The organism is Streptomyces sp. AP-93 (assembly GCF_022808175.1).
In the GTDB taxonomy this organism is placed as follows: Bacteria; Actinomycetota; Actinomycetes; order Streptomycetales; family Streptomycetaceae; genus Streptomyces.
The window spans coordinates 505,782-563,452 of sequence record NZ_JALGBX010000002.1 but is presented as its reverse complement, the minus strand read 5'-3'; the positions used below and the strand labels follow the sequence as shown (position 1 = coordinate 563,452).

Below are 57,671 nucleotides of genomic sequence, written 5' to 3'. Positions count from 1 at the left end.
CAAGCCCGGCTTATGGGTTGGGGCGGAGCCGGGACGTTCGGCGGTCCGGTTCAGCAGCCGACGCGGTTCGAGGCCGCCTGCCTCAGGGCCTCCAGCACCGCCGCCGTCGCCGGGACCCGCAGATGATCGCGGTACACGTGCGCGGCGATGTGACGACGCGCGGCCGGCAGGAGGGCCCGCCCGCACACCTTGCTCAGCGAGAGCGAGGGCAGCACCAGGGCGGGCATCATGGCCACGCCCAGGCCCTGCGCGACCAGGCTCTGGACCACCAGGTTGTCGTCCGTGGCGAACCGGATGTCGGGCACGAAGCCGAGCTCCGCGCATTCGTGCAGCAGGTTCGCCCGGCAGCGCGGGCAGCCGGCGATCCACCGCTCTTCGGAGAGGTCCGCGAGGTGCACGGCCCGCCGCCGGGCCAGCTGGTGCCCGGTCGGAAGCAGCACCGTCAGCTGGTCCTCCATGAGCCTGACCTCGGCGACCTCCTCCGGGACCTCCTCGTGCAGGCCGGGATAGGTGAAGGCCAGGGTGATGTCGCACTCGCCCCGCTCCAGCCTGCGCAAGGAGTCCGGGGGCTCCCCCTCCAGCAGCTCGACCTGGATGCCCGGGTGCTCCTTGGCCAGGCTGCTCAGGGCTTCCGGGACCAGGGTGACGTTGGCGCTGGGGAAGCCGCAGAGCCGGACGCGGCCGGTCCGCAGCCGGGCGTAGGCCTTCAACTGGGCCTCGGCGGCGGAGAGACTGCCGAGGATGGCCTCGGCGTGCCGGGCCATCGACTCCCCGGCCTCGGTGAGCTGCATGCGGCGTCCCACGCGGGTGAACAGCGGGGTGCCGACGGCGCGCTCGAGCGCCTTCATCTGCTGGGTGATCGCGGGCTGGGTGTACCCGAGGACCCGGGCGGCGGCCGAGTAGGACCCCGAGGCGACCACCTCGTGGAAGGTCCGTATGTGCCGCGAATCGAACACGGTCGAAGCATAAGCGGACGTTGGGAGGGGCCGCAGGCACAATCGCGCCTACGACCCCTCACCTTCAAGCCAGTTGGCCCTGCCCGCCCGCAGGCGGCCGGCCTCTACTTGTCGCCGACCCGCGAGCCGAGCGTGATGTCCACCGTGTTCGGCTTGCCGCCGCGCAGGTAGGTCATCTTCACCGTGTCACCCGGCTTGTACGTCCAGATCTCGCTGATCAGGGTCGGGCCGCTGTCGATCGGCTTGCCGCCGAGCTCGGTGATGATGTCGCCGGGCTTCAGCCCCGCCTTGCCCGCCGGACCGTTCGGGTCGACCAGCTCGTTGGCCGAGGCGCCCGTCTCGGAGATCTTCGCGCCGTCGGTCTTGGCCGCGAGGTCCACGGAGACCGAGATCACCGGGTAGACCGGCTTGCCCGTCTTGATGAGCGATTCGGCGACGTTCTTCGCCTGGTTGACCGGAATGGCGAAACCGAGGCCGATGGAGCCGGCCTGGCCACCGCCGAAGCCGCCGCTGCCTGCCGACTGGATCGCGGAGTTGATCCCGATGACCGCGCCGCGGCTGTCGAGCAGCGGACCACCGGAGTTGCCCGGGTTGATCGAGGCGTCCGTCTGCAGGGCGCTCATGTACGAGTTCTTGCCGCTGGAGCCGTCACCCGAGGCGACCGGCCGGTTCTTGGCGCTGACGATGCCGGTGGTGACGGTGTTGGACAGGCCGAACGGAGCGCCGATCGCGATGGTCGAGTCGCCGACGGCGACCTTGTCCGAGTCGCCGAGGGGCAGCGGCTTGAGCCCGGACGGCGGGTTCTTCAGCTTGATGACGGCGACGTCGTACCCCTGGGCCCGGCCGACGACCTCAGCCTCGTACCTCTTGCCGTCGGAGAACGTCGCGCTGAGCTTGCCGCCGTTGGCCGCGGAGGCGACCACGTGGTTGTTCGTGAGGATGTGGCCCTGCTGGTCGTAGACGAAGCCGGTGCCGGTGCCGCCCTCGCCGTCGCCGGCCGAGGCCTCGATGGTGACGACGCTGGGGAGCGCGCCGGCGGCCAGGCCCGCGACGGAGCCCGGATCGCGCTTGAGGTCCTTGGGCGTGTTGCCGGCGCTGACCGTGGTGGAGCCGGAGCCGTCGCCACTGCGGTCGGCGGCCCAGTAGCCGACGCCGCCGCCGACGGCTCCCGCGAGGAGCGCCGCCGCGAGGACGCCGGCGATCATGCCGCCCTTGCCCTTCCGCTTGGGCTGCGGTGCGCCGTCGGTGGCCAGGGGCACGCCCCAGCCGCCACCGCCCTGGCCGTCACCGGCCCCGTACGCGGGGGCCGCGGGCGGCGGGGGAGGCCAGCCCTCGGCGCCCATCGCCTGCGGCGCGGGAGCGGGGGCATGGGTGGGAGCGGGAGCATCGGCGTACGCCGGGGTGACCGGCGGGACCGGGCTCTCGGCGTACACGGGAGCTGGGGCCGGGGCTGGCGCCGGGGCCGGAGGCTGGACGGCCGCGGCAACCTGGGTCACCGGGGTCTGATGTGCCGGGGTCTGCGCTGCCGTGGTTTGCGCTGCCGGGGGCTGGGGGAGCTGCTGGGTCGGCTCGGTGCCGGGCGCGGGCGTCGGCGGCAACTGCTGCGTCACCGGCTCCACGGGCGCCGGTGCGGCGGGCGCGACCGGCGCGGCGTCGACGGGCGCGGCCACCGGGGGTACGGGCGGAGCCGCGGGGGGCGTCGGGGCCGCGGTGCCCTCGTTCTCGGTGCTCACAGCGCTCTCTCCTCGTCACACACGGCTTCAGAAATACGGGCGATATCGGTCCGACTGAACGTTCGACGTGCCGTACAAGTTCCTGGGCAAAGCCTTTCCCATGACCCGTCAGAGCACTGTAAGCCGGACCTGTGAGTCTCCCCCATCCTTTATCTCCGACATTTCGGACGCATCTCCAGAAGTATCCGCAGGGCTCTCCCCGACATCCGGCCCCCTCCCGGTGGCACCATGAGCCGGTGACCCACGCAACGCCGCGCACCATCCAGGTCGTCGCCCACCGCGGCGCCTCGGAGGATGCCCCCGAACACACGCTGGCCGCCTACCGCAAGGCCATCGACGACGGGGCCGACGCCCTCGAGTGCGATGTCCGGCTCACGGCCGACGGCCATCTGGTCCTGGTCCACGACCGGAGGGTGAACCGCACCTCCAACGGCCGCGGCGCCGTCTCCGCCCTGGAGCTGGCCGATCTCGCCGCCCTCGACTTCGGCTCGTGGAAGGACCGGGAGGAGTCTCCCGACTGGGACGCGGACCCCGAGCGGACCTCCGTGCTCACCCTGGAGCGGCTGCTGGAGCTGGTCGCGGACGCCGGGCGGCCGGTTCAGCTGGCGATCGAGACGAAGCACCCGACGCGCTGGGCCGGACAGGTGGAGGAGCGCCTGCTCTTCCTCCTCAAGCGCTTCGCGCTGGACGCCCCGCCGGCCGAGGGGCCGCACCCGGTCCGGGTGATGAGCTTCTCCGCGCGCTCCCTGCACCGGCTGCGGGCGGCCGCGCCGACGGTCCCGACCGTGTACCTGATGCAGTTCATCTCGCCCCGGATGAGGGACGGGCGGCTGCCGGCCGGAGTGCGGATCGCCGGGCCGGGGATGCGGATCGTGCGCAACCACCCGGGCTTCATCCGCAAACTTCAGGCCGCCGGGCATTCCGTTCACGTATGGACCGTGAACGATCCGGAAGATGTTCAGCTCTGCGCTGATCTGGGTGTGGAAGCGATCATCACCAACAGACCGCGACAAGTTTTGTCACAGCTGGGCCGCTGACATCCCGCTTTGCACCTCCGCCACAGGCGTCACACCCGTTACGGGGTGTGCACCGGCGCATCCGCTCCGCGTTCGGTCGCCGTGAATGCGTCAGAGGGCGCCGGTCCGACGGTTTCCGGTCCAGGCCATTGGGGCATCCAGACCATGCGTGGGGCTAAGGAGGTTCCGGGGGTGGCGTTGATGGTGGCACAAGAAGTGCCCACGTCGTCGTGCATGGACGTGTCCCATGGTCCTGCGGGCGTGGGCGAGGCGAGGCACCGGATGCGCGAGCAGCTGCGCATCAGCGGAGTGTCCGAATCGATCGTGGATGACGCCGTACTGATCCTTTCCGAACTGCTCAGCAACGCCTGCCGGCACGGCAGACCGCTGGGCGCGCGGGAGATCGGGGACGGTGGGATACACGCGTCGTGGCGCGTCGACAAGGCGGGGCGGCTGACGGTCGAGGTCACGGACGGCGGCGGGCCCACCCGCCCCATCCCGGCCAAGCCCTCGGTCACCGCGCGGGGCGGTCGGGGGCTGAACATCATCAGCGCCCTGGCCCAGGACTGGGGTGTCCGGGACGGAGCGGCGGGTGAGGTCACCGTATGGGCGACCGTTGCCTGTGGGCCCCGGCACGAAGATTTCGCTACGCGCGTTGCGCCCCCGGCGATCGATTTCAGTACGGCCTTCGACGATCTGGATGCCTGATCCGATCGGTGATCGACCGCGGGTGGACGGATGGCGGCCGTCCGGGAGTGCACGCCGACCGTGCTCCCGGCCGCACCCCACCGGTTGTGGCGGTACGAACGGCTAGGCTCGCGCCCAGACCGACGCCGTACCGCCGCAACCGGGAGACACCCACGATGGCCAAGAAGCGCCCCGCCGCGAAGTCCGCAAAGCCGCAGCTCAACAACGGGGAGATCCCGGTGGTGGGCGCTCGCGAGCCCTGCCCCTGCGGATCCGGGCGCCGTTACAAGGCCTGCCACGGCGCGGCCGCCGCGCACGCCGTCACCGAGCACGTGGCCCGGCCGTTCGAGGGCCTGCCCGGCGAGTGCGACTGGGTGGCGCTGCGCGAGCTCGTCCCCGCCGCCACCGTGCCGCTCACGCTCAAGGGCGGACTGCCCGAGGGCGTCCCCTCCGTCACGCTGGTGACCGTACTCCCGCTGGCCTCGCCGGCACTGCGCCGCGAGGACGGCTCCGTCCTGCTCGGCCTGCAGAACGACTCGACCACCGGCGACCTCGCCCGGGACATGGCCGACACCCTGGAGCGCGCGCTCGTGGCCGAGCCCGGCACCGTCGTCGCGGCCCGCCGGGTTCCGGCCGAGGGTCCGCGACTTCAGGATCTCCTGTCCGCGGACGGCGGTTTCGAGCCGGTTGTCCACAGCGGGTTCGAATTCTGGATTCCGGAAGCGGAGAGCGCCCAGAGCGCCTCCCCGGAGGTCGCCGCCTCCCTGGAGCGCGCCAACGCGGCCGCCATCCCGACCGTCAAGCTGACCGGTGTGGACGCCGCCTACTGGTGCGAGACGCCGGACAAGAACCACCTGCGCTGGGTCATGCCGCACCCCGAGGAGAAGCTGCTCGACGCACTCGCGCGCCTGCACGCCGCGGGCACGTCCTCGCTCGGCGAGGGCACCAAGCTGGTCGGCTCCTTCCGCGCCCACGGCCTGATGGTCCCCGTCTGGGACCTGCCGACCGGGGTCTCGGCCGAGGACGTGGAGAAGCCCGCGGCCGAGCTCGCGGAGCGGCTCGCCGCGGCCCTCGCGACGGACGCGCCGCTGACCACGGAGGAGCGCCGGGCCCGCGGTGGCCTCACCAACCGCCAGGTCACGCTCAGCTGACCGGGTGGCCGGCCCCTTCGCGGGCCGGCCACGCGGGTCCACGGAGGGGCTCCGGGAGGGTCACCGGTGACCGGTCACCGGTGATCGGAGTCACAACTCCCGCTAATCGCCTGCAAATCGGTGTCTGAATATCAGAGATCGAATTTGCGAACAGGCGATCTCTTGTTACCGTTCTTGTAGCCCGGTCGCTGGTGCATCCCCCGTCGCCAGCGACCGGGCCCTTGATTTTCCGGTGGCGCTCAACCGTCACCTGGTACCGGTGAGTTGCTCCCGGACCGCAGGAGCAGAGCTCCTTCATCATCCGGAACTGCAAATTCCGCTACAGCCGAGTAGTCCTCCGGCGCCCCGGCCGACTCTTCCCTCGGCGTTTCGCACAGCCCCGGTTCATCGCCCGCGCCGACCGCGCAGCGGATCTGCACCGTGCGCCCCGCCGGGCCCATCACCGTGAGCACCGCGTCGAGCGCGCGGCCGCTGGTGTTCCGGTAGTAACTGCGCCCCCACGTCCGGCCCTCGCCCGACAGGACGCACGTCTGCGCCTCCACCCCCTGCGGGGAGGACAGTTCGGGTCCGCAGCGGGCGTCCGTACGCGGCTGCTCGACCGGGCCCGGGCGCCCCGGCGCGGCGGCGGAGGCCGGCGTACGGGACCGGCCGGAGGCGGAACCCGCTCCCGGAGCATCCGAATCGGCTGAGCCCTCGGATTTCTCGGAGGCCTTGGAGTCCGACGCCCCCGGGTCGCCCTTGGGCGGGTCACCGAGGCCGAAGGCGGAGAACAGCCCGCCGCCCTTTCCATCGCTCTGACCGGCGAAATCCGGCCCGGCGATCGCTCCCGCCAGCGGGAGCGACAAGATGATCAACACACCGGCGCCGATACCGATCAGGCGGAGATTCATTCGCCGAAGATAGCGATCCGGGAATGGGGCACGGAGATCCCCGCGCCCAATTCCCTTGGAAACTCGTCTCGCTGGCACCCGTACGAGTGATCCGTCAGCGCACGGGCGCCAGTACGCGAGCCCGAGCACGCGAGCCTCAGGACGCGAGCCCGGGTACGCGAGCCCCACCACACGAGCCTCAGTACACGAGCCCCAGTACACGAGCCTCAGTGATCGAGACTCAGTACGCGAGCCGGCTCCCGCCGCCCGAGGCCCCGCTGCTCGCCTCCACCAGCGCGTCCACGACCGCCTCCACCTCCGGCAGCCAGATCTCCCCGGCGCCCGCGGGCTCACGCTCCCACCGCACCTGGCCGCCGCCGATCGCGGCGGAGGGCGGCAGCAGCAAGTAGCCGCCCTCGCCGTGGAAGCGCAGCGAGGAGGGCACGTGGTCCTTGGCGTAGAGGATCTCGCCGAGCCGCTCCAGCGAGTACGGCGCCACGAGCAGCGACCACCGCGTGGGCGTGGCCACGATCGGCCCGAGCCGCATCCCCTCGGCGTCCAGTCGTACGACGGCACGCGCGGCCGCCGCGGCGGGCAGGCTCACAGCGCAGGGCGCACTCCCGCCGGTGGCCAGCAGGATCGGCGCACCCGCCCGGTTGGCCCACCACCAGGACACCATCCGTGGGTCGGCGGTGGCCGCGAGCAGCCCGGGATCGAAGGGGTGCGCGCCGGGCACCGCGCAGTCGGGGTCGGGGCAGGCGCACCGGGAGCTGTCGACGCCGGAGCGTCCGACGCCCGGCAGCAGGGGCCAGTGCCAGGTGGTGGCGCAGGTCAGCGCCGCGTCGAGGAGACCCGGCGCATCACCCTGCGGCTGGGCGGGGCGCAGGGATTGCAAGCGATTGCGGAGCCGCTGGAGACGCCTTCCGAGGATCTCGCGCATGAGCGCTCGTTCCTTTCCGTTGAACGCCGAGGGCCACATCACACCATGTAAGCGGTGGTTCACTACACGTACACGTTTCGCGTCACTGTCCGCCTGAAGCAGGTTCACACGGTTCGTGCAGTTTTCTTACGGGTCCATGAAACGTCCGTCGGGGGCGGTACGCGACCCGGGAGCGCGCGGGGGACGGCTGTCGTCGATGGGGACGACGGGCCGTGCCCGACGGTTCCCGGCGGGCACCGGGCTGCGCCAACTCTCCCCGGGTGCAACGGATTACGTACCCGGCCCGGCCGACGGACTCGCCCAGTCGACCGCAAAAACCGTTCGCTTCCCGCTTTTTCCGGCCAAGTTCTAGCCCTGACCGGACAGTGAGTTGCCGTCCCACGGACACCAGGATTCCCACGTGGGCAATGCTGGACATCGCTCCTCGTGTGCGTGTAGATGTGGATTCATTGATAGCGGCGCAGCATGATCTGGGGGTTTGCGATGCTATATGGCGAATCGCACCAGCTGGAAAGGCGGACGCCATGAGCGCCCCGCATCTGCCGAAAGTGGCTGGAATCGATCCAGCTGTCACAGCGTCCCCGCACACTGTGGCGCCCACACCGCCGCCCACGGCCGTGTCCACATCGACGAGCCCGCGAGCGGTCCACGCACCGGCGCAGGGCCCCGCCGCGAGCTCGGTCATTCAGGACCGCCTCGCGGGCATGGTCTCCGACCTCACCACCCTCCACGAGCTCACCGAGCGGCTCGCCCGCGCCAGTGACCTCACCGCCTCCCTCCAGGAGTTCCTGCGGGCCGGCGCGGCCCTCGTCGGCGCCCGTCGCGGCCTGATCGTCCTGGAGCCCTCCGACGGACTCGGCCCCACCACCACGATCGGCCTGGGGCTCGGCCACGCCGACCTCGGCCACATCGAGACGGTGCCGCGCAGCGCCACCTCGTACGGCCGCATCCTCGACGGCCTGCCCGACGCCAACGGCGGCTCGGAGGTCCTGCCCGAGCCCGGCACGACCGCCGGCGCCGGCGGCGACGGGTACGCCACCCCCGTCGACCCCCGCCACCGCGAGGTCGCCGCCCGCCTCGGCTACGCCGCCAGCTACGCGCTGCCGCTGACCGCCGAGGCCACCGGCCGGCTCGGCGCAGCCGTCTGGCTCTACGACGAACAGGCCGAGCCCAGCGACCGCCAGCGCGACCTGGCCGGGCTGTACGTCCGGCACGCCGCCGAGCACCTGGCCCGGATGCTGGAGGTGGAGCGCGCCCGCTCCAGCCTGGCCACCGTCGCCGAGGAACTGCTGCCGAGCCGGCTCCCCCGGATCCCCGGGGTCCAGCTCGCCGCCCGGCACCACACCGGCCCGCACGGCGGAGGCGACTGGTACGACGCGCTGCCGCTGCCGGAGGGCGCCCTCGGGCTGGCCGTCGGCTCCGTCACGGGCTCGGGACCGAGCGCCGTCGCCGCGATGGGGCGGCTGCGCGCCTCTCTGCGGGCGTACGCCGTCATGGAGGGCGAGGACCCCGTCGCCGTCCTCTCCGACCTGGAGCTGCTGCTGCGCCTGACGGAGCCCGCGCGCTCGGCAACCGCGCTCTTCGCCTACTGCGAGCCCGCCGGGGGCCAGGCGGGCGGCCAGACGGGCGGCCCGGCGGGCAGCCGGGGGCGCAAGCTCATCCTGGCCGGGGCCGGGCACACCCCGCCGCTGCTGATCGGCGAGCGGCGCACCGAGTACGTGGAGACCACCCTCTCCGCGCCGCTCGGGATGCTGTCCTGCTGGGAGGCTCCTAGCGTGGAGATCGAGCCCGCACCCGGAGAAACGGTGCTGCTGTACACGGACGGGCTGCTCCGGCGCACCGGGGACCCGATGGACCGGGCGTACGCGCGGCTGCACGCCGCCGCCGCGGGGATCCCCCGTAGCGCCCGCGAGGACCCGGCCGCCATCTGCGACCACATCCTGCGGACGGTTCTGCCGGACGGCGACGGGGACGGGCCCGCCCTCCCGGCGGACGCCTCCGAGGACATCGTGCTGCTCGCGGCGCGGTTCGAGTGACGCCGGGGCGGGTCGCCTGGCTGTGACGCCGGGCGGGTCGCCTGGCGTGTGACGCCTGGCGTGTGACGCCCGGGGTGTGACGAGGACGTAAGAAGCGGGGCGTGTGACCTGGTTTGGCGGATTTGTCACACGACCCTTCGGGGGGCGTCCGCTCACACATACGATGGATGAGGTCCATACCCGGTCCGTGTCCGTCGTACTGAGGAGAAGACGTGGCTGACGAGCTCACCCCGGAGACCCCGGAAGAAGAGCAGCCCAAGAAGAAGCACAAGCAGCGCAAGAACGGGCTGTACCCGGGCGTCAGCGAGGAACTCGCCGCGAGCATGCGCACGGGCTGGGCAGACACCGAGCTGCGCGGACTGGAGCCGATCGCTCAGGCCGCGCACACCGCGGCCCGCCGCTCCGCGCTGTCCCGGCGCTTCCCCGGCGAGCGCCTCGTCGTCCCCGCCGGACGGCTGAAGACGCGCTCGAACGACACCGAGTACCCCTTCCGCGCCTCGACCGAGTACGCGTACCTCACCGGCGACCAGACCGAGAACGGCGTCCTGGTCCTGGAGCCCGCGGGGGAGACCGGCCACCACGCCACCGTCTACCTGCTGCCCCGCTCCGACCGCGAGAACGGCGAGTTCTGGCTCTCCGGCAGCGGCGAACTGTGGGTCGGCCGCCGCCACTCCCTCACGGAGGCCGAGCAGCTCCTGGGCATCCCCGCCAAGGACGTGCGCAAGCTCCCCGAGGAGCTCGCCGAGGCCGAGGGCCCGGTCCGTAGCGTCCGCGGTCACGACTCCGTCATCGAGACCGCCCTGACCGACAAGGTCACCAAGGAGCGCGACGAGGAGCTGCGCGTCTACCTCTCCGAGGCCCGCGCCGTGAAGGACGCGTTCGAGATCGGCGAGCTGCAGAAGGCCGTCGACTCCACCGTCCGCGGCTTCGAGGACGTCGTGAAGGTGCTCGACAAGGCCGAGGCCACCTCCGAGCGCTACATCGAGGGCACCTTCTTCCTGCGCGCCCGCGTCGAGGGCAACGACGTCGGCTACGGCTCCATCTGCGCCGCCGGCCCGCACGCCTGCACCCTGCACTGGGTCCGCAACGACGGAGACGTCCGCTCCGGCGACCTGCTGCTGCTCGACGCCGGTGTGGAGACCCACTCCCTCTACACCGCCGACGTCACGCGCACCCTGCCGATCAGCGGCACGTACACCGACATCCAGCGCAAGATCTACGACGCGGTCTACGCGTCCCAGGAAGCCGGCATCGCCGCCGTCAAGCCGGGCGCGAAGTTCCGCGACTTCCACGACGCCTCCCAGCACGTGCTCGCCGAGAAGCTCGTCGAGTGGGGTCTGCTGGAGGGCCCGGTCGAGCGTGTCCTGGAGCTCGGTCTGCAGCGCCGCTGGACCCTGCACGGCACCGGTCACATGCTCGGCATGGACGTCCACGACTGCGCCGCCGCGCGCACCGAGGCGTACGTCGACGGCACGCTGGAGCCCGGGATGTGCCTGACCGTCGAGCCCGGTCTGTACTTCCAGGCCGACGACCTGACCGTGCCCGCGGAGTACCGCGGCATCGGCGTCCGGATCGAGGACGACATCCTCGTCACCGAGGACGGCAACCGGAACCTGTCGGCCGGGCTGCCCCGCGCCTCGGACGAGATCGAGGCGTGGATGGCGCGGCTCAAGGGCTGACGCCTCCGCTCGTACGCGCCGATGGGCGGGACCCTCCACGGATTCCGCCCATCGGCGCGTCTACGACACCTTCAGCAGTGAGTCGTCCCGCCACTTCAGCATCTTGTCGAAGCTGACCACGGCGCCCCGGCCCGGCCGGTTGCGGAAGCGGACGTGGTCGGCGAGCTCCTCGATCAGGTGCAGTCCCCGGCCGTGCTCGGCGAGGGACGGTCTGCGGCGGGCCACCGTCGCGGGCGGGAACCCCGGGCCCGAATCGCTCACCTCGATGCGGCAGCGGTCCCCGTCCAGATAGGCCGTGACGTGGTACGCCCCGGTCCCGTCCGGGGATCCGCCGTCCGGGAATCCGCTGCCCGGGCATCCGCTGCCCGGGGCCGCGTCGTCCAGGTACGACGCGTCGTCCGTGTAGCCGGAGCGCGGGCCTGGTTCGCGGCCACCGTGCTCCACCGCGTTCGCGCACGCCTCGCTCAGCGCCACCGACAGGTCGAAGGAGATGTCCGGGTCAACCCCCGCGGTCTCCATCGTCCCCAGCAGCAGCCGCCTCGCGAGGGGCACACTCGCTGCTTCGCGCCTCAAGTGGAGAGACCACCAGATGCTCATACTGTTACCTATTGCCGCCCGGGGCCGGGGCTAAGCCCCCGAGGGCCGACAGAGCCCTCGTTCGGCCGATGCGGCTCTCCCGGGCGGCGGTGTATGCGGTGCGGGTGGGGGAGTGCCCGTGTGCGGGTGGGGGAGTGCCCGGCGCGCGGGTGGGGGAGTGCCCGGCGCGCGTGCACGGACCCACGCCCGGGATCCGTGCACGGAAATGCGAACCTGCTGCCGCACCTGCCGTATGCGGCGCCTAAGGCCAGTGCGATGATGGCCCGGCCATGACTGCCTCCCCCCACGCGACGCAGGCCGGAACCGGCCTCAGGCTGATCCGGGCCGCGGTGTTCACCGCGGTCTGTGTCGTGCTGTCCGCGGTCGGGCACGCGTTGGCCTCCTGCGCGACGGTGCCCTGGTGGTCCCTCTGCGCCAGCTTCGTCGCCGTCTTCGCAGGTGCGGCCCCGCTCGCGGGACGCCGGCGCTCGCTGCCCGGCATCGCCGCCGCGCTGGCGGGCGGACAGCTCGCGCTGCACACGGTGTTCGGCCTCGGCCAGCACAACGTCCCGGCGGGCGGCGGTACCTCCTCGGAGACCTCGCTCGCGGCGCTGGCCGCCCAACTGGTGTGCGGGGGCAACTCCGTCCCGATCCACCCGTCGGACGCCCGGCGGATCCTGGAGAGCGCCGGGCTGGACCCGGACGCCGTGGCCGCGCAGGCCGCGACACAGGGGCACATGGCCCACGCCCACCTGGGGCAGGGCCTCGTCGAACCGGCCACCGGACTGGTCGGGCTGCTCAGCCCGGCCATGCTGATCGGGCACCTGCTGGCCGCACTCGCCGCCGGCTGGCTGCTCGGGCGCGGCGACGCCGCGCTGTTCCGCCTCCTCGAACTGTCCAGGCTCTCCGCCGCGGCCGGACCGGTACGCCCGCTGCGTGCCGCGCTGGCCTACGTACGGGCCCTCGGCGCGGGCCTGGCGGGCCGGCCCGCCCGTACCCCGCGGGCAGCGGGCGACGGGGCCGGCCCCGCCCTCTCCACGGGCCGGGACGCACTCCAGCACACGGTGATCAGGCGCGGGCCGCCCACGGCATTCGCCCTCGCAGCCTGAAGCGGCACCTCTCCTCCCCGGGACTCACGACGGGAGCACCGGTGCCGCGAACTCCGTGCGCGCCGCGCGCGGAGCCACCGTCACCACAGCTTCCGTGGAGTGTTTCTGCCATGAAGACCTCTCGCGTCTCCTTCGCCGCCGCCCTCGCCGCCGGGTCCGTCCTCCTGCTCTCCGGCACCGCCTTCGCCCACGTCGGCGTGCAGCCCGTCGGGGAGGCTGCCAAGGGCGGCTACGCGACGCTCAACTTCAAGGTCCCCAACGAGCGCGACGACGCCTCGACCACGCAGCTCGAAGTCAACTTCCCGGCCGACCAGCCACTCACGTCCGTCATGCCGCAGGACATCCCCGGCTGGACGTCCACCGTCGAGAAGACCAAGCTCGACAAGCCGCTCACCGTGCACGGCAAGCAGGTCAACGAGGTCGTCACCAAGGTGACCTGGTCCGGCGGCAAGATCGAGGCCGGCAAGTTCCAGCAGTTCCCGGTCTCCGTCGGCAAGCTGCCCGAGAACGCCGACCGGATGGTCTTCAAGGCGATCCAGACCTACGACAACGGCGAGGTCGTCCGCTGGATCGAAGAGCCCAAGGAAGGCGCCGCCGAACCGCAGACCCCGGCGCCCGTCCTGAAGCTGACCGCCGCCGGCGCCGACCACCACGACGCCGCTGCCAAGAAGCCCGCGGACGAGGCGAAGAACTCCGACGCCGGCCACAAGGACGGCCAGGACGGTCACGACACAGCCGCCGCCAAGAGCGGCTCCGACACGACCGCGCGGGCCCTCGGCATCGCCGGCATCGTCATCGGACTCGGCGGCGTTGCCTTCGGCGTCGCCTCGCGCCGCCGCACCTCCTGAGCTCCTGAGCTCAGGAGCTCCTACTGACGTGACGATCCCGCGCAGCCGGCCGGTCATCCGGGCCGGCCGGGCTCGCGGATCCACCCGTACCATCCCCGATCCCAGGGACTTTCCATGCGCACCACACGTGTGACGCTCGCCGCCCTCGTGGCGGCGACCGCCCTCACCCTCACTGCCTGCGGTGGTGAACCGGCCAAGAACGGCCAGGTCACCCAGATCAGCGAGAGCCAGGCGAAAGCCGGCTCCGCCACCGTGCTCGACCGCCCCTTCGACAAGCCGGACGCCGTCCTCACGGACACCACCGGCAAGCCGTGGAACCTGCGCGAGCAGACCAAGGGCAAGCCGACGCTGATCTACTTCGGCTACACCCACTGCCCCGACGTGTGCCCCCTGACGATGAGCAACATCGCCGTCGCCAAGAAGGCGCTTCCCAAGGCCGACCAGGACAAGCTCCAGGTCGTCTTCATCACCACCGACCCGGAACGGGACACTCCCGAGTCCCTCGGCGCGTGGCTCAAGGGCCTGGACCCGGCATTCACCGGGCTGACCGGGGACTTCGCCACCATCCAGGCCGCCGCACGCACGCTCGGCATCGGTATCGAGGCCGCCAAGACGGACGCCGGCGGCAACGTCGTCTCCATGCACGGCGCCCAGGTCATCGTCTTCTCGCCCAAGACCGACGAGGGATACCTCCTCTACGGCGAGAGCACCACCGTCGATGACTACACCAAGGACCTGCCGAAGATCGTCAAGGGAGAGAACCCGTGAACACCCGCACCACCCGCACCCTCGCCGCCGCACTCTCCCTGACGGCCGCCCTCGCCATATCCGGCTGCTCCTCGGAGTCCGGGTCCGAGTCCGCTTCCGGTGACGCGCCGAAGCTGACGGTCAGCGGCGGCTACATGCCGGAGCCCGTGAACGACAAGATGGCCGGCGCGTTCATGGTCATCAAGAACGGCTCCAAGACGGCCGACAAGCTGACCGGCGCCACGAGCACGCTCTCCGACGATCTGCAGATCCACGAGACCAAGGATCAGAAGATGCAGCAGGTCCAGTCCATGGACGTGCCCGCGAACGGCGAGCTGAAGCTGGCGCGCGGCGGCAGCCACGTCATGTTCATGGGGCTCAAGAACACCCCCAAGGTCGGTGACAAGGTCACCATCGAACTGCGCTTCGAGAAGTCCGGCCCGGTCAAGGTCGAGCTGGACGTCAAGGAGCGGACGTACAAGGCTCCGACATCCACCGACGGCACCGCCCACTGACGGACCGAGGGACTGACACGCCATGACGGCCACCGCCCCGACCCCATCCACGGCCCGCGTCCGTGCCACGGCACTCCTGCCGCGGCTCACGCTGGTCCTCGCCGCTCTGCTGGCAGCCTTCTTCGCCGCTGCCGCGCCGGCCTCGGCACACGCCGCGCTGACCGCGAGCGACCCCACGGACGGGGCGGTGGTCGCCACGGCGCCCGCCCAGATCACCCTCTCCTTCTCGGAGGGGGTCGCCATGAACGGCGACTCCATCCGCGTCCTGGATCCCCAGGGCAAGCGGGTCGACACCGGCGAGCTGCGCGACCTCTGCAGCGGGAGCATCATCCGCTACGGCACCGCCCTGCGCCCGGGGCTGCCGGACGGCACCTACACCGTCGCCTGGCAGGCCATATCCGCGGACAGCCACCCGATCTCCGGCGCCTTCACCTTCTCCATCGGAGCCCCCTCCGAGACCGCCGTCTCGCTTCCCTCGCGGACGGCGGGTGACGGGCCCGTCGCCGTCGCCTACGGCATCGCGCGCTACGTGGCCTATGCCGGGTTCGCCGTGCTCGTCGGCGCCGCCGCCTTCATCCTCCTGTGCTGGCGCCGGGGGGCCGCGCAGCGGTCGATGCAGAAGCTGGTCGTACGGGCCTGGGTCGCGCTCACCGTGGCCACCCTGGTGATGCTGCTGCTCCGCAACCCGTACACCGGGTCGGGGAACTTCGCCGACGCCTTCGACCTGGCCGGGCTGAAGACCGTCCTGGAGACCAAGTCCGGGGCCTCGCTCGTCTCGCGGCTGCTTCTCCTCGGCGCCGCCGCACTGTTCATCACGGTCCTGTTCGGCTCCTACGCCCGGCGCCACGCGTCGAACGGATCGAACGGATCGAACGGATCGAACGGCTCGGACGGCCCCGGCACCTCCGAGGTCTCCGAAGAGGACGCCAAGGGGGAGAGCGACCTCGTCTTCGGGCTCGGCATCGGCGGGACCGTCGTCGCCGGCGGTATCGCCGCCACCTGGGCGCTGTCCGAGCACGCCTCCACCGGCATCCAGCCCGCCCTCGCCATGCCCGTCGACATCCTCCACCTGCTGGCCGTCGCCACGTGGCTCGGCGGACTCACCGCACTGCTCGTCGCGCTCCACAAGGTCCCGGGGATCGAGCGCACGGCGATCCGGCGCTTCTCCACCGTCGCCTTCACCAGCGTTCTCGTCCTGGCCTGCACCGGCACCTACCAGGCCTGGCGCCAGGTCGGGAGTTGGTCCGCGCTGACCGGGACCGACTACGGGCGACTGCTGCTCATCAAGATCGGCCTCGTCGCCGTCGTCGTCGCCATCGCCTACACCTCCCGGAAGTGGACCTCGAGGCTGGCCGAGGGCCACGCCCCCGATGTTTCACGTGAAACATCGCCCGTGACCGTCACCCCGGCCGCCACCGCCGTTCCCGACGCCGACGCCTCCGACATCCCCGACACCTCCGGCACCGCCGCCTCCGATCCCCGGCGCGCAGCGCAGCTCGCCCGCCAGAGTGATGCCCGGCGCACCGCGCGGGAGAAGCAGGCGCGCGATGCCGACCCGGACCGCGCCGGCCTGCGCAGGTCCGTGCTCGCCGAGGCGGGCGTCGCCGTGGTCCTGCTGGCCGTCACCACCATCCTCACCAGCACCGAGCCCGGCCGTGCCGCGGAGCTGGAGGCGGGTCGTGGCTCCACCGCCACCGCCGTTCCCGACCGCGCGGTCAAGGTCACTCTGCCTTTCGACACCGGCGGTCAGAACGGCAAGGGCTCGGTCCGGCTCCAGCTGGACCCGGGCCGCATCGGCGCGAACACCCTCCACGTGTGGGCCGAGACCCCCGACGGCAAGCCTCTCGACCTGCCCGAGCTCAAGGTGTCATTCACCTTGGAGGCCAAGGAGATCGGCCCGCTTCCGGTCCTCCCCGAGCGCGCCGCTCCCGGGCACTGGACCGCATCGGGCGTCCAGCTTCCGCTGGCCGGCGACTGGCGGATCGACGTGACCATCCGCACCTCCGACATCGACCAGACGACCGTCCAGAAGAACGTGAAGATCGGCTGACCAGCGTGACCCAGAACAGCGCACCCACCGAGAGCACCGAGAGCACCGAGAGCACCACGGAAGTCCCCGGTATCGAGATCTCCCGGCGGCGCCTGCTGGGCACGGTCGGCGCCGCCGGCGCCGCCGGGCTCGCGCTCGGCGCCGCCGGCGGGGCCCTCGTACAGTCCGAGGCGTCCGGGTCCGGGACGGCGGGCTCCGTCGGCGCTCCCGGCAGCCTCGGCGCCACCCGGGTCGTCTTCGACGGGGAGCACCAGGCCGGCATCACCACGCCCCTCCAGGCCAAGGGCCACGTCCTCGCCTTCGACCTGGCGCCCGGTGCCGGGCGTACCGAGGCCGCCGCCCTGATGAGGCGCTGGTCCGATACCGCGCGGCGGCTGACGGCGGGCGAGACCGCACCGGTCGCCGACACCGGCATCGCCCTCGACGCCGGCCCTTCCTCCCTGACGGTGACCTTCGGCTTCGGCCACTCCTTCTTCGAACGCACCGGCCTCACCGCGCGACGTCCAGCCGCCCTCGACCCGCTGCCGGACTTCTCCGCCGACCGGCTCGATGCCCGGCTCAGCAACGGCGATCTCTGGGTGCAGATCGGTTCCGACGACGCGCTGGTCGCCTTCCACGCGCTGCGCGCCCTGCAGAAGGACGCCGGAGAGGCGGCCCGGCCGCGCTGGCAGATGAACGGCTTCAACCGCTCTCCGGGCGCCACCGCCTCCCCGATGACTGCCCGCAACCTCATGGGCCAGGTCGACGGCACCAACAATCCGAAGCCCACCGAAGCCGACTTCGACCAGCGGATCTTCGTCCAGGGCACGGTGCCCCCGGAACACGCCTGGATGGTCGGGGGCTCGTACGCCGTCGTACGCCGTATCCGGATGCTCCTCGACTCCTGGGACCAGCAGTCGCCGGCCGCGCAGGAGCAGGTCATCGGCCGTACGAAGACCACCGGCGCCCCCCTGACCGGAGGCGACGAGACCACCGCCATGGCCTTCGACAAGATCGGCGCCGACGGAAAGCCGGTCATCCCCTCCAACGCGCACGCGCGGATCTCCGCACCCGCGCAGAACGGCGGGGCGGCCATGCTCCGACGCCCCTTCTCCTTCCACGACGGGATCGCCGCCGACGGGACACCCGACGCGGGGCTGCTCTTCATCTGCTGGCAGGCCGACCCGTCCCGCGGTTTCGTCCCCGTCCAGCGCAAGCTCGACCGCGGCGACGCCCTGTCGGAATTCATCCGGCACGAGTCGAGCGGCCTGTACGCGGTGCCGCCCGGCGCGCGCCCGGGGGAGTACGTGGGTCAGCGGCTGCTCGAAGGGTGAACAGTCCAGGTGGCGTCCGGGCCCCGGCATTAGGCTGATCGCATGTCGGCCACCCGCTTCACCTATCTCGGTCCCGAAGGCACATTCACCGAAGCCGCCCTTCGCACCCTCCCCGAAGCCGCGACCCGGGAGCTCGTCCCGATGGTTTCGGTCCCGGCCGCCCTGGACGCCGTGCGCAACGGCGAGGCCGCGGCGGCCCTGGTCCCGATCGAGAACTCGGTGGAGGGCGGGGTCACCTCGACCCTGGACGAGCTGGCTTCCGGCGTACCGCTGATGATCTACCGCGAAGTGCTGCTCCCCATCGCGTTCGCACTGCTGGTGCGGCCCGGGACCAAGCTCTCGGACGTCAAGACCGTCACCGGGCACCCGGTCGCCCAGCCTCAGGTGCGCAACTGGCTGCGGTCGAACCTGCCCGACGCCCTGTGGGAGTCTGCGGCGTCCAATGCCGACGGTGCCCGGCTGGTCCAGGAGGGACGCTTCGACGCCGCCTTCGCGGGCGAGTTCGCGGCCGCCACCTACGGGCTGGTGCCGCTGGTCACCGAGATCCACGACGCGCAGAACGCGGAGACCCGCTTCGTGCTCGTCGGGCGTCCTGCCCGGCCGGCCGCCCCGACCGGCGCGGACAAGACCTCCGTCGTGCTGTGGCTGGGCGACGACCACCCCGGCGCGCTGCTGGAGCTGCTCCAGGAGTTCGCCGTCCGCGGGGTGAACCTGATGCTGATCCAGTCCCGGCCCACGGGTGAGGGGATCGGCAACTACTGCTTCGCCGTCGACGCCGAAGGGCACATCTCCGACCGCCGGGTCGGCGAGGCGCTCATGGGCCTCAAGCGCACCTGCCCCCAGATCCGGTTCCTCGGCTCCTACCCGCGCGCCGGCGTCGCTCAGGGTGACGTCCAGGCCGCCCGGTCCGGCACCTCCGACGCCGACTTCACCGCTGCCTCGGACTGGCTGACGCGTTGCCTCGACGGGCGCCCCTAACGCTCCGTCCACTGTCCACAGAGTTATCCACAGGTCTCGGTGCCGGCCTGGGGACAAGTCGACAGAGCGGCACGGCAAGGTCGACAAATCGGTCGGGTGGCGCAGGTTTCGCGCTGACGAGCGGGAGGTGAACGCTGTCACCCCCGTATCGCCGATCAACTCTTTGGGGCGAGTCATTCCCACCCGAATGAGTGTGTGAGGGCGGTTTGAACCCTGATTGGGCCCGCGAGCTCCACAGTCGAGATTGATCTATTCCTGTGTCCACAGATCCGGCGCACAGCCTGTGGATAAGCCGGTCGCCTGGGGAATTCCTGTGGACAAGGAAGACCCTCCACTCCTGCTCAGAGGCTGCCCGATCACCGCCGTTGCGCCCCCTTTCGGGGAAAGGGGGCGGTTTTATCACCCCCCGCGGAAGAACCGCTTCCAGTCTCCCGCCGGAAGTTCTCCATTCGCGGCAATTAGGACAAAGCGACACGCAGCGTGATATCGGTGCGATCCCCCGAAGCCCGGCCCGGTAGCCTGGAGGGGTGATTGACCTCCGGCTGCTCCGTGAAGACCCTGACCGTGTCCGCGCCTCGCAGCGCGCCCGTGGAGAGGACGTCGCCCTCGTCGACGCACTGCTCTCCGCAGACGAGCGCCGCAGGTCGTCCGGCATGCGATTCGACGAACTCCGCAACGAGCAGAAGTCGCTCGGCAAGCTCATCCCCAAGGCCTCTCCGGAGGAGCGGGCCGAGCTGCTGAAGAAGGCCGATCAGCTCAAGCAGGACGTCAAGGCCGCAGAGGCCGAGCAGAACGAGGCGGACGAAGCCGCCAAGCAGCTGCTCCTGCGGCTCGGCAACATCGTCCACACGGACGTGCCCGTCGGCGGCGAGGAAGACTTCGTCGTCCTGGAGACGCACGGCACGATCCGCGACTTCGGCGCCGAGGGCTTCGAACCCAAGGACCACCTCGAGCTCGGCGAGTCCCTGGGCGCCATCGACGTCGAACGCGGCGCCAAGGTGTCCGGCTCGCGCTTCTACTACCTCACGGGTATCGGCGCCCTGCTGGAACTCGCGCTCGTCAACGCGGCCATCGCTCAGGCCACCGAGGCCGGCTTCACCCCGATGCTCACCCCGGCGCTGGTCCGCCCGCGCGCCATGGAGGGCACCGGCTTCCTCGGCCAGGCCGCGGAGAACGTGTACCACCTGGAGAACGACGACCTCTACCTGGTCGGCACCTCCGAGGTCCCGCTCGCCGCGTACCACATGGACGAGATCATCGACGCGGACAAGCTGCCGCTGCGCTACGCCGGCTTCTCCCCGTGCTTCCGCCGCGAGGCCGGCACGTACGGCAAGGACACCCGCGGCATCTTCCGCGTCCACCAGTTCGACAAGGTCGAGATGTTCTCGTACGTCGCGCCGGAGGAGGCCGAGGCCGAGCACCAGCGTCTCCTGGACTGGGAGAAGCAGTGGCTGACCAGCCTGGAGCTGCCCTTCCAGGTGATCGATGTCGCCACCGGCGACCTGGGCTCCTCCGCCTCCCGCAAGTTCGACTGCGAGGCGTGGATCCCCACCCAGGGCAAGTACCGCGAGCTGACCTCCGCCTCGAACTGTGACGGCTTCCAGGCCCGCCGCCTGTCGATCCGCTACCGCGACGGCAAGAAGACCGCTCCGCTGTCCACGCTGAACGGAACGCTGTGCGCGGTCCCGCGCACGATTGTCGCGATCCTGGAGAACCACCAGCAGGCCGACGGCACGGTCCGGGTTCCCCCGGTGCTGCGGCCCTACCTGGGCGGTCGGGAAATCCTGGAGCCGATCGCCAAGTGAGCCCGGCCCCGTTCCCGTACAAGCTCGTCGCGACCGACCTCGACGGGACGCTGCTGCGCGGCGACGACACCGTCTCGGAACGCACCCGTGAGGCGCTCCTCGCGGCCACCGCGGCGGGCGCAGCGCACATCATCGTCACGGGCCGCGCCGTGCCGTGGACCCGGCACGTCCTCGACGACCTCGGCTACAAGGGCATCGCGGTCTGCGGACAGGGCGCGCAGGTCTACGACGCGGGCGCGCACCGGCTGCTGACCTCGGTCACGCTCGACCGGAAGCTGGCCGCGCTGGCGCTGGAGAAGATCGAGGCCGAGGTGGGTCCGCTAGCGATCGCCGCCAGCCGGGACGGAGTCGAGGGCGAGGTGCTCTTCGGCCCCGGCTACCAGGTCCAGGAGGGCCTTCCCGCGCTCTACCTGGAGGACACCTCCGAGGTGTGGTCGGCCCCGCTGAACAAGCTGTACATCCAGCACCCCGAGCTGGACGAGGACGCCCTCGTCCAGGTGGCCCGGCAGACCGTGGGCAGCCTGGTCGGCATCGTCATGGCCGGTCCGGGTGTCGTGGAGATCCTGCCTCTGGGGCTGAGCAAGGCCACCGGCCTCTCGCTGGCCGCGCGCCGGCTGGGGGTGAAGGCGGCCGAGACGATCGCCTTCGGCGACATGCCCAACGACATCCCGATGTTCGGCTGGGCCGCGCACGGAGTGGCGATGGCCAACGCGCACGCGGAGCTCAAGGCGGTGGCGGACGAGGTCACCACCTCCAACGAGGAGGACGGCATCGCCGTGGTCCTGGAGCGTCTGCTGGGCGCCGCGTAACCGAGCGGAAGACGAACGGAAGGTCCGGAACGGCCCGCGCCGCAAGGCGCGCTCGAAGTGGCTGTTCCGGACCTTCTTGTTTCTCCCCGCACGGCTCACTCTGCCTCCGCCGCACGCCTCGTACCAGTGAATTTCCGTGCGTCAGACGTGGATTCGGCTCGGGTTCGGCTGCCGGGTCAGCGGCCAGGCCAAGAGGCCGACGGCCAGTGCGATGGCGTGCCCGAAGTCGGTGAAGGTGCCGTCGGAGACGAGCGGGAGTCCGAAGAAGGCCACGGACCCGGCGAGGTAGAGCCAGCGCCAGGGGCCGGGCAGGCGGTACGTCAGCACCCCGACGGCGGTCGCGAGTCCGTAGCTGACGCCGATGTCGACGACGTGGACCATGCTGCGCGGGGCGCGGTGGTCCTGGATGGCCATCAGGACCAGCTTCTGGCTGATCAGCGTGGCCGTGATGTGTCCGGTCGCGATGATGAAGAGCCAGCGCAGGGTGCCGAGCCAGCGCTCGACATTGGCCTGGAAGAGCTCGAAGAGGACGAAGTAGAGCGGGAGCGAGGCCGGATCCTCGATCCAGAACGCGCTGCTGAGCAGCGCGCGTATGGGCTGCCGGGCGAGTTCGTGGATGTTGCTGCTGTTGCGGTGGAGCAGGACGTGTTCGAGATGATCGGGCACGATCACGACCACGACGCTGGTGACCACGATGATCAGCAGCCAGATGTGGGTGCCGGGCGCGGAACGTATCCAGGACCGTACTGGCCTGGACGGCTCGGGCTCGGTGGACTCGATCATGCCCCGATGATCTCGCGCAAAGCTGTGCCCCGCCTGGCCGGTGGGCCGGGCGGGGCACTGTTTCACGTGAAACATCCGGTACGGACGCCGGTGTGGACGCCCGTGTGGACGCCGGTACGGAGGTCCTACTCCTCGCCCGCCAGGGTCAGGCGGCGGAGCTTCTGTCCGGCGTAGAAGGTGGCGCCGACGGTGACCGCGACGAGCAGGATCACCGCAGTGGGCAGCCCGACGGTGGCGTCCACGTACCCCTCGCCCGCGACCTTCTGCGCGAGGGCCAGCGACCACTGCTGGACGCTGAGGGTCTTGGCGCCGTCGACGAGGCTGCCGAAGAGCGACTCCCAGATCAGGGCGTACACCAGGCCGAAGACGACCGCGTGCCGGCTGACGGTGCCCAGCAGCAGGAACAGAGCGCTGTAGGCGACCGAGGCGACGAGCGCGGCGACGGTGTAGGCGACGGCGATCTGCTGTCCGTTGCCGTTGAGGATGAAGCCGGCGATCAGGGTGGGGATCGCGGAGAAGACCATGGTGACGGCGATCGCGACGGTCAGCTTCGTCATGATGATCGTCGGGCGCTTCACCGGCTTCGAGAGCAGGTAGACGATCGAGCCGTCGTCGATCTCCGGGCCGATGGCACCGGTGCCGGCGATGACGCCGATCAGCGGGACCATCGTGGCCAGGGCGAAGCCGCCGAGGAGGTCGGCGGCGACCTTGTCGTCGAGGCCGGTGAAGGCACGGACCGCGATGGAGATGGCGATCAGCAGGACGGGCAGCGCACAGAGGATCAGTGCGCGACGGCGGCCGAGCAGGGCCCGGTAGGTGAGCCGGGCAACGGTGGGGTTGTACATGGGTGCCAGCTCCTTCAGGCCGCGACGAGGTAGGAGAAGACCGACTCGAGGGACTCGTCGGAAGGCGAGACCGTCAGAAGCCGGATGCCGTGCTCGCGGGCGACCCGCGGCAGCAGCTCGGTGAAGCGCCCGAAGTCGACGGCCTGGATGCGCAGGGCGCCTTCCTTGAGGTCCACCTCGATCCCGGCGGTGGACCGGTCGGCGATCAGGGCCGCGGCGAGGGCCCGGTCGTCGGAGGAGCGGACGAGGTAGCGGTGCGGGCGGTCCGTCATCAGGCGGCGGATCTTGCGGAAGTCGCCGGAGGCGGCGTGCCGGCCGGCGACGACCACCTCGATGTGGGAGGCGAGCTGCTCGACCTCCTCCAGGATGTGCGAGGAGAAGAGCACGGTGCGGCCGTCGTCGCCCATCCGCCGCAGCAGCTCCATGAGCTGCATGCGCTGGCGCGGGTCCATGCCGTTGAACGGCTCGTCGAGCAGCAGCACCGACGGGTCGTGGACCAGGGCGGAGGCCATCTTCACGCGCTGGCGCATGCCCTTGGAGTACGTGGAGATCTTGCGGTCCTGCGCGTACTCCATCTCGACCGTGGCCAGGGCCCGCTGGGCGGCCGCCTCGTCGAGACCGTGCAGTTCGGCGTTGGCGACGACGAACTCCTTGCCGGTGAGGAAGTCGTACATGGCCTCGCGCTCGGGCACGACGCCGATCTGCTTGTAGACCTGCTCGTTCTGCCAGATCGGGGTGCCGTCGAGGGTGACGGTGCCCGTGGAGGGGGCGAGGAAGCCGCCCATCATGTTGATGAGCGTGGACTTGCCGGCGCCGTTGGGGCCGAGCAGACCGGTGACTCCGGGACCGATGCGCATGGTCACGTCGTTGACGGCGACGACGTTCCCGAACCAGCGGGAGGTGTGGTCGATGTCGATGATGCTCACAGCCCGGCCTTCCGGTAGCGGGCCATCAGGGCGGCGTAGGAGCCGGCGATGAGGCCGAGGATGACGAGCAGGTAGACGAAGCCGACGGCGCCCGAGGGGCCCGCGCTGCCGGGGAAGCCGGAGTCGGCGCCGAGGAAGGCGGTCTGCAGACCGTCGATGAGGCTCATCGGGGAGAACAGGCCCAGCCACTCGATGACCCCGGTCGAGCCCGTCTCGTGGGCGATGGCCTGGACGACCGACACGGCGCCGTAGGGGATCAGGAGCACGGCGATGATGGCGGCGACGCCGAAGCCGCGGCGCGGGGTGAGCGCGGCCATGACCAGGCCGAGGCCGGAGAAGAGCAGCGACAGCAGCAGTACGGACACCAGCGCCTGCCCGAATCCCTCGGTCTGGTCGGCGAAGTCGAACTTCGCCAGCAGCGCGCCGATCCACATGATCAGCAGCGGGGTGGCGGTGAGGATGAAGAGCGCCGAGGCCATGGCCGCGAACTTGGCCACGACGTAGTCGACGCGTTCGATCGGCCGCGAGAAGTAGAGCGGCACCGTCTTGAAGCGCAGGTCGCGCGAGACGGACTGCGGTGCCTGGGAGGCCAGGTAGAGGTAGACGATGACCTGGGTGGTCATCGCGTACGTCGTGTACTTGATCGGCAGGGCGGTGGAGCCGGGCACCGTGATGGCGACCGCGACGAGGATCAGCGCGGGAACGCACATCACCGCGAAGAGCAGCATCGGCAGCACCTTGGACTTGGCCGAGCGGCCGAGTCCGTAAGCGCCGCGCAGGGACTGTGCGAACAGCGACTTGCGGGCGTAGGAGCGGCCGAGCCGGGGACCGTCGTAGGACCGGTAGCCGATGTTGTGGATCTGGGTCGAGGTGTCAGGCGCCATCGGAACCGGCTCCCTTCTGCTGGGTGGTGGACTGGGCCTTGGCCATGTTGGCCGCCCACGCGGCGGACTGGGCCGCGGCCTGGGCGGCGGACTTGGCGGCTGCCGCGTCGCTGTCGCGGAAGACCTCCGCGATGTGGTGACGGCGCTGTTCCATGCGGACCAGGCCGATGCCGAGATCCGCGACCGTGTCGCGGACGATGTCGTACGTGGCCTCGCCGGTGGCCTCGACGAGGAGGATGTGGCCGGCTCCCGGCAGGCCCTCTTCCTCGCCCGCGTGCAGCGCCACTCCCGCCTCGGTGAGCGCCTTGCGCAGGGCGGCGGTGCCGTCCGGGTGGGCGTCGGAGTCGGTGACCTCGACCGCGAGGGTCGTGGTGGTCTGGGTGAAGTCACTGGTGGAGCTGGAGCGCAGCAGTTTGCCGCCGTCGACGACCACGACGTGGTCGCAGGTCCGCTCCAGCTCGCCGAGCAGGTGGGAGGTGACCAGGACCGAGATGCCGAAGTCGGTGTAGACGCGGCGGATCAGGCCCAGCATCTCGTCGCGGCCGACCGGGTCGAGGCCGTTGGTGGGCTCGTCGAGGAGCACCAGTTGCGGGTCGTGGACCAGCGCCTGGGCGAGCTTGACGCGCTGCTTCATGCCGGTGGAGTAGCCGCCGATGGGGCGGTAGCGCTCCTCGTACAGCCCCACGTGGCGCAGGGTGTCCGCGGTGCGCTCACGGGCGGCGGTCGGCGGGAGCCCGGACATGCGCGCCATGTGCACGACGAACTCGGTGGCCGAGACATCGGGGGGCAGGCAGTCGTGTTCGGGCATGTAGCCGACGCGCTCGCGGATCGCGCTGCCATGGGTGGCTACGTCGAGTCCGAGCACGGCGGCGGTGCCCTCGGTGGCGGGGGAGAGTCCCAGCAGAATCTTGATCAGCGTGGACTTACCGGCTCCGTTGGCGCCCACGAGCCCGGTAACTCCGGGTCCGATGTCCAAGGAGAGCCGGTCGAGGGCGGTCACTCGGGGGTACCGCTTGCTCAGGCTTTCGGTCGCGATGACAGTCACGTGACCGACGTTAGTGGCGTACGGAGCCCGGATCGTCAGACCTGGAGCTCGATCCTTTCTCCGCCTTCAGGACTACGGACCCCGACATAAGGCTGACGTAGGGCTGATGCGTACCGGACAAGTTTGTCCACAGGTCCGTGCACGGGCCTTGACGTGATCGCCGGTCATTGTCACATTCATCAGTGTCAAGTTACGGGCGCGTACGGCTACATGGACGGACGGCTGGCATGGCTGGGGACACCAGGCAACGCACGAAGCGACGCACCACGGAACTCTCCGCCGAGCTGCGCGGGTTCAAGGAGGTGCAGCGCCTCTCCTACGAGTGCGCCGAGGCCGTCGCGGCGCAGCTGCGCCCCGGCGTGACCGAGCGCGAGGCCGCGCGGATGCAGCGCGACTGGCTGCGCGAGCGCGGGGTGCGGGACTGGTTCCACATGCCGTTCGCGTGGTTCGGGGACCGGACCGCCTTCACCGGCTTCAAGATCCCCCTGCAGTTCTTCCCGACGAACCGGGCCCTGGAGCCGGGGATGCCGTTCATCCTCGACATGGCCCCGGTCTACAAGGGCCACACCGCGGACATCGGGTACTCGGGCAGCCTCGGCCTCAACCCGGTGCAGGACCGGCTCATGTCCGATCTGCAGGCGCACCGCACGCTGATCCTCGACCAGGTGCGCGAGCGCCGCTCCCTGCGCGACATCTACGAGGAGGTGGAGCGGCTGATGATCGCCCAGGGATACACGAACCGGCACCGGGCCTACCCCTTCGGCGTCATCGCGCACAAGATAGACCGGGTCAAGGAGCGGAGCTGGGCGCCGACCGCGTTCGGGTTCGGCACCCAGGCCCTGAAGGGGCTGGCCTCCGATGCCCTGCGCGGCCACCGCGAGGGCTGGTCCCCGCTGTGGAGCCCGTACCGCTTCTCCGACCACCCGCCCCAGCCCGGCCTGTGGGCGGTGGAGCCGCACCTGGGCTTCCGGGGCACCGGCGCGAAGTTCGAGGAGATCCTGGTCGTCACCGACTCCAGGGATCCCGAGGAGAGCGCGTACTGGCTGGACGACGATCTGCCGCACGTGCGGCGCTGGGCTGAGGAGAAGGCGGCATGAGCGCAATGACGGACGCGGGCCTGGCGGGTGCGCGCGAGCGCTGGGTGAGCACCGGCGGGATCGAGCTGTGCGTCGTCGAACTCGGCGACGCGGACCGGCCGACCGTGGTCCTGGTACACGGCTACCCGGACAGCAAGGAGGTCTGGTCGCAGGTCGCCGAGCGGCTGGCCTCCCAGTTCCACGTCGTGCTCTACGACGTACGGGGCCACGGGCGCTCCACCGCCCCGCAGCCGCTGCGCGGCGGGTTCACCCTGGAGAAGCTGACCGACGACTTCCTCGCGGTCGTCGACGCGGTCAGCCCGGACCGCCCGGTGCACCTGGTCGGCCACGACTGGGGCTCCGTACAGGGCTGGGAGTTCGCGACGGTCGCCCGGACCGAGGGCCGGATCGCCTCCTTCACCTCGATGTCGGGGCCCTCGCTCGACCACTTCGGGCACTGGATCAAGAAGCGGATGGCCCGGCCCACTCCGCGCAGGGCGGCCCAGCTGCTGAACCAGGGCGCCAAGTCCTGGTACGTGTACATGCTGCACACCCCCGTGCTGCCGGAGCTCGCCTGGCGCGGGCCGCTCGGCAAGCAGTGGCCCAAGATCCTCCAGCGGGTGGAGCAGGTCCCGGCCGGGGACTACCCGACGGCCTCGCTGCCTTCCGACGCCGCGCGCGGCGCCTGGCTCTACCGGGACAACATCCGGGCCCGGCTGCGCCGGCCGCGCGCCGACGCGTACGCCCACGTACCGGTGCAGCTGATCACCCCCACCGATGACGCCTTCCTCTCCGAGCGGCTCTACGACGAGCTGGAGCTGTGGGCACCGGACCTGGTGCGGCGCACCCTGCCGGCCAAGCACTGGGTGCCGCGGACCCGGCCCGACCAGCTGGCCGCGTGGATCACCGAGTTCGTCACCTCCCGGGAGGAGCCCGCCACTCGGGCACCGGAGACGAAGGCTCCGGGCAGGTACGCGGACCGCTTCGGCGGCGCGCTGGTCCTGGTCACCGGAGCCGCCAGCGGCATCGGCCGGGCCACCGCCTTCGCATTCGCCGAGGCCGGCGCCCGGGTGGTGTGCGTGGACCGGGACGCCGACGGCGCTGCCCGCACCGCCGACATGGCGCGCCTGGTCGGCTCACCGCAGGCCTGGGGCGAGTGCGTCGACGTCAGTGACGAGCAGGCCATGGAGAAGCTCGCCGCGAAGGTCGCCTCCGAGTACGGGATCGTGGACGTCCTGGTCAACAACGCCGGGATCGGCCTGTCGGGGCCGTTCCTGGAGACGAGCACCGAGGACTGGAAGAAGGTCCTCGACGTCAACCTGTGGGGCGTCATCCACGGCTGCCGGCTCTTCGGCAAGCAGATGGCCGAGCGCGGCCAGGGCGGGCACATCGTCAACACCGCCTCCGCCGCCGCCTACCTGCCGTCCAAGGTGCTGCCCGCGTACAGCACCTCCAAGGCGGCGGTGCTGATGCTCAGCGAGTGCCTGCGGGCCGAGCTGGCCTCGAAGTCGATCGGGGTGTCGGCGATCTGCCCCGGCATCGTCAACACCAACATCACCGCCACCTCCCGGTTCGCCGGAGTGGACGAGGCCGAGGAGAAGCGGCGCCAGCAGAAGTCCTCCCGGCTCTACGGACTGCGCAACTTCCCGCCGGAGAAGGTCGCCGACGCGATCCTGCTCGCGGTCGTGAAGAACCAGGCCGTGGTCCCCGTGACCCCCGAGTCCAAGGGCGCCCTGTGGATGTCCCGGTTCGCACCGGGGACCCTGCGGCGGTTCGCGAAACTGGAGCCCAAGCTGTGACCGGGGCGGTCGCGGGCAGGACGGACCCCTACGCGATCGCACCGCGCCGGGTGGCCTTCGACTGGAAGGCCACCCCGCTGCACTGGATACCGGGCGAGCCCACCGCCACCCACGTCATCAACGTGCTGCACCTGCTGCTGCCGGCCGGTGAGCGGTGGTTCGTGAAGGTCTTCAAAGAGGGCCTGCCCCTGGTCACGGACCCGAAGCTGCGCAGCGACGTGAAGGGGTTCATGGGCCAGGAGGCCACGCACAGCGTGCAGCACTCCTACGTCCTGGACCACCTCGCCGAACAGCGGCTTCCCACCGAGGCGTACACGAAGTACGTGGACTTCCTCTTCGAGAAGCTGCTCGGGGAAACCCCGCCGTTCGGTGCCCCGATCACCGCTCAGGAGTGGCTGCGCTTCCGGCTCTCACTGGTCGCCGCGATCGAGCAGTTCACGGCGGTCCTCGGGGACTGGGTGCTCGGCGCCGAGGGGCTGGACGCGGCCGGAGCGGACGAGGTCATGCTCGACCTGCTGCGCTGGCACGGCGCGGAGGAAGTGGAGCACCGCTCCGTCGCCTTCGACATGTACCAGCACTGTGGCGGCTCGGGCCTGCCCCGCTACGTCCGGCGCATCGAGGGCATGGCCGTGGTCGCGCCGGTCCTGGGCTGGCTCTGGATCGCGGGGGCCTCGTACCTCCTGCGCAACGACCCGGAGCTGCGCGGACGGACCCGCTATTCGCTGCGCGCGCACCACCGGGCCGTGGCCAGGGGCCTGCTGCCCACTTGGAGAGAGCTCGGCATGGCCATACCCCGCTACCTGCGGCGGTCGTACCATCCCTCGCAGGAGGGCTCGCTGCGCAGGGCGGTCGAGTACCTCGCGGTTTCACCTGCCGCCCGGTCCGCTGCGGGCGCGGTCGGCCGAGCCGCCATGTCGTAGGGAGCCGGGATTGTCCGAGCAGGCAGTAGCCGAGTACCGGATCGAGGATCTGGCGCACCACAGCGGTGCGACCGTCCGCACGATCCGGGCGTACCAGGACCGCGGTCTGCTGCCGAAGCCGGAGCGGCGGGGCCGTTCCAACGTCTACCGGGACACGCATCTGGCGCGGCTGCGCCAGATCGCCGACCTGCTGGACCGCGGGTACACCCTGGCCTCCATCAAGGAACTGCTGGAGGCCTGGGACGCGGGCCGCGGGCTCGGCGGAGTCCTGGGGCTGGTGGCCGAGGTGCACGGGCCGTGGACGGACGAGGAAGCGGCCCGGATAAGCCGGGACGAGCTGAACGAACGGTTCGGCGGCAAGCCCGACGACGAAGCGGTCGGCGAGGCGTGCGAGCTGGGCGTGCTGGAGCGGATCCCGGGGCGCCCGGACCAGTTCCTCGTACCGTCCCCGCAGGAGCTGTCCGTGGCCGCCGAGCTGTACGCCGCGGGGGTCCCGCTGCCCGCGATCACGGGTCATCTGCGGGAGCTCCGCGGACAGGTGGAGCTCATCGCCTCGCGCTTCCTGGAGTTCACCACGGAGCACGTCTTCGCCCGGTACCTGGGTGCCGTGCCCCCGACGGACTCCGACGCGGCCGAGGCGGCGACGATGGTACGCAGACTGCGGCCACTGGCCCAGCAGACGGTGGACGCGGAACTGGCGCGGGCGATGCGCCTCTTCGCCACCCGGCACCTGCAGCGGCACCTCGGGGCCGTCGGGACCCCCCAGCCGTCCGGGCCGGCCCCGGTGGCGCTGCCCGCGGAGACCGTGCGGGCGGTGCAGGAACTGGTGGGGCCCGACCATGTGGCGGAGTTCGTCCGGGCCGCCACGGAGCGGGAGTTGCAGGCCCGGACGATGAACGATCTGGCCAGTCGCGGCGGCCGGTAGTGCTCGCTCAGTAGTCCACAGGCCGGATCACGCTTTTGTCGCCGAAACCGGCGCAAAGGGCTGTGGACAAGTCCGACCGGCCTGTGGGGAACCACCCCGGGAGGGTCAGCCGACGGCCTGGAACGCCGGTCCGGGTGCGCTGGTTTCGGCCACCGGGCCGACGGGCGCGGTGGTGGACTCGGTCGTAGGGGTGGACTCGGTCGCGGCGGTGGAGGCGTTGTCGGCGGTGGAGGCGGCTGCCCGGCGGGTGCCCCCGTAGAGCAAGCCCGCGAGGACCAGGCCGAGGATCCCTCCGACGAGCTGGGCGGCGACGAACCCCGGCAGCGACTGCGGGGCGATGCCGGTGAAGGAGTCGCTGAAGCTGCGCCCGATGGTTCCGGCCGGGTTCGCGAAGGACCCGGAGGAGGTGAACCAGATCGCGGCGGCGATGTACGCGGCGACCGCGGCCGGGATCAGCTTCGTCCGGCCGATGCGGCCGAGGCCCTGGATCACCAGGACCAGGCCGGCGGTGGCCACGACCTCCCCGACGAGCAGGTGTCCGCCGTCGCGGACCTGGGTGGAGAAGGCTCCGGGGACGCGGCCGAACATCGCTTCCGCGAGGACGGCCCCGCCTATGGCCCCGGCGGTCTGGGCCGCCACATAGACGAGGGCCTCCCGGCCTTCGAGTCCTTCGCCCCCGGCGCGCCGCCCCCACCATGCCGTGAGGGTGACCACCGGGTTGAGGTGGGCGCCCGAGAGCGGCCCGAAGAGCGTGATGATCAGGCCGAGCCCGATGGCCGAGGCGAGCGAGTTGGCGACGAGAGCCACACCCGTATCGGAGGTGAGCGCGGCGGCCTGGATTCCGGATCCGATGACGACCACGAGGAGGGCGGCGGTGCCGACGAGCTCGGCGGCCGCCCGCCGAGACAGAGACAGAGACGCGCTGTTTGTCATACTTTTCTTCCCCTTGAGTGGCAGTTCAGCGGAAAATGTATTCCGTATCTTGGAAACGCGATAGGGGGAGTCCAGGTTCGGGAGAACGGCGAAAAATCGCTGCGCCGGACCCCGCCGAGCCGTCACGCTGGGCGAATGGATGACAAGCGCACCATCAAGGTGTCCAAATACGTCTCGAAACACCTCCGCCATCAGCCGGAACGCATCGGACTGGTGCTCGACCCGCACGGCTGGGTGGAGATCGACGATCTCCTGGGCGCCGCGGCCGCCCACGGCTTCCCCATCAGCCGGACCGAGCTCGACCACGTGGTCGCCGCCAACGACAAGCAGCGGTTCGCCGTCGACGGCAGCCGGATCCGCGCGAGCCAGGGGCACACCGTCCCGGTGGACCTGGCCCTGACGGAGGCCGAGCCGCCCGCGTACCTCTACCACGGCACCGTCGCGGCCGCCCTGGACGCGATCCGCGCCGAGGGACTGCGCCCGATGGCCCGCCACCACGTCCACCTCTCCCCGGACCGGGAGACCGCGACCCGCGTCGGCGCACGGCGCGGCCGGCCGGTCGTCCTCGCCGTGGACGCGGGGGCGATGCGCGCCGCGGGGCACGTCTTTCGGATCAGCGCCAATGGCGTGTGGCTGGCGGACTCCGTACCGCCGCAATTCCTGCGGTTCCCATAACTCCGAGATGCACCGGAGAGGCCCGGGAGAAGCCGGGGAGAAGATCCGGAGAAGCCTCAGGGCCCGGAATTCACCGAGGGATTGTCAGATCATCCCCCTACGCTGTTCCTCACTCCGGGATCTGTGAGGGGGGTACCTCGCGGTCGCCGAACAACCCGTACCAGCACGCGAGGTGACGCCCCATGACGTCCGAAGAATCCGGTCCGAACACCTTCCAGGTCGATCTGCGCGGCCTGGTCGACCTGCTCTCCCACCACCTCTACTCCAGCCCCCGCGTGTACGTCCGCGAGCTCCTCCAGAACGCCGTCGACGCGGTCACCGCCCGCCACGCCCTGGATCCCGAAGCCGAGATCGCCATCCGCCTGTCCGCGACCGGGAACCGCGTGACCATCGAGGACAGCGGCATCGGCCTGACCGCCGACGAGGCCCACTCCCTCCTCGCCACCATCGGACGCAGCTCCAAGCGCGGGGGCCCGCACGGCCTGGAGACCACCCGCCAGGAGTTCCTCGGCCAGTTCGGCATCGGTCTGCTCGCCTGCTTCGTCGTCGCCCGCCAGATCCGCGTGGTCACCCGCTCCGCCCGCGATCCGCTGGCCGCGCCCGTCGAATGGCTGGCCACCGACGACGGCTCGTACACCGTCCGCGAACTGCCCTCCGAAGCCCGCCCGGAGCCCGGCACCACCGTCGTCCTGGAGGCCCGTCCCGGCTCCGAGGAATGGACCGTACCGGCCAAGGTCGAGCAACTGGCCCGCGACTACGGCTCCCTGCTGCCCTACGACATCACCTTCGACGACGGCTCCGCCGCCGGGCCCCGCCCGGTCACCGACCGGCCCGCCGTCTGGGACCGCCCCTTCCCCACCCCCGCGGCCCGCCGCGTCGCGCTCGCCGGGCACTGCGCGCAGCTCTTCGGTTTCACCCCCCTCGACAGCATCGACCTCGACCTGCCCGTGGCCGGAGTGCGCGGAGTCGCGTACGTCCTGCCCGAGCCGACCAGCCCCGCCCACCGGTCCGGACACCGCGTCCACCTCAAGGGCATGCTGCTGACCGACAAGGCCGACAACCTGCTGCCCGACTGGGCGTTCTTCGTCCGCGCCGTCCTGGACACCGACACCCTGCGGCCCACCGCCTCCCGCGAGAACCTGTACGACGACGAGACCCTGGCCGCCGTACGCGAGGCCCTCGGCGCCCGCGTCCGCGCCTGGCTCGCCGAGCTCGCCACCAGCGAACCCGAGCGGCTGGCCGCCTTCCTGGGCGTCCACCACCTCGGGGTGAAATCGCTGGCCCGGCACGACCCCGAGCTGCTCGGCCTGATGCTGCCCTGGCTGCCGTTCCAGACCAGCGACGGCTCGATGAACCTGGAGGAGTTCGCCGCCGCGCACACCGAGATCCACTTCACCCGGACCGTGGAGGAGTTCCGCCAGATCGCCCCGATCGCGGCGGCCCACGGACTCGGAGTCATCAACGCCGGCTACACCTACGACGCCGACCTGCTGGCCCTGCTGCCCGCCGTACGCCCGGAGCTCAAGGTCACCGAGCTGGACGCGGGAGCCGTCACCGAGCGCCTCGATCCGGTCCCGACCTCCGCCGAACTGGCCCTGGCCCCCTTCCTGGCCACCGCCCGCACCCGGCTGGAACCCCAGAGCTGCGACGTCGTCCTGCGCGCCTTCCAGCCCGCCGCCGTCCCCGCGCTCTACCTCGACGACCGCCAGGCCCGTCAGGAGCGCGACCGCACCGCCGCCCTGGAGACCGCCGACTCCCTGTGGAGCGGCATCCTCGGTTCGCTGCGCGGCTCCGCGCCGCGCGCCCGCCTCGTGCTCAACCACAACAACCCGCTCATCCGCCGGATAGCCGGCCTCCCCGACGAAGCCCTGACCGCCACCGCCGTCGAATCGCTGTACGGCCAGGCCCTGCTGAGATCGCAGCGGCCGCTGCGCGCAGCCGACACCACGCTGCTCAACCGGGCCTTCCTCGGGCTCCTGGAATGGGCGACGCACCCGGTCAACAGCACGGACGGCACGGGCAGCACAGGCAGCACAGGCAGCACGGCCGGCACCGACGCCCAGGAGGAGCAGAAGTGAGCACCATGACGCGCGAGGAGATCGAGCGCGGACTGGCCGAGAACCGCCAGGCCCCGGGCGGCAGCGCACGCAACGCGCACGCCGAGGCGCTGTCCGCCGCCGCCGAAGCGACCGGGGACCGCCCGCTGTTCCGTGCGGCACTGGACAACCTGATCAACGCCTACCTGTACAGCTCCGAGTCGCCGAAGATGCTGGTCCCCTTCGCCCGGCTGCTCCAGGAGTACGACAAGGACCCCGGCGCCTTCGACGAGTGGGACGTCCACTCGCTGTTCTGGCAGTTCAAGTGGATCGCCAGCGCCATCGGCCACTCTCCCGAGATCCCGCTGCAGTCGGCCACCGGCTGGCTGGAGGAGATGGAGCGCCGCTACCGGATCGCCGGCTACAGCGAGCGTCCCGTGCGCGAGGCCGAGCTGTGGCTCGCCGACACGACCGGCGACGACGAGCGGGCCGGACGCGCGTACGCGCGCTGGCAGGCCGCCGACCGCGACGACATGAGCGACTGCCACGCCTGCGAACTCAACAGCCAGGGCCAGTACGCCGTGCTGCGCGGTGACGACGCCGAGGCCCTGGGGGTCTGGCAGCCGGTGCTGTCCGGCGAGCAGACCTGCGCCGAGGAGCCCCACCGGGTCCTGGCCGCCTCGCTGCTGCCGCTGGTGCGGCTCGGCCGGTTCGACGAGGCACGCTCGGCCCATCTGCGCGGATACCGGCTGGCCCGGGACAAGGAGAGCCTGCTGCCCTCGGTGGGACGGCACATCGAGTTCTGCGCGCTCACCGGGAACGAGTCCCGCGGCCTGGAGATCCTTGCCGAGCACGCGGCGCACGTGGCCCCGCTCGCCAACCTCTCCGACCGGCTGGCCTTCCACGGCGGAATCCTCGTCCTGCTGCGCCGACTGACGGAGCTGGGCCACGGCCAGAGCCCCGCCGTCCCCTACGAAGGCATCCCGCGCACCGTGTCCGAGCTGTACGAGGTACTGCGCGCAGGCTCGCTCGACATCGCCCTGCGCTTCGACGCCCGCAACGGCTCCACCCGGGTCTCGGAGCGGTTCCTCGCGCGGATCGGCGCGGCCCCGCTGACCGCGGTCCTGCCGCTGGGCGTACGGAGCTCCGCGCTCGCGGCGCTCCCGCAGCCCGGCCCCGTCCCGGTGCCCGGGGCGGCAGCAACCCCGGCCGAGGGCTTCGCGGAACTCGTGGAGCGGGCCCGGGAGGCACGCGACCTCGGGCACCCCGGCGCGGATGCCCTCTGGGCGGAGGTGGCCCTACGCCCCGGGGCGGCGGCCGGGTCCGATCCACTGGTCGCCGCCGATGTGGCGGACCACCAGGCCCTGGCGGCCGCCCGGGCCGGCGCCGGCAACGCCGCGGAACTGCTGGCCGGCGTACGCGAGCGCTACCGGGAGCTGGGGGTCGCGGAGCGCGCCGCCCTGGCCGAGCTGCGGCTGGCGACCGTGGCCGCGCAGTCGGGGACCGAGGCGGGAGAGCTGCGCGCGCTGCTGGCCGTCGCCCTGCGCGCCGCCGAGGCGCTGGACGCGGACGAGCCGCTGCGGACCCGGCGGATCGCGCTCGCGGAACTGACCGGGATCCGGGTGGAGTCCTACCTGCGCTCGGTCGAGGCCACCGAGGACCCCGGACACGGGCACGGCGCCGGCAGCGGCGGCCACGACCACGGCCCGGAACACGGCCAGGGCCACGGGCACGGGCAGGGCCACGGGCACGGGCACGGCGAGCTGGCCGCCGAACTGGCCGCCTTCGCCGATGCCTACGCCGCGGCCCTGCCCGACGTGGTGGCGGAGGCCGAGGAGATGCTGGGCCGGCTCGCGCTCTCGCAGGGCGACCCGGAACGTGCCGTGACGCTGCTCGCCCTGTCTGCCGACCGCTCGCTGGCGGCGGGCCGGCCGTGGATCGCCGTGGACCCGCTCGTGCTGCGGGCCGGCGTGCTGATGTCGCTGGACCGGGCGGCGGAGGCCGAGGAGTCGGCCCGAGCCGGTCTGACACATGCCGCGGAGGTGACCGACGCCGAGGCGCAGGGCGTCGTACGGCTCACCCTCGCCGACATCCTGCTGGGGCGCGGCGAGGCCGCCGCGGAGGCCGCGCGGCACGCCCTGGAGGCGGCGCACTGGTTCGACCAGGCCGGGCTCACCGCCGACGGCGGGGCCCAGGCCCGGCTGTTGCTCGCCCGGTGCCACGCCCGTGAGGGCCACACCGCCGAGGCGGCCGAGGTGCTGCAGTCGACGCTGCCGGACCTGCTGGAGCACGGTGAGGGCCAGGCCGTTTCCGTACGGGAGTTCCTGGGCGACCTGTTGCGCGAGCTGCACGATCCCCGGGGCGCGGCCGAGCAGTACCTGCTGGCGGCGGAGCTCGCCGAGGGCTGGGAGGACCCGCGTCCGCAGGCGAACTTCGCCCAGGCCGCCGCCGATCAGCTCTCCGGGGCGCAGCTGGTGCCGGAGGCGGCCGCCGCGTACGAGCGGGCCCTCGAACTGCGCCGGCGGTCGAAGGACGCGCCGGTCGCCGAGGTACGGATCCTGCGGTCGCTGGCCTGGCTGGGGTTGCGCGAAGAGGTCACCGACGCGGGGGTGGCAGGGGCCCGGGCCCGGATGGACGAGGCGGCCGAGGTGCTGACCGCCGCGCTGGCACAGGATCCCGAGGACCAGGAGGCACGGGCCGAACTGGCCGAGACCTGGAACCAGCTCGCCCAGGTGCTCGACCGCCGGGTCCGCGCCGACGAGGAAGCGGACGAGGAAGGCGATCAAGCAGAAGAGAGCCGGGGCTCACGGCCCGCCGAACCGCTGGGCGCGGCGGAACTGGAAGCGCTGCGGCTGGAGGAGATCCTGCTGTGGGAGCGGGCCGCCGCCCTCCACGCGGAGCTCGGCCCGGAGCATCTGCAGGCCCGGTTCCAGTGCGTGAACAACGCCGCCTGGACCGAGCACGAGCTGGGCCGGCCCGAAGCCGGCGCCGCCCGGGTCTCGGCGCTGGCGGCCGAGGTGCGCGCGCTGCCCGAGGGAGTGGCCCCGGAGTGGCTCCTGGAGAGCGCCGAACGGACCACGGAGCACTTGCTGCGCGCCTCGTCCTGAGGCCGGACGCTGCCGTCGCCCCGAAACACGGGGCGACGGCAGCGGTATCGGCGGCGGCAGCAGCAATGGCAGCGGCTTCCCGCTCAGCCCAGCTGTGCGAGCGCCTCGGTGGCGATTCGCTCGAAGACACCCTGGTCGGCGGCGAAGTCGGAGCCGGGGATCGGCCAGTGGATCACGAGCTCGGTGAAGCCGAGCTCCTGGTGGCGGCCGGCGAAGTCGACGAAGGCCGCCACGGACTCCAGCGGCCGCCCCCGGTCCGGGGTGAAGCCCGTGAGCAGGACCTTGTCCAGCTCGGCCATCTCCCGGCCGGTCTCCGCACACGCCTTGCCGAGCTTCTCGACCTGGCCGCGCAGGGCCTGTACCGACTGCTCCGGGGTGCCCTCGTCGAAGATCTTCGGGTCGCCGGTGGTCACCCACGCCTGCCCGTACCGCGCGGCGAGCTTCAGGCCGCGCGGGCCGGTCGCGGCGACGGCGAAGGGCAGCCGGGGCCGCTGGACGCACCCGGGGATGTTGAAGGCCTCCTCCGCCGAGTAGAACGTGCCCCGCTGCGAGACGGAGTCCTCGGTGAGCAGCCGGTCGAGCAGCGGCAGGAACTCCCCGAACCGGTCGGCGCGCTCCTTGGGTGTCCACGGCTGCTCCTGGCCGAGCACGGTGGCGTCGAAGCCGTTGCCGCCGGCCCCGATGCCGAGCGTGATCCGTCCGCCCGAGACGTCGTCGAGGGAGATCAGTTCCTTGGCGAGCGTCACCGGGTGGCGGAAGTTCGGCGAGGTGACGAGCGTTCCGAGGCGCAGCCGCTCCGTAGCCGTCGCGGCGGCCGTGAGCGTCGGCAGGGCGCCGTACCACGGCCCGTTCCGGAAGGTCCGCCAGGACAGGTGGTCGTAGGTGTAGGCGGCGTGGAACCCCAGCTCCTCGGCGCGCTGCCACTTGGCGCGGCCTCCCTCGTGCCAGCGGTCGACGGGCAGGATCACGGTGCTCAGGCGCAGGCTCATGCCCCGAGCCTACGTCCGCCCCGCACGGCCCTCACGCGGGGGACTCGGCATGTTTGTGCCGCGCGTCACATCCCGTGCAGCGGTGGTCCCCTCGCTCCACTCCTCTTGCACCCCTAGCGTTACGGACGCCCAGCGCTCCGAGGTGAGACGGTGTTCCTTCGGGTTGGTCTTCCAGTCGGCGGAACTCGTACCCGAACTGACCTTGCGGGAGAACGTCCTGCTGCCGCTGGAGCTCCAAGGGGTCCGGTCCGGGAGCGCACGCGCAGGGTCGACGAGCTGTTGGAGCGCCTCGGGCCGGCCGAGCAGGCGAAGAAGCGCCCCGCCAAAGTGTCCGGCGGTCAGGCGCAGCGCGCGGCGGTGGCGCGAGCCGTGGTGCACCGGCCTGCCGTGGTCTTCGCGGACGAGCCCACGGGGGCCCTGGACCGTGCCAACGGTGCTGTCGTGGTCGACGTGTTGTGGGAGCTCGCCAAGGAGCAGGGAACGGCCGTGGTGATGGTCACCCATGACCGGGACCTCTCGCTCCGGGCCGACCCCGCTCTGGCATGCGCGGCCGTCGCGGGGGCGTTCACCGGGGGAGCCCGGCCTCGGCCGGAGGATCTACGGCGCGAGTAACCCAGCCGCCGTTACTCCCCGCGCTGGGCCTTGCTCCGCCACAGGGCGAGCAGGACTGCGGAGTAGGGGCGGGCCGGAGCCGCGGCGCGGCCGGCGCGGGCCAGGGCGTCGGCCGCACCCGCCAGCACCTCGCCCACCAGCACCGGTTCGCGCTCCGGGTGGCGGGTGCCCGCCTGTTCGCACACCGTGCACAGGGCCATCGCCAGGCTCGCGACCCACTTGGCGCGCGGGCCGCCACATGCGTCGCAATCCGCCGCGCGGGCTGAAGGGATGAGCACGTCGCCCCCGTGTGACGTCGTCGGAACCGGCACCGAGCCGGCAGCGCCAACGGCGGCGGAACCGGCGAGGAGATCCTTCCACCGCCCACTGACAACCATGTCGCGATGTTTCACGTGAAACATCGCCCGGGCGAAGGTCGTGATGTTTCACGTGAAACATCGCCGACCCTCGGCATGGGCGAAGATGGAGCCGTGACCTCGGCTCCCCAGCGCCCGGACGGGCCAACCCCCGCGACCCGGCTCATCGCCACCGACCTCGACGGCACCCTGCTGCGCGACGACAAATCCGTCTCGGAGCGCACCGTCGCCGCCCTCGCCGCCGCCGAGGAGGCCGGCATCGAGGTGTTCTTCGTGACCGGACGCCCGGCCCGCTGGATGGGTGTGGTCAGCGACCACGTCCAGGGCCACGGCCTGGCCATCTGCGCGAACGGGGCCGCCGTCGTCGACCTGCATGCCATCGACCGGCACGCCACCGACGAGCACACGACCGGCCGGCAACCCTCGGGCCGGGAGTTCGTCCAGGTCAGGCCGCTGCCGCGGATCACGGCACTCAAGGTGGTGGAGGCCCTGCGGGCCGCCGCCCCCGGCACTTCCTTCGCCGTCGAGCTGACCACCGGCATCAACTACGAGCCGCAGTACCCGCCGTTCTTCCAGGACCCGGGCGCCCATGTCGCCACCGCCGAGGAGCTGCTCGACGAGGCCACGGACGACGATTCGGCGCCCGTGCTCAAGGTGCTCGCGCACCACTCCGAGCTGGCCCCGGACGAGTTCCTGGCCCTGGCCCGCTCCGTCGCCGGTGCGTACGCCTCGATCACCCGCTCCAGCCCGACCTCCCTGCTGGAGATCAGCGGCCCGGGGGTCTCCAAGGCGAGCACCCTGGCGCTGTGCTGCGCGGAGCGCGGTATCTCACCGGCCGAGGTGGTCGCCTTCGGCGATATGCCGAACGACGTGGAGATGCTCGGCTGGGCCGGCACCTCGTACGCGATGGGCAACGCCCATCCGGATGTGATCGCGGCCGCGTCGGGGCGTACGGTCGCCAACAACGAGGACGGCGTCGCCCTGGTCATCGAGCGCATCCTGGCCGAGCGGACCGCCCGCACCGAGGCGTAACTACAGCGGGGCCTCCCACACCAGGGTGGTCCCGCCTCCCTCCTCACCGAGGCCGGGGCCGTACGAGCTGGATCCGCCGAGCGATTCGGCCCGCCGGCGCAGGTTCCGCAGCCCGCTGCGCCGCCCGCCCTCCGGGATGCCCACTCCGTCGTCGGCCACCTCCAGCCGGACGCCGGGCCGCCCGTCGGCCAGGCTGACGGTGGAGTCGAGCACCACCTCGATCCGGGACGCCTCCGAGTGCCGGAACGCGTTCGACAGCGCCTCCCGCAGGGCGGCGATCAGATTCTTTCCGACGAGCTCGCCGACGACCGCGTCGATCGGTCCGAGGAAGCGGTGCGCGGGCTTGAAGCCCAGCGGCACGGCAGCCATGTTGATCTCCCGCAGCACCCGGGTGCGCAGTCCCGAAGGGGCCTCCGCCGGTCCTTGCTGGAGCGCGAAGATCGCGGTGCGGATCTCCTGGATCGTCACGTCGAGCTCGTCCACGGCCTTGCCGACGCCGTCGCGGACCTCCGGGACGATGGAACGGCGCTGGGCGCCCTCCAGCATCATCCCGGTGGCGAAGAGCCGCTGGATGACCAGGTCGTGCAGGTCGCGCGCGATCCGGTCGCGGTCCTCGAACACCGCGAGGCGTTCCCGGTCCCGCTGCGCCTCCGCCATCATCAGCGCCAGGGCCGCCTGCGAGGCGAACTGTGTGGCCAGGGTCCGCTCCGCCTCGGTGAACGGCCTCTTCCCGCGCGCCCGCGGCGTGACGAGGGCTCCCAGGACCCGGCCCCCGCTCTGCAGCGGAAGCATCATGCAGGCCCCGTACTGGCTGGTCAGGCGGCTGATCATGCGCGGGTCCGAGGCGGCGTCGTCCACGAAGACCGACTCGCCCTCCAGCAGCCGGGCCACCACCGGGCTCTCCGCCGGGATGACGACACCGAGCGAGGTCGCCGGGTTCTCCGCGGAGACCGCGACGATCTCCATCCCGCCCTCCTCGGCCGGCAGCATCACGATCCCGGCGGCCGAATCGGCGAGCCGCCGGGCCTGCTCGGCGACGACCGCGAGCGCGTCGTCCGCGTCCCCGCCCGACAGCAGGGCCGTGGTCACGGCGACCGAGCCGTCGATCCAGCGCTCGCGCTGGGTGGCGGCCTCGTAGAGCCGGGCGTTGCCGATGGCGATGCCGGCCTCGGTCGCCAGCACCCGGACCATGTGGACGTCGTAGTCGTTGAACTCGCCGCCCCCGTTCTTCTCCGCCAGGTAGAGGTTCCCGAAGATCTCTCCCTGGACCCGGATCGGAACGCCGAGGAAGGTCTTCATCGGCGGGTGATGGGCGGGGAACCCCGACGAGCGCGGGTCCTTGGTCAGGTCGGCGAGGTGCACGGGATCCGGGTTCGAGATCAGCGCGCCGAGCAGGCCGCGCTTCCCGTCCGGGCGGTGCCCGATCTTCTTCGCCACCGCATCGCTGATGCCGAAGGTGACGAAGTCCGAGAGTCCCCGGCCCTCGGTGTCGACCACGCCGATGGCCGCGTAGCGCGCGTCCGCGAGCTCGGCGGCCGTCTCGCAGATCCGGTCCAGCGTGGAGTGCAGTTCGAGGCCGGTACCGACCGACCGCATGGCCTCCAGCAGCTGCGGCACCCGGGCCGTGAGCTCGGTGGACAGACCCTGAAGACTCCGGGTGGCGGCGGTCGCCGCCTCCATCGGGTCAGGCGATTCCGGTGAGGGCTCCGGCGGATACTCGGGCGATTCCTGCGACTCCTGCGCTGACATGCCCTTCAGCCTAGTTAGTCCCCTTTAGCGAGGAAAGTCGAGCCTGCCCGGAGCCGGCCGTCAGGTCCGCTTCCCGCTCCCGCTCCAGCAGCCCGCGCAGCGGACCGGGGGCCGCCGCCAGCTCCGCGTACCCACCGCGCTGGACCACCGCACCGCCGTCCAGGACGAGTACCTCGTCGACCTCTTCCAGGCCGGCCAGCCGGTGCGTGATCAGCACGGTGGTACGGCCCTCGGTCGCGGCCAGCAGGTCCGCGGTCAGCGCGTCGGCGGTGGCCAGGTCCAGGTGTTCGGCCGGCTCGTCCAGGACGAGGACCGGGAAGTCCGCGAGCAACGCCCGTGCCAGCGCGAGACGCTGGCGCTGACCACCGGAGATCCGCTCACCGTGCTCGCCGACCAGCGTGTCCAGCCCGTCCGGGAGCCCCTCGGCCCACTCCAGCAGCCGGGCCGCGGCGAGGGCCTCCCGCAGCCGCGCCTCGTCGGCCCCCGGGGCGGCCAGGCGCAGGTTCTCCCGTACCGAGCTGTCGAAGATGTGCGCGTCCTGGGCGCACAGGCCCACGACCCGGCGCACGTCGTCCCCGTCGAGGGCGCGCGCATCGGTCCCGCCCAGGGTGTACGAGCCTTCGTGCTGGTCCAGGAAGCGCAGCAGGACTTGTGCCAGCGTGGTCTTGCCGGCTCCCGAGGCCCCGACGACCGCGATCCGGCGGCCCGCCTCCAGGGTCAGGTCGAGCCCGTGCAGCGCGTCCTTCTCCTGCCCGGGGTGGCGGGCGGCGAGCCCCGTCAGCCGCAGCGGGAAGGGCGAGGCGGGCAGGGCTTCGGGCCGCTCCGGCTCGGTGACCGGGGCGGGGGTGTCGATGACTTCGTAGACCCGCTCGGCGCTGCGCCTGACCCGCTGGCGGTACTGGACGGCCTGCGGAAGCCCGCTGACGGCCTCGAAGGCGGCCAGCGGGGTCAGGGCGACCACCGCCATGGCCACCCCGGACAGCCGGCCCCCGGCGACGGCGTTCGCCCCGACGGCTGCCGCGCACACCACGGTCAGTCCGGTCACCAGGGCCGACAGCCCGCTCCCGAGCCCGGTGACGGCGGCCGCGCGGGCCGCGATCCCGGTCAGTGTGCGGTCGCTGTCCTTCGCGGCGGCCTTGCGGCCGCCGAGCGCTCCGGCGACGGTGAGCTCCGCGGTTCCGGTGAGCAGATCCGCCACACGGGTGGCCAGCTCGCCGCGGGCCGGCGCGAGCCGACGTTCCGTGCGGCGGGCGCCGACCGTGCTGACGAGCGGTACCCCGAAACCGGCGGCCAGCAGCCCGACGGCGAGCACCGCCCCGGCCGCGGGCAGCAGCCAGGCGGTGAACGCCACCGAGCCGGTGCCCACGAGCACCGCCGTGCCGACCGGCAGCAGCCAGCGCAGCCAGTAGTCCTGCAGGGCGTCGGCGTCGGCCACGAGCCGGGTCAGCAGATCCCCGCGCCGTTGGGTGCGCAGTCCGGCGGGCGCGATGCGCTCCAGCCGCTGGAACACCGAGACGCGCAGGTCGGCGAGGATCCGCAGCACCGCGTCGTGGGACACGAGCCGCTCCGCGTAGCGGAAGACGGCCCGTCCCATGCCAAAGGCCCGCGTCGCGGTGACGGCCACCATCAGGTACAGCACGGGAGGCTGTTCGGAGGCGCGCGAGATCAGCCATCCGGAGACGGCCATCAGCCCGACGCTGCACCCGACGGCCATCGCCCCGAGGAACAGCCCGAGCCTGAACCGCCCCTGCCAGGCCTTGGCCACGCTCCGTACCCGCCTGAGCGGATCGCCGCCGCCGGCATCGCCGCCGCCCGTACCGCCCGCCCGCTCCGGAGCGTCCCCGAGGATCCATTCGCCGGGATCGCGCGGCGCCGGTCCCGGCGCCGTCCGTCCCGCCCGCACGGTGGGACGGGGGGCGGTGGGGGAGGGGACGGCGGGGCCGGTCCCGACCCTGACGACCCGGTCGGCCAGCGCCAGCAGCGCCGGCCGGTGCACCACGAGCAGGACGGTCCGCCCGACCGCGAGGCGGCGTACCGCTTCCACCACGGCGGCCTCGGTCTCGCCGTCCAGGGCCGCCGTCGGCTCGTCGAGCAGGAGCACCGGCCGGTCCGCCAGGAACGCCCGCGCCAGCGCCAGGCGCTGGCGCTGCCCGGCGGACAGTCCGACCCCGCCCTCGCCGAGAAGGGTGTCCGCCCCCCGCGGCAGGGCCCGTACGAACTCCCAGGCCCCGGCGTCCACCAGGGCGGCGGTCACCTCGGCAGCGGTGGCGCCGGGCCGCGCCAGCCGTACGTTCTCCGCGATCGTCCCGGCAAACAGGTGCGGCCGCTGGGGCACCCAGGCGATCCGTTCCCGCCACTGCTCGGGCGCCAGCCCGGCCAGGTCCACGTCCCCGACGCGGACCCGGCCCGCACTCGGCGTCACGAAGCCCAGCAGCACCTGCAGCAGCGTGGACTTGCCGGCGCCGCTCGGCCCGGTGAGGGCCACGCATTCGCCCGGTTCCACGGTCAGCGATACGGGTCCGGGGGAGTCCTCGCCCCGGCCCTCGTACCGTACGGCCACCCCGTCGAGCTCGATCCGCAGTCCGGAGACCGCAGCGACGGCCGTCCCGTGCGAGGCGGCGACCGGGGTCTCCAGCACCTCGAAGATCTCTTCCGCGGCGGCCAGTCCCTCCGCCGCCGCGTGGTACTGCGCCCCGACCTGGCGCAGCGGCAGGTAGGCCTCGGGCGCCAGGACCAGGATGACCAGCCCGGTGTAGAGGTCCAGCTCCCCGTGGACGAGCCGCATGCCGATGGTGACGGCGACCAGCGCCACCGACAGCGTCGCCAGCAGTTCGAGCGCGAACGAGGACAGGAACGCGATGCGCAGGGTGCGCATCGTCGCCTGCCGGTAGTCATCGGTGATCTTGCGGATGGACTCCGCCTGCGCCTTCGCACGGCCGAAGACCTTGAGGGTCGGCAGACCGGCCACCACGTCCAGGAAGTGCCCCGAGAGCCGGGACAGCAGCCGCCACTGGCGGTCCATCCGGGACTGGGTGGCCATGCCGATCAGGATCATGAACAGGGGGATCAGCGGGAGCGTGACCACGATGATCGCCGCCGACACCCAGTCCTCGGTGACGATCCTCGCGAGCACCGCCACGGGGACGACGATCGCGAGCCCCAGCTGGGGCAGGTACCGCGAGAAGTAGTCGTCGAGGGCGTCCACTCCCCGGGTGGCCAGGGCCACCAGGGAACCCGTCCGCTGACCGCTCAGCCAGCCGGGTCCGAGATCCGCGGCCCGCTCCAGCAGCCGGCCCCGCAGTTCCGACTTGACCGCCGCGCTCGCCCGGTGCGCGGCCAGCTCGGTCAGCCAGGCGACCAGACCCCGGCCGAGCGCCACCGCCGCGAGCAGCAGCAGGGGCGTCCGAAGGGCTCCGCCGTCCAGTCCGTTCTCGAAGGCACCGACCACGATCTCGGCGATCAGCATGGCCTGACCGACGACCAGCCCCGCCCCGGCGAGCCCGAGGGCCACCACCGCCCCCAGGAAGAGGCGGGTGGAGCGGGCGTACCGAAGCAGGCGCGGGTCGATCGGTTTCACGTGAAACATCCCCCAGGCAGGAACGGGCGGAGCGGAGCGGGCGAGCCGGCGGAGCGGCTCAGTGCACGTCGACGATGTGCTGCGTGCCGATGCGCTTGCGGAACACCCAGTACGTCCACGCCTGGTAGAGCAGGACGACCGGGGTCGCCACCGCCGCACACCAGGTCATGATCTTCAGGGTGTACGCGCTGGACGAGGCGTTGGTGACCGTGAGGTTCCAGGCATCGTTCAGCGAGGACGGCATGACGTTCGGGAACAGCGTCAGGAAGAGCATCGCGACGGCCGCCGCGATGGTGACCCCCGACAGTCCGAAGGACCAGCCCTCCCGGCCCGCGAGGTTGAAGCCGAGGGCCCCGACCAGGGCCACTACCGCCACGGTCATGGCGATCAGGCTCCAGCCGTCACCACGCGAGACCTGGGTCCAGATCAGGAAGGCGAGCGCCAGGACGGCGGTCACCACCCCGAGCCGCGTGGCCAGCTTGCGCGAGCGGTCCCGGATGTCACCGACCGTCTTGAGCGAGGTGAACACCGCGCCATGGAAGGTGAACAGGGTCAGGGTGACCAGGCCGCCGAGGATCGAGTAGACGTTGAGCAGGTCGAAGAAGGTTCCGACGTACTCCATGTCCTGGTCGATCTTCACTCCGCGCACGATGTTGGCGAAGGCCACGCCCCACAGGAACGCGGGGATCAGCGAGGTCCAGAAGATCGCGTGTTCCCAGTTGGTCTGCCACTTGTCCTCGGGCCGCTTGTGCCGGTACTCGAAGGCGACCCCGCGGATGATGAGGCAGATCAGGATGATCAGGAGCGGCAGGTAGAAGCCGGAGAAGAGGGTGGCGTACCACTCCGGGAAGGCGGCGAAGGTCGCGCCTCCGGCCGTGAGCAGCCAGACCTCGTTGCCGTCCCACACGGGCCCGATCGTGTTGATCAGGACCCGCTTCTCCGTGCGGTTGCGGGCCAGCAGCTTGGTCAGGACGCCGACTCCGAAGTCGAAGCCCTCCAGGAAGAAGTAGCCGATCCAGAGAACGGCGATGAGTACGAACCAGACGTCGTGGAGTTGCATGGTGTGGTCTCCTCAGCCTCAGTACGAGAAGGCCATCGGCCGGTCGGGGTTCTTGTCGTCCCCGCCGATCTTGGTCGGCGGGTTGAGGTCGGCCTCGGTGAGCTCGGGCGGGCCGGCCTTGACGTACTTCACGAGGAGCTTGACCTCGATCACGGCGAGCACGGCGTAGAGCAGCGTGAAGCCGATCATCGAGGTGAGCACCTCACCCTGGGAGACGTTCGGCGAGACCGCGTCCCTGGTGCGCAGGACCCCGTAGACCACCCAGGGCTGACGGCCCATCTCGGTGAAGATCCAGCCCCAGGAGTTGGCGATCAGCGGGAATCCCATGGTCCAGAGCGCGATGATCCAGTACCAGTTCGTGAACTTGGGGCTCAGTGCCTTCTTGAAGAGGACCAAGTGCGGGACCTCGTCCTCACCGGTGCGCAGGCCCGGCGGCAGCATGAACTTCTTGCGGGTCAGCCAGAGCCCCAGCATGCCGACACTGAGGGAGGCCATGCCGAAGCCGATCATCCAGCGGAAGCCCCAGTAGGCGACGGGGATGTTGGGCCGGTAGTCACCGGGCCCGAACTTCTCCTGCTCGGCCTTGTTGACGTCGTTGATGCCCGGGACGAACGAGGTGAAGTCGTCGTTGGCCAGGAAGGACAGCAGGCCCGGAATCTCTATGGCCACCGTGTTGTGGCCCTTTTCCACGTCGCCGTAGGCGAAGAGGGAGAAGGGTGCCGGCGCCTCGCCGTCCCAGAGCGCCTCGGCGGCGGCCATCTTCATCGGCTGCTGCTTGAACATCACCTTGCCGAGCAGGTCTCCGCTGATGGCGGTGCCCAGACCGGCGATGATCATGACGACCAGGCCGAGTCGCAGCGAGGTCCGCATGACCGGGATGTGCTTCTTGCGGGCGAGGTGGAAGGCCGCGATGCCGACCATGAACGCGCCGCCGACCAGGAAGGCCGCCGTCATGGTGTGGAAGAACTGGGTCAGCGCGGTGTTCTGCGTGAGCACCAGCCAGAAGTCGGTGAGCTCGGCCCGGCCGCGCTCTGGATTCATGCGGTAGCCGACCGGGTGCTGCATCCAGGAGTTCGCCGCGAGGATGAAGTACGCGGACAGGATGGTGCCGATCGAGACCATCCAGATGCAGGCCAGGTGGATCTTCTTCGGCAGCTTGTCCCAGCCGAAGATCCACAGGCCGATGAAGGTGGACTCGAAGAAGAAGGCGATGAGCGCCTCGAAGGCCAGCGGGGCTCCGAAGATGTCACCGACGAACCGCGAGTAGTCGGACCAGTTCATGCCGAACTGGAACTCCTGGACGATGCCGGTGACGACACCCATCGCGATGTTGATCAGGAAGAGCTTGCCCCAGAACTTGGTGGCCTTGAGGTACTTCTCCTTTTCCGAACGCACCCAGGCGGTCTGCAAGATCGCGACGAGCGCGGCCAGCGAGATCGTCAAGGGAACGAAGAGGAAGTGATAGACGGTGGTAATACCGAACTGCCATCGCGCCAGGGTCTCTGGCGCCAAAGCTAGGTCCACGTCGTCGTCTCCTTCGTTTCGCCGTGGTCACAGCCGCAGTTTGCCTCTCGTATCCCACTCAATCCGGGAGGAAGCAGGACACGCTTGTGAACGCGTTCACATTCACAAGCATTATGTCGTACCGCTGTCGGCATCTTTCAGGGGGGTCCCCCCTAGCGAATAAATTCAACAGATTGTTGAATGCGACCCATGAAGATTCGATTCCTCTGGCCCGCCGGCCAGCTCACCGCAACGCTCGACGAGACCCCTACCGCCAAGGCGCTCGCCGACGCGCTCCCCATTTCCGCCTCCGCCAACACCTGGGGCGAGGAGGTCTACTTCGACACCGGCGTCTCCGTGGCGCTGGAGCACGACGCCCAGCAGGTCGTCGAGCCCGGCACGGTCGCGTTCTGGACCGAGGGCGACGCGCTCGCGCTGCCCTACGGCCCCACCCCGATCTCCCGCGGGGGCGAGAGCCGCCTCGCGAGCCCGTGCAACGTCCTCGGCTCGTTCGACGGCGACCCCCGCCTGCTGGCCACCGTCCGCGACGGCGACCCCATCCGCGTGGAACTGGCCTGACACCAGTCCCGGGAGCGCTACATCTCCTTGAAGAACGCCTCCGCCGTGTGCAGGAAGAGGTCGTTCGCCTCGGGCTCGCCGATCGTGACCCGCAGGCCCTCGCCCGCGAAGGGCCGGACCACCACGCCGGCCTTCTCGCAGGCCGCCGCGAAGTCGGCGGTCCGCTCCCCGAGCCGCATCCACACGAAGTTGGCCTGCGTCTCGGGCACCACCGTCCAGCCCTGGGCCAGCAGCGTCCCGTAGACCCGGGTGCGCTCGCTCACCAGCGAGCCGACACGGCCCATCAACTCGTCCTCGGCCCGAAGCGAGGCGACCGCCGCGTCCTGGGCGAGCTGGCTGACGCCGAAGGGCACCGCGGTCTTGCGCAGCGCCGCGGCCACCGGCTCGTGCGCCACCGCGAAGCCGACGCGCAGGCCGGCGAGCCCATAGGCCTTGGAGAACGTACGCAGCACGGCGACGTTGGGGCGGCTGCGGTAGAGCTCGAGGCCGTCCGGAACCTCGACGTCTCGCACGAACTCCTTGTACGCCTCGTCGAGGACGACGAGGACGTCCGAGGGCACCCGGTCCAGGAACCGCTCCAGCTCCGCACGGCGCACCGCGGTGCCGGTGGGGTTGTTGGGGTTGCAGACGAAGATCAGGCGGGTCCGCTCGGTGATCGCCTCGAACATCGCGTCCAGGTCGTGCACGTCCCCCTCGGCCAGCGGGACCTGGACCGAGGTCGCACCCGAGATCTGAACGATGATCGGATAAGCCTCGAAAGACCGCCAGGCGTAGATGACCTCGTCGCCCGGACCCGCCGTCGACTGGATCAGCGACTGGGCGACCCCGACCGAGCCGGTGCCGGTGGCGATGTGCTCGACCGGGACCCCGAACCGCTCCGCGAGCTCGTTCACCAGGCCCGTGCACGCCATGTCCGGGTACCGGTTGAAGTGGCCCGCCGCGGCGACCGCGCTCTCCAGCACCCCAGGCAGGGGCGGGTACGGGTTCTCGTTCGAGGACAGCTTGAACGCGACCGGACCGCCCGCTGCCGCGGGCTTCCCGGGCTTGTAGGTGGGGATGCCGTCCAGCTCGGCGCGCAGCTTCGGGCTCTTCTCGCTCACCGCAGGTCCTCCTCGACCGTCCCGTACGACGTCGCCGTCGACTCAATACTCCTCACCTTATGAGGATTCCGTCCATCCGAGAACGGCAGGCGCCTGGAATGCGGGAGAGCGCACGCATATATGCGTGCGCCGGTGGCCTGCGCCGTGGCGCGCGTCCCTCGTACAGGTGAGTTGAGTAGAGGACGAGAGCGCACCGTTTTGGCATGCACGGTCCCGTCGACAAGGGCACCAGACACCCTTCGCGACCAAGCACCTTCATTTCCAAGGTCATTGGGGGTGGCGAACCGTGCAGAATCGTGCCTGTCAACGCCTGCATATGCATCCGGACCGCCCTGCCCACCGAGCCCTACTATCGGCTCGCCATGACAGCAGCAGGGAAGCATCAGGTGAGCCGGACCGAGACCACCCGGCGGGCCGCCGGCCGACAAAGCCGGGCGGGCATCAGGGACGTGGCCGCCGCGGCGGGCGTCTCGATCACGACCGTCTCCGACGCCCTCAATGGGAAGGGACGGCTGCCGGACGCCACCCGCCGCCACGTTCGCGAGGTCGCAGACCGGCTGGGCTACCGCCCTTCCGCGGCGGCCCGCACCCTCCGTACCGGCAAGTCGGGCCTCATCGGCCTGACCGTGACGACCTACGGGGATGAACCTTTCACCTTCACCGAATTCGCGTACTTCGCCGAGATGGCCAGGGCCGCCACCTCCGCCGCGCTCGCTCGCGGCTACGCCCTCGTCATCCTCCCCGCCACCTCCCGACACGACGTCTGGTCCAACGTGGCCCTCGACGGCACCGTCGTCATCGACCCCTCCGACCACGATCCCGTCGTGACCGAACTGGTCCGCCAGGGTCTGCCCGTCGTCTCCGACGGACGCCCCGCCGGCTCACTCCCCGTCACCGCCTGGGTCGACAACGACCACGAGGCCGCCGTCCTGGGCCTCCTCGACCACCTCGCCGCCGCCGGAGCCCGCCGCATCGGGCTGCTGACCGGCACCACCACCGACACCTACACCCGGCTCTCCACGACGGCCTACCTGCGCTGGTGCGAGCGCGTGGGCCAGGATCCCGTCTACGAGTCCTACCCCGCCCACGATCCGTGCGCCGGCGCCGTCGCCGCCGACCGGCTGCTCGCCCGGCCCGACCGGCCCGACGCCGTCTACGGCCTGTTCGACCCCAACGGCACCGACCTGCTCGCCGCCGCCCGGCGCTACGGCCTGCGCGTTCCCGAGGATCTGCTGCTCGTGTGCTGCAGCGAATCCACCGTGTACGCCAACACCGAACCGCCCATCACCACCCTGTCCCTCAAACCGCGCCGCATCGGCACCGCCGTCGTCCAGCTGCTCATCGACGCCATCGAGGGCGTCGACACGGGCGGACCCGTCGAACAGGTCATCCCGACCGAGCTGATCATCCGTACCTCGTCCCAGCGCAGGCAGCCCCGTACGACCGTCAGCCCGCCCCGATCCCCGGCACAGGACTGACCACCACGCCGGCCCAACGGCGGGGCCTGGGGCCCCGCCGAGGATTTCAGCAACACCGATATCGGGAGAAACCGGTAGGAAGGACCAGCTCCGCCCAGGATTCACCACCCCTGGTGCGTCACAGAGCGCGAGCTGCATTCCTATGATGGGCGCACGACATCACGGATCCTCCGCCCCGGAGGCGGGAGGGTCCGCAGGTGTACGGCAGCGCGACGGTGGTGGAGGGGTCGATGACTCAGGGGGCCGGTCAGGGACCCGCGGTGCGGACGGACACCGAGCGGGACTTCCGGTTGCCGGTCGCCGAACCCGCCTCGCATACCGTCCCCCCGGGGGCCGCAGCAGCCGGAGCGGGCGGCCTCGCAGGGCTCGGAGCGAACGCCCCCGTCTACGGCGAGTACCCCGCGTACTACGACGCGGGCCCGGCTCCCGTCCCCGCGCAGCACGGGTACGGCCACGAAGCCCCGTACGGCGCCGCCGGCGTCCTCGGCGAGCCCGGCCGCCCGATGGGCCACGTCTCCGAGGACAGCGACCCCGAGGGGTACACCCCGACGCAGCGCGACCTCCCCGTCATCGGGCGCGGCGCCCTCGGCGGCCCCGGCGACACCGTCCAGATCCAGTACGTACCCCAGGAGGCCCCGGGCGAGGGCCCCGGCCCGCTCTACGTCGTGGGGGACGTCCACGGTTACATCGACGAACTCGTCGCCGAACTGCAGTTCCAGGGGCTCATCGACGCCGACCGCAACTGGTCCGCCGGCAACGCCCGGCTCTGGTTCCTCGGCGACTTCACCGACCGCGGCCCCGACGGCATCGGGGTCATCGACCTCGTCATGCGGCTCTCCGCCGAAGCCGCCGCCGCGGGCGGCTACTGCAAGGCCCTCATGGGCAACCACGAGCTGCTGCTCATCGGCGCCAAGCGGTTCGGGGACACTCCCGTCGTCTCCGGCGCCGGCACCGCCACCTTCCAGGCCGCCTGGCTCCTCAACGGCGGCCAGCGCACCGACATGGACCGGCTGCAGGACGTCCACCTCCAGTGGATGTCCCGGCTGGACGCGGCGGTCCTGGTGGAGGACCACCTGCTCCTCCACTCCGACACCACCGCCTACCTCGACTACGGCGACTCGGTCGAGGACGTCAACGACACCATCCACGAACTGCTCAACCGCAACGACGCCGACATCACCTGGGACCTGTTCCGCAAGTTCACCAAGCGCTTCGCCTTCCGCGACGAGGAGACCGGCCCCCAGGCCGTACGCGAGCTCATCGGCACCTACGGCGGCAGTCGCGTCGTGCACGGCCACAGCCCCATCCCGTACCTGCTCGGCGAGGTGGGCACCGAGGACGGCGACGGGGCGCACGGTCCCGAGGCCGTCGTCGGCCCCCATGTCTACGCGGAAGGCCTGGCCATCGCCATGGACGGTGGCGTGACGATGGCGGGCAAACTACTCGTCGTGCAACTCCCGCTGAACGACTGAGGCTTCCCGGAGCTGGGTATTTCCGGAAAGCCCCTGTCGACGTACGGCGTGGGCGCTCTACCATCGCTCTATCCGTAGCAGGCTCTCCTCCGTTTGTGCCGGCGCCCCGTTCAACACGGACATACCGGTCCCCACGGAGCATCGGGGGATGCACATGACCAGCGCTCCGCACCTGCTCACCGAAGACCGACCGGAGTTCGATCGGCTCCTCGACGAGGCGCTGCGCACGGCGAACGCCCGGCCCGAACTCGCCGCCCTCGGCGAACGGCTGAACGCCGAACAGCTGCGCACCATGGCCATGGGGGCCACCTCGCTGCTGACGGCCGCGGCCGCAGCCGAGTACGACCACTACGTGAAGGTCCGCAAGGAACGGCAGGACGAGATCCTGTCCACCCCCGGAACGTCGGGGGAGGAGGACGACGGCCAGGGCTGTGGCGCGGGCATCAGCGCCGTGGTAGCGGTCCTCGCGCCGGTCCTGGCCGGCACCGCCATGCTGATCTTCCTGCTGGTGGGCTACATCCTGAAGATGATCGAACCCGAACCGGCCTTCGCCGACACGATGCTGACGGCGGGCTGGCTCTTCGGCGGGCTCACCGCCGCCGCGCTGCTCTTCGCCGTGATCGGGCTCCTCGTGACGGCCGTCCGCAACAGCTCCACCGAGGTGGCGGCGGACGAGACGGAGGCGGTACCCGACGAGGTGGCGCGGGCCCGGGAAGCCTGGCGCAACGCCCTGCTGGAGCGGGGCATCGTGCCGTTCCTCCGGGACGCGCTGGCCGATCCCAGCGCGGGGGCCGGCTTCCCGGCCCCCCGAAAGCCGGGAGCCGGGCGCATCCCCAACCTGGGATACACCCGGCCCGATTTCACCAGTCCGGGGGCCCCGGCTCAGGGGCCCCGTCCCGGTTACACGTCTCCGGACTTCACCAGCCCGGACTTCGGCGGCCCGGAGACCGAGCCGGAGTGACGGCTACTGGCCGTTCGGCGAACCGGAGTAGGCCAGGTCCCCCTTCCACTCGATGCTCTTGCCGCGGAGACCGACCATCGGGTTCGGAGCCGGCAGGAGCTGGGTCCAGGCCTCGTCCCAGACGAAGGTCTGACCCGCCACGTCGCCGTGCGTCTGGTACACCTGGCCGTTCGTGGTCAGCACCTTGATGTACGCGTTGTTGCCCTGGGCGGCGATGGAGATTCCGCAGGCGCGTCCTACGGGGAAGCCCGGGTTGTCGGCGTTGCTGATGTTCTGCCAGGCCGGCACACCGCCGGGCACGGACGCCCGTCCCGCATACGCGACCCCGCCCGTGAGGGCCGCGTGGAAGTCCTCGGTGTTCGAGGGCGAGTAGCTGTCGATGTCGACACACGGACCGGTCGCACCCGTGGCGCCGGTGGCGCCCGTCGGCCCGGTGGGTCCAGTGGGACCGGTCGCACCCGCACCGGTGGCACCCGTGGCACCGGTCGCACCCGTGGCACCGGTCGCACCCGTGGCACCGGTCGCACCCGTGGCACCGGTCGCACCCGTGGCACCGGTGGCACCCCTGGGTCCGGTGGGACCCGTCGCCCCCGTGTGACCCTTGGGGCCGCGCGGGCCCCGCGGGCCCACCTTGCAGTCGTCGCCGTGAGCGAGCTGGCCCCTCTCGACCGCCGCCTCCTGGGCCTGCACGCCCGCTCTGTCGCGCTGGGACTTGCAGCGGTCCGGCTTCCCCGGCACCTCGGCCAGCGCGACTGCCGGGGACACCAGGCCTCCCAGCACCAGCGCAACCGTGGCGAGCGTGCCTCCCGTCAGCCAGCCGGCCCGTCGGGGCAACGGCCCCAGGTAGGTACGGGCCTTGTTCTCAGAACTCATGTACCGCTCCTCGCAGACACCGGATCGAATCGACCTGCGAAGTCCGGAAATATGACCGGGCTCCGCGGGTCATCCTGGGGACCCCGACCCCACGAGTCCGATCGGCGCGCCCATCAGTCAGCGGAACGGCCCAGTGAACACCGCCACTTGGCGGCCTTCCGCACGGCCACACGGGTCTGCGCACGGTCATGCCATCCGGCGCAGGATGTTTCACGTGAAACACCCGTCTCTGTTTCACGTGAAACGTCCAAGCGTTCGCCCGCCTAACCGGCGGACCGGTCTCCCAGCACCCGCCTCCGCTGCGCGACATCCGCCAGCGCCGGCGAGCGCCAGGCGCCGTCCGGGTGGTACAGATTCCGGCCCGGCTCCACAATCTCGTCGATCCGGTCGAGGGTCGCGTCGTCGAGGACCAGTCCGGAGCCCTTCACCAGCGCTTCCAGCTGCTCCATGGTCCGGGGCCCGATGATCACAGAGGTGACGGCGGGATGCGCCAGCGGGAAGGCCACCGCCAGCTCGGGCAGCGTGCAGCCGATGGAGTCGGCGAGCTCCACCAGCTGCTCCACGGCCTCCAGCTTCGCGACATTGCCCGGAATCGCGGGGTCGAAGCGGGCGGGAGTCAGCGCCGCACGCCCCGAGGTCAGGTCAATGGCACCGCCGAGCCGGTACTTCCCGCTCAGGAATCCGGACGCGAGCGGGCTCCAGGTCAGGACGCCCATCCCGTACCTCCGGGCCACCGGCAGCACACTGCTCTCGATCCCGCGCGCGAGGATCGAGTACGGCGGCTGCTCGGTCCGGAACCTCGGCAGAGCCCGCCGTTCGGCGACGTGGTGCGCCTCGACGATCTCCTCGGCCGGGAAGGTGGAGCAGCCGAAGGCCCGTATCTTGCCGGCCTGGACCAGATCGCCGAGGACGGACAGGGTCTCCTCGACGTCCGTGCCGTGATCGGGCCGGTGCACCTGGTAGAGGTCGATCCAGTCCGTGTCCAGCCGGCGCAGGCTGTCCTCGACGGCACGCACGATCCAGCGCCGGGAGTTCCCGCTGCGGTTGCGGCCCTCGCCCATCTGGAAGTGCACCTTGGTCGCGAGCACGACGTCGTCCCGCCGGCCCTTGAGCGCCTTGCCCACGATCTGCTCGGACTCCCCAGCGGAGTACATGTCCGCGGTGTCCACGAAGTTGATCCCGTGATCGAGCGCGGCGTGGACGATCCGCGCGCACTCCTCGTGATCCGGATTGCCCACCGCGCCGAACATCATCGTGCCGAGGCAGTGTGCACTGACCTCGATGCCGGTCCCACCCAGAATTCGGTATCGCATGCTCATGGGCCCGCACTGTAGAAGCTGGAGCGCACTCCAGCGCAAGCACAAAGACGCCGGGCCGCTCCCTCAGGAGCGGCCCGGCGCTTGGGTTCACGGTCGGGTCATGGTGTTGCTTCCGCCGGTGATACCCGTGCGGATGCTAGCCGCGGTGCTTGTTGCCCTTGTCGGCCATGTGCTTGGCGGCCGGCTTCTTGGCAGCCTGGTTCTTGACGGCAGGCTTCTTGGCGGGCGGGTTCTTCGTGGCCTTGTTCTGCAGAGGCGGGTTGCCGACAGACACCGGCTTGACGGCCTTGAGCTCCTCGCGCGAGAACCTGTTGGCGAGGGAGTTCGCAGGCTCCCCCACCGGATCCACCTGTGTCCAGACGATGGGGCCAGGACCCGGCGGGGGCACTTGGCCGGCGCCGAAGCCAGGGTTGTCCGGCACGAACGGGCAGTACAGGAACCACTCCTGGTCGCCCCCGCCGGCGGGCGAGAGCTCGATCGATTCACACTGCGTCTCCCAGAGTTCCCCTCCCTCGGTCAGCACCTGGACGATGAGGAACTCGTCGTCACCGAGACGGTTGACGGAGACAGCGCAGGCGTCCTCGGGATAGCCCTGCGCGGTGGGCCCGCTGAGGTTCACCCAGTAGAACGGGCCAGGATCGGTCCCCTGGTTGCCCTCCACATCGCGGATGCCGATGAACGTGTCGCCGCCCTTGAGTACGGCCTTGACCTCGCTGTTGTCGTTGGGGTTGAAGGAGTCGACATCGAGGCACTTCGAGGCTCCGGTGGCACCCGTCGCACCCGTGGCGCCGGTCGCGCCGGTGGCACCCGTCGCACCCGTGGCGCCGGTCGCGCCGGTCGCGCCGGTGGCACCCGTCGCGCCGGTAGCACCCGTCGCACCCGTGTCACCGGTGGCACCCGAAGCGCCGGTGGCGCCCGTCGCACCCGTCGCACCCGTGTCACCGGTCGCACCCGTCGCACCCGTGTCACCGGTCGCACCCGTCGCGCCGCTGGCACCCGTCGCACCCGTCGCGCCGGTGGCACCCGTCGGGCCCGTCGGACCCGTGTCACCGCCGCCGGGACCGGTGGCACCCGTCGCACCCGTGGCACCGGTCGCACCCGTCGCACCGCTGGCACCCGTCGCGCCGCTGGCACCCGTCGCACCCGTCGCGCCGGTGGCACCCGTCGGGCCCGTCGGACCCGTGTCACCGCCGCCGGGACCGGTGGCACCCGTCGCACCCGTGGCACCGGTCGCACCCGT

Annotated in this window: 47 protein-coding genes and 1 pseudogene; 27 read left to right on the top strand and 21 right to left on the bottom strand. The window is 71.3% G+C overall.

The features are described from left to right. Positions 1 to 50: 50 nt before the first annotated feature. Entirely contained in the window at positions 51 to 956 is a 906-nt protein-coding gene (locus tag MTF69_RS05785) for a LysR family transcriptional regulator (protein ID WP_243331266.1), read from the bottom strand. Positions 957 to 1,060: 104 nt separating this feature from the next. Further along, the gene (locus tag MTF69_RS05780) at positions 1,061 to 2,689 is read right to left on the bottom strand and encodes a S1C family serine protease (RefSeq protein WP_243331264.1); all 1,629 of its coding nucleotides are present in this window, start codon (positions 2,687 to 2,689) and stop codon (positions 1,061 to 1,063) included. Between the two features lie 236 nt (positions 2,690 to 2,925). Here MTF69_RS05780 and MTF69_RS05775 point away from each other — a divergent pair, with 236 nt between their 5' ends. From MTF69_RS05775 to MTF69_RS05765, 3 genes are all read left to right on the top strand, one after another. Continuing rightward, positions 2,926 to 3,726: a glycerophosphodiester phosphodiesterase gene (locus MTF69_RS05775; protein ID WP_243331263.1), complete on the top strand. Its 801-nt coding sequence runs from the start codon at positions 2,926 to 2,928 to the stop codon at positions 3,724 to 3,726. Positions 3,727 to 3,906: 180 nt separating this feature from the next. Further along, a complete protein-coding gene (locus MTF69_RS05770) occupies positions 3,907 to 4,413 on the top strand; it encodes an ATP-binding protein (RefSeq protein ID WP_243331380.1) in 507 nt (168 codons plus the stop codon). A gap of 155 nt (positions 4,414 to 4,568) precedes the next feature. After that, complete coding sequence (locus MTF69_RS05765) at positions 4,569 to 5,543, top strand: DUF5926 family protein (protein ID WP_243331261.1); 975 nt, start codon at positions 4,569 to 4,571, stop codon at positions 5,541 to 5,543. A gap of 239 nt (positions 5,544 to 5,782) precedes the next feature. On the opposite strand, the gene MTF69_RS05760 is transcribed toward MTF69_RS05765, so the two are convergent. Next, complete coding sequence (locus MTF69_RS05760; protein WP_243331258.1) at positions 5,783 to 6,433, bottom strand: hypothetical protein; 651 nt, start codon at positions 6,431 to 6,433, stop codon at positions 5,783 to 5,785. A gap of 220 nt (positions 6,434 to 6,653) precedes the next feature. Further along, positions 6,654 to 7,352, bottom strand: a complete 699-nt coding sequence (locus MTF69_RS05755; protein ID WP_243331255.1) for a bifunctional DNA primase/polymerase — start codon at positions 7,350 to 7,352, stop codon at positions 6,654 to 6,656. A 407-nt stretch (positions 7,353 to 7,759) separates the two neighbouring features. Between MTF69_RS05755 and MTF69_RS05750 the strand changes: the two genes are divergently transcribed. Further along, positions 7,760 to 9,388: a PP2C family protein-serine/threonine phosphatase gene (locus MTF69_RS05750; RefSeq protein WP_243331254.1), complete on the top strand. Its 1,629-nt coding sequence runs from the start codon at positions 7,760 to 7,762 to the stop codon at positions 9,386 to 9,388. A 212-nt stretch (positions 9,389 to 9,600) separates the two neighbouring features. Then, positions 9,601 to 11,067 carry an aminopeptidase P family protein gene (locus MTF69_RS05745; RefSeq protein WP_243331252.1) on the top strand — a complete coding sequence of 489 codons (1,467 nt, stop codon included), beginning with the start codon at positions 9,601 to 9,603 and terminating at the stop codon, positions 11,065 to 11,067. Positions 11,068 to 11,127: 60 nt separating this feature from the next. On the opposite strand, the gene MTF69_RS05740 is transcribed toward MTF69_RS05745, so the two are convergent. Beyond that, complete coding sequence (locus tag MTF69_RS05740; protein WP_243331250.1) at positions 11,128 to 11,664, bottom strand: ATP-binding protein; 537 nt, start codon at positions 11,662 to 11,664, stop codon at positions 11,128 to 11,130. A gap of 269 nt (positions 11,665 to 11,933) precedes the next feature. Between MTF69_RS05740 and MTF69_RS05735 the strand changes: the two genes are divergently transcribed. The 9 genes from MTF69_RS05735 to MTF69_RS05695 all read left to right on the top strand — a co-directional run bounded on the left by MTF69_RS05735 (position 11,934) and on the right by MTF69_RS05695 (position 21,817). Further along, positions 11,934 to 12,752, top strand: a complete 819-nt coding sequence (locus MTF69_RS05735; protein ID WP_243331249.1) for a hypothetical protein — start codon at positions 11,934 to 11,936, stop codon at positions 12,750 to 12,752. A gap of 110 nt (positions 12,753 to 12,862) precedes the next feature. Beyond that, positions 12,863 to 13,600, top strand: a complete 738-nt coding sequence (locus MTF69_RS05730) for a YcnI family protein (protein WP_243331248.1) — start codon at positions 12,863 to 12,865, stop codon at positions 13,598 to 13,600. A 114-nt stretch (positions 13,601 to 13,714) separates the two neighbouring features. Continuing rightward, positions 13,715 to 14,368, top strand: coding sequence for an SCO family protein (locus MTF69_RS05725; protein WP_243331247.1), 654 nt, complete (start codon positions 13,715 to 13,717; stop codon positions 14,366 to 14,368). Continuing rightward, positions 14,365 to 14,862, top strand: a complete 498-nt coding sequence (locus MTF69_RS05720) for a copper chaperone PCu(A)C (protein ID WP_243331246.1) — start codon at positions 14,365 to 14,367, stop codon at positions 14,860 to 14,862. Before MTF69_RS05725 ends, MTF69_RS05720 begins: the two co-directional genes overlap by 4 nt. Before the next feature lie 22 nt (positions 14,863 to 14,884). Further along, positions 14,885 to 16,912, top strand: coding sequence for a copper resistance CopC/CopD family protein (locus tag MTF69_RS05715; protein WP_243331245.1), 2,028 nt, complete (start codon positions 14,885 to 14,887; stop codon positions 16,910 to 16,912). A gap of 71 nt (positions 16,913 to 16,983) precedes the next feature. After that, the gene (gene efeB, locus MTF69_RS05710; protein WP_243331379.1) at positions 16,984 to 18,225 is read left to right on the top strand and encodes an iron uptake transporter deferrochelatase/peroxidase subunit; all 1,242 of its coding nucleotides are present in this window, start codon (positions 16,984 to 16,986) and stop codon (positions 18,223 to 18,225) included. 42 nt (positions 18,226 to 18,267) lie between these two features. Next, positions 18,268 to 19,203 carry a prephenate dehydratase gene (gene pheA, locus MTF69_RS05705; RefSeq protein WP_243331244.1) on the top strand — a complete coding sequence of 312 codons (936 nt, stop codon included), beginning with the start codon at positions 18,268 to 18,270 and terminating at the stop codon, positions 19,201 to 19,203. Positions 19,204 to 19,730: 527 nt separating this feature from the next. After that, positions 19,731 to 21,008 carry a serine--tRNA ligase gene (gene serS, locus MTF69_RS05700; protein ID WP_243331242.1) on the top strand — a complete coding sequence of 426 codons (1,278 nt, stop codon included), beginning with the start codon at positions 19,731 to 19,733 and terminating at the stop codon, positions 21,006 to 21,008. After that, complete coding sequence (locus tag MTF69_RS05695; RefSeq protein WP_243331240.1) at positions 21,005 to 21,817, top strand: HAD family hydrolase; 813 nt, start codon at positions 21,005 to 21,007, stop codon at positions 21,815 to 21,817. Before serS ends, MTF69_RS05695 begins: the two co-directional genes overlap by 4 nt. Before the next feature lie 141 nt (positions 21,818 to 21,958). Here MTF69_RS05695 and MTF69_RS05690 read toward each other — a convergent pair whose 3' ends face one another. From MTF69_RS05690 to MTF69_RS05670, 5 genes are all read right to left on the bottom strand, one after another. Continuing rightward, entirely contained in the window at positions 21,959 to 22,600 is a 642-nt protein-coding gene (locus MTF69_RS05690; protein ID WP_243331236.1) for a rhomboid-like protein, read from the bottom strand. 125 nt (positions 22,601 to 22,725) lie between these two features. Beyond that, a complete protein-coding gene (locus tag MTF69_RS05685; protein ID WP_243331234.1) occupies positions 22,726 to 23,445 on the bottom strand; it encodes an ABC transporter permease in 720 nt (239 codons plus the stop codon). A gap of 14 nt (positions 23,446 to 23,459) precedes the next feature. Next, positions 23,460 to 24,371, bottom strand: a complete 912-nt coding sequence (locus tag MTF69_RS05680) for an ABC transporter ATP-binding protein (RefSeq protein WP_243331231.1) — start codon at positions 24,369 to 24,371, stop codon at positions 23,460 to 23,462. Next, a complete protein-coding gene (locus MTF69_RS05675; RefSeq protein WP_243331229.1) occupies positions 24,368 to 25,255 on the bottom strand; it encodes an ABC transporter permease subunit in 888 nt (295 codons plus the stop codon). The genes MTF69_RS05680 and MTF69_RS05675 overlap by 4 nt, the downstream gene beginning before the upstream one ends. Next, complete coding sequence (locus MTF69_RS05670; RefSeq protein WP_243331227.1) at positions 25,245 to 26,300, bottom strand: ABC transporter ATP-binding protein; 1,056 nt, start codon at positions 26,298 to 26,300, stop codon at positions 25,245 to 25,247. The genes MTF69_RS05675 and MTF69_RS05670 overlap by 11 nt, the downstream gene beginning before the upstream one ends. Positions 26,301 to 26,527: 227 nt before the next feature. On the opposite strand from MTF69_RS05670, the gene MTF69_RS05665 reads away from it, so the two are divergent. Genes MTF69_RS05665 through MTF69_RS05650 form a run of 4 tightly spaced genes read left to right on the top strand, consistent with a single transcriptional unit; the run spans position 26,528 to position 31,020 of the window. Continuing rightward, entirely contained in the window at positions 26,528 to 27,397 is an 870-nt protein-coding gene (locus MTF69_RS05665; protein ID WP_243331225.1) for a M24 family metallopeptidase, read from the top strand. Positions 27,398 to 27,402: 5 nt separating this feature from the next. After that, positions 27,403 to 29,175, top strand: a complete 1,773-nt coding sequence (locus MTF69_RS05660) for an SDR family oxidoreductase (protein WP_243331376.1) — start codon at positions 27,403 to 27,405, stop codon at positions 29,173 to 29,175. After that, positions 29,172 to 30,095, top strand: a complete 924-nt coding sequence (locus tag MTF69_RS05655) for a metal-dependent hydrolase (RefSeq protein ID WP_243331223.1) — start codon at positions 29,172 to 29,174, stop codon at positions 30,093 to 30,095. Before MTF69_RS05660 ends, MTF69_RS05655 begins: the two co-directional genes overlap by 4 nt. A 10-nt stretch (positions 30,096 to 30,105) precedes the next feature. Next, positions 30,106 to 31,020, top strand: coding sequence for a MerR family transcriptional regulator (locus tag MTF69_RS05650; RefSeq protein WP_243331221.1), 915 nt, complete (start codon positions 30,106 to 30,108; stop codon positions 31,018 to 31,020). Positions 31,021 to 31,125: 105 nt separating this feature from the next. Here MTF69_RS05650 and MTF69_RS05645 read toward each other — a convergent pair whose 3' ends face one another. After that, complete coding sequence (locus MTF69_RS05645) at positions 31,126 to 31,953, bottom strand: aquaporin (RefSeq protein ID WP_243331219.1); 828 nt, start codon at positions 31,951 to 31,953, stop codon at positions 31,126 to 31,128. Between the two features lie 135 nt (positions 31,954 to 32,088). Between MTF69_RS05645 and MTF69_RS05640 the strand changes: the two genes are divergently transcribed. From MTF69_RS05640 to MTF69_RS05630, 3 genes are all read left to right on the top strand, one after another. Continuing rightward, positions 32,089 to 32,628 (top strand): RNA 2'-phosphotransferase, encoded by a 540-nt coding sequence (locus tag MTF69_RS05640; RefSeq protein WP_243331217.1) that lies wholly within the window; start codon positions 32,089 to 32,091, stop codon positions 32,626 to 32,628. Positions 32,629 to 32,810: 182 nt separating this feature from the next. Next, a complete protein-coding gene (locus MTF69_RS05635; RefSeq protein ID WP_243331215.1) occupies positions 32,811 to 34,706 on the top strand; it encodes an HSP90 family protein in 1,896 nt (631 codons plus the stop codon). Next, complete coding sequence (locus MTF69_RS05630) at positions 34,703 to 37,771, top strand: tetratricopeptide repeat protein (RefSeq protein WP_243331214.1); 3,069 nt, start codon at positions 34,703 to 34,705, stop codon at positions 37,769 to 37,771. The genes MTF69_RS05635 and MTF69_RS05630 overlap by 4 nt, the downstream gene beginning before the upstream one ends. Before the next feature lie 83 nt (positions 37,772 to 37,854). On the opposite strand, the gene MTF69_RS05625 is transcribed toward MTF69_RS05630, so the two are convergent. After that, complete coding sequence (locus MTF69_RS05625) at positions 37,855 to 38,760, bottom strand: LLM class flavin-dependent oxidoreductase (protein WP_243331213.1); 906 nt, start codon at positions 38,758 to 38,760, stop codon at positions 37,855 to 37,857. A gap of 150 nt (positions 38,761 to 38,910) precedes the next feature. On the opposite strand from MTF69_RS05625, the gene MTF69_RS05620 reads away from it, so the two are divergent. After that, entirely contained in the window at positions 38,911 to 39,372 is a 462-nt protein-coding gene (locus MTF69_RS05620; RefSeq protein ID WP_243331211.1) for an ATP-binding cassette domain-containing protein, read from the top strand. 11 nt (positions 39,373 to 39,383) lie between these two features. Here MTF69_RS05620 and MTF69_RS05615 read toward each other — a convergent pair whose 3' ends face one another. Beyond that, complete coding sequence (locus tag MTF69_RS05615; RefSeq protein WP_243331209.1) at positions 39,384 to 39,650, bottom strand: hypothetical protein; 267 nt, start codon at positions 39,648 to 39,650, stop codon at positions 39,384 to 39,386. Positions 39,651 to 39,824: 174 nt separating this feature from the next. On the opposite strand from MTF69_RS05615, the gene MTF69_RS05610 reads away from it, so the two are divergent. Then, positions 39,825 to 40,760 carry an HAD hydrolase family protein gene (locus tag MTF69_RS05610; RefSeq protein ID WP_243331207.1) on the top strand — a complete coding sequence of 312 codons (936 nt, stop codon included), beginning with the start codon at positions 39,825 to 39,827 and terminating at the stop codon, positions 40,758 to 40,760. On the opposite strand, the gene MTF69_RS05605 is transcribed toward MTF69_RS05610, so the two are convergent. The 4 genes from MTF69_RS05605 to MTF69_RS05590 all read right to left on the bottom strand — a co-directional run bounded on the left by MTF69_RS05605 (position 40,761) and on the right by MTF69_RS05590 (position 48,670). Continuing rightward, positions 40,761 to 42,440, bottom strand: a complete 1,680-nt coding sequence (locus MTF69_RS05605; RefSeq protein ID WP_374322204.1) for a GAF domain-containing sensor histidine kinase — start codon at positions 42,438 to 42,440, stop codon at positions 40,761 to 40,763. Between the two features lie 79 nt (positions 42,441 to 42,519). Continuing rightward, a complete protein-coding gene (gene cydD / locus MTF69_RS05600; RefSeq protein ID WP_243331202.1) occupies positions 42,520 to 46,086 on the bottom strand; it encodes a thiol reductant ABC exporter subunit CydD in 3,567 nt (1,188 codons plus the stop codon). A gap of 58 nt (positions 46,087 to 46,144) precedes the next feature. Next, positions 46,145 to 47,146 carry a cytochrome d ubiquinol oxidase subunit II gene (gene cydB / locus MTF69_RS05595; RefSeq protein ID WP_243331201.1) on the bottom strand — a complete coding sequence of 334 codons (1,002 nt, stop codon included), beginning with the start codon at positions 47,144 to 47,146 and terminating at the stop codon, positions 46,145 to 46,147. Between the two features lie 18 nt (positions 47,147 to 47,164). Beyond that, positions 47,165 to 48,670: a cytochrome ubiquinol oxidase subunit I gene (locus MTF69_RS05590; RefSeq protein ID WP_243331199.1), complete on the bottom strand. Its 1,506-nt coding sequence runs from the start codon at positions 48,668 to 48,670 to the stop codon at positions 47,165 to 47,167. Positions 48,671 to 48,859: 189 nt separating this feature from the next. Here MTF69_RS05590 and MTF69_RS05585 point away from each other — a divergent pair, with 189 nt between their 5' ends. After that, positions 48,860 to 49,228 (top strand): cyclophilin-like fold protein, encoded by a 369-nt coding sequence (locus tag MTF69_RS05585; protein WP_243331197.1) that lies wholly within the window; start codon positions 48,860 to 48,862, stop codon positions 49,226 to 49,228. Positions 49,229 to 49,245: 17 nt separating this feature from the next. Here the strand turns inward: MTF69_RS05585 and hisC are convergent, their stop codons facing one another. Beyond that, the gene (gene hisC / locus MTF69_RS05580) at positions 49,246 to 50,328 is read right to left on the bottom strand and encodes a histidinol-phosphate transaminase (protein WP_243331196.1); all 1,083 of its coding nucleotides are present in this window, start codon (positions 50,326 to 50,328) and stop codon (positions 49,246 to 49,248) included. Positions 50,329 to 50,690: 362 nt separating this feature from the next. Here hisC and MTF69_RS05575 point away from each other — a divergent pair, with 362 nt between their 5' ends. From MTF69_RS05575 to MTF69_RS05565, 3 genes are all read left to right on the top strand, one after another. Further along, positions 50,691 to 51,806: a LacI family DNA-binding transcriptional regulator gene (locus MTF69_RS05575; RefSeq protein ID WP_243331194.1), complete on the top strand. Its 1,116-nt coding sequence runs from the start codon at positions 50,691 to 50,693 to the stop codon at positions 51,804 to 51,806. Between the two features lie 215 nt (positions 51,807 to 52,021). After that, entirely contained in the window at positions 52,022 to 53,278 is a 1,257-nt protein-coding gene (locus MTF69_RS05570) for a metallophosphoesterase (protein ID WP_243331374.1), read from the top strand. A gap of 148 nt (positions 53,279 to 53,426) precedes the next feature. After that, positions 53,427 to 54,239: a hypothetical protein gene (locus MTF69_RS05565; RefSeq protein ID WP_243331192.1), complete on the top strand. Its 813-nt coding sequence runs from the start codon at positions 53,427 to 53,429 to the stop codon at positions 54,237 to 54,239. 3 nt (positions 54,240 to 54,242) lie between these two features. Here MTF69_RS05565 and MTF69_RS05560 read toward each other — a convergent pair whose 3' ends face one another. From MTF69_RS05560 to MTF69_RS05550, 3 genes and pseudogenes are all read right to left on the bottom strand, one after another. Beyond that, on the bottom strand, positions 54,243 to 55,112 hold the full coding sequence (locus MTF69_RS05560; RefSeq protein WP_243331190.1) for a hypothetical protein: 870 nt from the start codon (positions 55,110 to 55,112) through the stop codon (positions 54,243 to 54,245). Between the two features lie 263 nt (positions 55,113 to 55,375). Beyond that, the gene (locus MTF69_RS05555; protein ID WP_243331372.1) at positions 55,376 to 56,425 is read right to left on the bottom strand and encodes an aldo/keto reductase; all 1,050 of its coding nucleotides are present in this window, start codon (positions 56,423 to 56,425) and stop codon (positions 55,376 to 55,378) included. A 142-nt stretch (positions 56,426 to 56,567) separates the two neighbouring features. Continuing rightward, positions 56,568 to 57,671 (bottom strand): annotated as a pseudogene (locus MTF69_RS05550) (hypothetical protein); the annotation flags it as partial.

What these genes read in the sequence shown, in the direction of transcription:
- MTF69_RS05770 (WP_243331380.1), top strand. Translation starts at nt 3,907, where the DNA reads ATGGTGGCACAAGAAGTGCCCACGTCGTCGTGCATGGACGTGTCCCAT.
- MTF69_RS05765 (WP_243331261.1), top strand. Translation starts at nt 4,569, where the DNA reads ATGGCCAAGAAGCGCCCCGCCGCGAAGTCCGCAAAGCCGCAGCTCAAC.
- MTF69_RS05760 (WP_243331258.1), bottom strand. Translation starts at nt 6,433, where the DNA reads ATGAATCTCCGCCTGATCGGTATCGGCGCCGGTGTGTTGATCATCTTG.
- MTF69_RS05755 (WP_243331255.1), bottom strand. Translation starts at nt 7,352, where the DNA reads ATGCGCGAGATCCTCGGAAGGCGTCTCCAGCGGCTCCGCAATCGCTTG.
- MTF69_RS05750 (WP_243331254.1), top strand. Translation starts at nt 7,760, where the DNA reads ATGCTGGACATCGCTCCTCGTGTGCGTGTAGATGTGGATTCATTGATA.
- MTF69_RS05740 (WP_243331250.1), bottom strand. Translation starts at nt 11,664, where the DNA reads ATGAGCATCTGGTGGTCTCTCCACTTGAGGCGCGAAGCAGCGAGTGTG.
- MTF69_RS05735 (WP_243331249.1), top strand. Translation starts at nt 11,934, where the DNA reads ATGACTGCCTCCCCCCACGCGACGCAGGCCGGAACCGGCCTCAGGCTG.
- MTF69_RS05730 (WP_243331248.1), top strand. Translation starts at nt 12,863, where the DNA reads ATGAAGACCTCTCGCGTCTCCTTCGCCGCCGCCCTCGCCGCCGGGTCC.
- MTF69_RS05725 (WP_243331247.1), top strand. Translation starts at nt 13,715, where the DNA reads ATGCGCACCACACGTGTGACGCTCGCCGCCCTCGTGGCGGCGACCGCC.
- MTF69_RS05715 (WP_243331245.1), top strand. Translation starts at nt 14,885, where the DNA reads ATGACGGCCACCGCCCCGACCCCATCCACGGCCCGCGTCCGTGCCACG.
- pheA (WP_243331244.1), top strand. Translation starts at nt 18,268, where the DNA reads ATGTCGGCCACCCGCTTCACCTATCTCGGTCCCGAAGGCACATTCACC.
- MTF69_RS05690 (WP_243331236.1), bottom strand. Translation starts at nt 22,600, where the DNA reads ATGATCGAGTCCACCGAGCCCGAGCCGTCCAGGCCAGTACGGTCCTGG.
- MTF69_RS05685 (WP_243331234.1), bottom strand. Translation starts at nt 23,445, where the DNA reads ATGTACAACCCCACCGTTGCCCGGCTCACCTACCGGGCCCTGCTCGGC.
- MTF69_RS05675 (WP_243331229.1), bottom strand. Translation starts at nt 25,255, where the DNA reads ATGGCGCCTGACACCTCGACCCAGATCCACAACATCGGCTACCGGTCC.
- MTF69_RS05665 (WP_243331225.1), top strand. Translation starts at nt 26,528, where the DNA reads ATGGCTGGGGACACCAGGCAACGCACGAAGCGACGCACCACGGAACTC.
- MTF69_RS05660 (WP_243331376.1), top strand. Translation starts at nt 27,403, where the DNA reads ATGACGGACGCGGGCCTGGCGGGTGCGCGCGAGCGCTGGGTGAGCACC.
- MTF69_RS05645 (WP_243331219.1), bottom strand. Translation starts at nt 31,953, where the DNA reads ATGACAAACAGCGCGTCTCTGTCTCTGTCTCGGCGGGCGGCCGCCGAG.
- MTF69_RS05640 (WP_243331217.1), top strand. Translation starts at nt 32,089, where the DNA reads ATGGATGACAAGCGCACCATCAAGGTGTCCAAATACGTCTCGAAACAC.
- MTF69_RS05635 (WP_243331215.1), top strand. Translation starts at nt 32,811, where the DNA reads ATGACGTCCGAAGAATCCGGTCCGAACACCTTCCAGGTCGATCTGCGC.
- MTF69_RS05625 (WP_243331213.1), bottom strand. Translation starts at nt 38,760, where the DNA reads ATGAGCCTGCGCCTGAGCACCGTGATCCTGCCCGTCGACCGCTGGCAC.
- MTF69_RS05610 (WP_243331207.1), top strand. Translation starts at nt 39,825, where the DNA reads ATGGGCGAAGATGGAGCCGTGACCTCGGCTCCCCAGCGCCCGGACGGG.
- MTF69_RS05605 (WP_374322204.1), bottom strand. Translation starts at nt 42,440, where the DNA reads ATGGAGGCGGCGACCGCCGCCACCCGGAGTCTTCAGGGTCTGTCCACC.
- cydB (WP_243331201.1), bottom strand. Translation starts at nt 47,146, where the DNA reads ATGCAACTCCACGACGTCTGGTTCGTACTCATCGCCGTTCTCTGGATC.
- MTF69_RS05585 (WP_243331197.1), top strand. Translation starts at nt 48,860, where the DNA reads ATGAAGATTCGATTCCTCTGGCCCGCCGGCCAGCTCACCGCAACGCTC.
- MTF69_RS05575 (WP_243331194.1), top strand. Translation starts at nt 50,691, where the DNA reads ATGACAGCAGCAGGGAAGCATCAGGTGAGCCGGACCGAGACCACCCGG.
- MTF69_RS05565 (WP_243331192.1), top strand. Translation starts at nt 53,427, where the DNA reads ATGCACATGACCAGCGCTCCGCACCTGCTCACCGAAGACCGACCGGAG.
- MTF69_RS05560 (WP_243331190.1), bottom strand. Translation starts at nt 55,112, where the DNA reads ATGAGTTCTGAGAACAAGGCCCGTACCTACCTGGGGCCGTTGCCCCGA.
- MTF69_RS05555 (WP_243331372.1), bottom strand. Translation starts at nt 56,425, where the DNA reads ATGCGATACCGAATTCTGGGTGGGACCGGCATCGAGGTCAGTGCACAC.